The 57671-nt window shown below is 48.1% G+C and carries 47 protein-coding genes (1 of these 47 running past the window's edge); 24 read left to right on the top strand and 23 right to left on the bottom strand.

Annotated features, from left to right (window positions below; all coding sequences use genetic code 11):
* The 5 genes from OXN25_19785 to OXN25_19765 form a co-directional block, all read left to right on the top strand.
* Positions 1-631, top strand: partial view of a nucleotide sugar dehydrogenase gene (locus OXN25_19785; protein ID MDE0427101.1) — the 3' end only. It extends 695 nt beyond the left edge of the window; 631 of the gene's 1326 nt are visible here — the last part of the coding sequence; its start codon lies beyond the left edge, outside the window; the stop codon is at positions 629-631.
* Between the two features lie 30 nt (positions 632-661).
* Entirely contained in the window at positions 662-2287 is a 1626-nt protein-coding gene (locus OXN25_19780) for an NYN domain-containing protein (protein ID MDE0427100.1), read from the top strand.
* A 75-nt stretch (positions 2288-2362) separates the two neighbouring features.
* Complete coding sequence (locus tag OXN25_19775; GenBank protein ID MDE0427099.1) at positions 2363-3820, top strand: hypothetical protein; 1458 nt, start codon at positions 2363-2365, stop codon at positions 3818-3820.
* Between the two features lie 69 nt (positions 3821-3889).
* Entirely contained in the window at positions 3890-4201 is a 312-nt protein-coding gene (locus tag OXN25_19770; protein MDE0427098.1) for a hypothetical protein, read from the top strand.
* Between the two features lie 21 nt (positions 4202-4222).
* On the top strand, positions 4223-6181 hold the full coding sequence (locus OXN25_19765) for an alkaline phosphatase family protein (protein MDE0427097.1): 1959 nt from the start codon (positions 4223-4225) through the stop codon (positions 6179-6181).
* A gap of 18 nt (positions 6182-6199) precedes the next feature.
* Here OXN25_19765 and OXN25_19760 read toward each other — a convergent pair whose 3' ends face one another.
* From OXN25_19760 to OXN25_19725, 8 genes are all read right to left on the bottom strand, one after another.
* Entirely contained in the window at positions 6200-8134 is a 1935-nt protein-coding gene (locus OXN25_19760; GenBank protein ID MDE0427096.1) for a PHP domain-containing protein, read from the bottom strand.
* A gap of 26 nt (positions 8135-8160) precedes the next feature.
* Complete coding sequence (locus OXN25_19755; protein MDE0427095.1) at positions 8161-9018, bottom strand: permease-like cell division protein FtsX; 858 nt, start codon at positions 9016-9018, stop codon at positions 8161-8163.
* A 75-nt stretch (positions 9019-9093) separates the two neighbouring features.
* Positions 9094-9807 (bottom strand): ATP-binding cassette domain-containing protein, encoded by a 714-nt coding sequence (locus OXN25_19750; GenBank protein ID MDE0427094.1) that lies wholly within the window; start codon positions 9805-9807, stop codon positions 9094-9096.
* A gap of 59 nt (positions 9808-9866) precedes the next feature.
* Positions 9867-12143, bottom strand: coding sequence for a type I DNA topoisomerase (topA, locus tag OXN25_19745; protein MDE0427093.1), 2277 nt, complete (start codon positions 12141-12143; stop codon positions 9867-9869).
* A gap of 274 nt (positions 12144-12417) precedes the next feature.
* A complete protein-coding gene (locus OXN25_19740; protein MDE0427092.1) occupies positions 12418-13191 on the bottom strand; it encodes an acetyl-CoA carboxylase carboxyltransferase subunit beta in 774 nt (257 codons plus the stop codon).
* A 215-nt stretch (positions 13192-13406) separates the two neighbouring features.
* Positions 13407-14183, bottom strand: coding sequence for a LamG domain-containing protein (locus OXN25_19735; protein ID MDE0427091.1), 777 nt, complete (start codon positions 14181-14183; stop codon positions 13407-13409).
* Positions 14184-14279: 96 nt separating this feature from the next.
* Positions 14280-16094 carry an ATP-binding protein gene (locus OXN25_19730; GenBank protein ID MDE0427090.1) on the bottom strand — a complete coding sequence of 605 codons (1815 nt, stop codon included), beginning with the start codon at positions 16092-16094 and terminating at the stop codon, positions 14280-14282.
* Between the two features lie 101 nt (positions 16095-16195).
* Complete coding sequence (locus OXN25_19725; protein MDE0427089.1) at positions 16196-16984, bottom strand: LamG domain-containing protein; 789 nt, start codon at positions 16982-16984, stop codon at positions 16196-16198.
* Between the two features lie 282 nt (positions 16985-17266).
* Here OXN25_19725 and OXN25_19720 point away from each other — a divergent pair, with 282 nt between their 5' ends.
* Positions 17267-18646 (top strand): MATE family efflux transporter, encoded by a 1380-nt coding sequence (locus tag OXN25_19720; protein ID MDE0427088.1) that lies wholly within the window; start codon positions 17267-17269, stop codon positions 18644-18646.
* 134 nt (positions 18647-18780) lie between these two features.
* Positions 18781-19482, top strand: a complete 702-nt coding sequence (locus OXN25_19715) for a rhodanese-like domain-containing protein (protein ID MDE0427087.1) — start codon at positions 18781-18783, stop codon at positions 19480-19482.
* Between the two features lie 138 nt (positions 19483-19620).
* On the opposite strand, the gene OXN25_19710 is transcribed toward OXN25_19715, so the two are convergent.
* Genes OXN25_19710 through OXN25_19700 form a run of 3 tightly spaced genes read right to left on the bottom strand, consistent with a single transcriptional unit; the run spans position 19621 to position 22410 of the window.
* Complete coding sequence (locus tag OXN25_19710; GenBank protein ID MDE0427086.1) at positions 19621-20343, bottom strand: alpha/beta hydrolase; 723 nt, start codon at positions 20341-20343, stop codon at positions 19621-19623.
* Positions 20340-21227 (bottom strand): amidohydrolase family protein, encoded by an 888-nt coding sequence (locus OXN25_19705; GenBank protein ID MDE0427085.1) that lies wholly within the window; start codon positions 21225-21227, stop codon positions 20340-20342. The genes OXN25_19710 and OXN25_19705 overlap by 4 nt, the downstream gene beginning before the upstream one ends.
* Positions 21208-22410: a molybdopterin molybdotransferase MoeA gene (locus OXN25_19700; GenBank protein ID MDE0427084.1), complete on the bottom strand. Its 1203-nt coding sequence runs from the start codon at positions 22408-22410 to the stop codon at positions 21208-21210. Before OXN25_19700 ends, OXN25_19705 begins: the two co-directional genes overlap by 20 nt.
* A 248-nt stretch (positions 22411-22658) precedes the next feature.
* Between OXN25_19700 and OXN25_19695 the strand changes: the two genes are divergently transcribed.
* The 12 genes from OXN25_19695 to OXN25_19640 all read left to right on the top strand — a co-directional run bounded on the left by OXN25_19695 (position 22659) and on the right by OXN25_19640 (position 35526).
* On the top strand, positions 22659-23000 hold the full coding sequence (locus tag OXN25_19695) for a hypothetical protein (protein MDE0427083.1): 342 nt from the start codon (positions 22659-22661) through the stop codon (positions 22998-23000).
* 361 nt (positions 23001-23361) lie between these two features.
* A complete protein-coding gene (locus tag OXN25_19690; protein MDE0427082.1) occupies positions 23362-24027 on the top strand; it encodes a hypothetical protein in 666 nt (221 codons plus the stop codon).
* Positions 24028-24093: 66 nt separating this feature from the next.
* On the top strand, positions 24094-26316 hold the full coding sequence (locus tag OXN25_19685) for a TonB-dependent receptor (GenBank protein MDE0427081.1): 2223 nt from the start codon (positions 24094-24096) through the stop codon (positions 26314-26316).
* Positions 26317-26382: 66 nt separating this feature from the next.
* Positions 26383-26805: a MerC domain-containing protein gene (locus OXN25_19680; protein MDE0427080.1), complete on the top strand. Its 423-nt coding sequence runs from the start codon at positions 26383-26385 to the stop codon at positions 26803-26805.
* 4 nt (positions 26806-26809) lie between these two features.
* Positions 26810-27751, top strand: a complete 942-nt coding sequence (locus OXN25_19675; protein MDE0427079.1) for a zinc ABC transporter substrate-binding protein — start codon at positions 26810-26812, stop codon at positions 27749-27751.
* 286 nt (positions 27752-28037) lie between these two features.
* Positions 28038-29018 carry a sigma-54 dependent transcriptional regulator gene (locus tag OXN25_19670; protein ID MDE0427078.1) on the top strand — a complete coding sequence of 327 codons (981 nt, stop codon included), beginning with the start codon at positions 28038-28040 and terminating at the stop codon, positions 29016-29018.
* A 106-nt stretch (positions 29019-29124) separates the two neighbouring features.
* Positions 29125-29289, top strand: a complete 165-nt coding sequence (locus OXN25_19665; protein MDE0427077.1) for a hypothetical protein — start codon at positions 29125-29127, stop codon at positions 29287-29289.
* Between the two features lie 251 nt (positions 29290-29540).
* Positions 29541-31835: a T9SS type A sorting domain-containing protein gene (locus tag OXN25_19660; protein ID MDE0427076.1), complete on the top strand. Its 2295-nt coding sequence runs from the start codon at positions 29541-29543 to the stop codon at positions 31833-31835.
* Positions 31836-32027: 192 nt separating this feature from the next.
* Entirely contained in the window at positions 32028-32621 is a 594-nt protein-coding gene (locus tag OXN25_19655; protein MDE0427075.1) for a hypothetical protein, read from the top strand.
* A gap of 232 nt (positions 32622-32853) precedes the next feature.
* Positions 32854-33111 carry a hypothetical protein gene (locus OXN25_19650; protein MDE0427074.1) on the top strand — a complete coding sequence of 86 codons (258 nt, stop codon included), beginning with the start codon at positions 32854-32856 and terminating at the stop codon, positions 33109-33111.
* Positions 33112-33130: 19 nt separating this feature from the next.
* A complete protein-coding gene (locus tag OXN25_19645) occupies positions 33131-34483 on the top strand; it encodes a GTP-binding protein (GenBank protein MDE0427073.1) in 1353 nt (450 codons plus the stop codon).
* The gene (locus OXN25_19640) at positions 34471-35526 is read left to right on the top strand and encodes a WD40 repeat domain-containing protein (GenBank protein MDE0427072.1); all 1056 of its coding nucleotides are present in this window, start codon (positions 34471-34473) and stop codon (positions 35524-35526) included. The genes OXN25_19645 and OXN25_19640 overlap by 13 nt, the downstream gene beginning before the upstream one ends.
* A 148-nt stretch (positions 35527-35674) precedes the next feature.
* On the opposite strand, the gene OXN25_19635 is transcribed toward OXN25_19640, so the two are convergent.
* Together OXN25_19635 and OXN25_19630 are read right to left on the bottom strand one after the other, a co-directional pair.
* A complete protein-coding gene (locus OXN25_19635; protein MDE0427071.1) occupies positions 35675-38572 on the bottom strand; it encodes a sigma-70 family RNA polymerase sigma factor in 2898 nt (965 codons plus the stop codon).
* Positions 38573-38628: 56 nt separating this feature from the next.
* On the bottom strand, positions 38629-40068 hold the full coding sequence (locus tag OXN25_19630; GenBank protein ID MDE0427070.1) for an ABC transporter permease: 1440 nt from the start codon (positions 40066-40068) through the stop codon (positions 38629-38631).
* A gap of 522 nt (positions 40069-40590) precedes the next feature.
* On the opposite strand from OXN25_19630, the gene OXN25_19625 reads away from it, so the two are divergent.
* The gene (locus OXN25_19625) at positions 40591-41700 is read left to right on the top strand and encodes an RNA-guided endonuclease TnpB family protein (GenBank protein MDE0427069.1); all 1110 of its coding nucleotides are present in this window, start codon (positions 40591-40593) and stop codon (positions 41698-41700) included.
* 112 nt (positions 41701-41812) lie between these two features.
* On the opposite strand, the gene OXN25_19620 is transcribed toward OXN25_19625, so the two are convergent.
* The 5 genes from OXN25_19620 to OXN25_19600 all read right to left on the bottom strand — a co-directional run bounded on the left by OXN25_19620 (position 41813) and on the right by OXN25_19600 (position 47544).
* Positions 41813-41947 carry a hypothetical protein gene (locus OXN25_19620; protein MDE0427068.1) on the bottom strand — a complete coding sequence of 45 codons (135 nt, stop codon included), beginning with the start codon at positions 41945-41947 and terminating at the stop codon, positions 41813-41815.
* Positions 41948-42158: 211 nt separating this feature from the next.
* Positions 42159-44120, bottom strand: coding sequence for a sigma-70 family RNA polymerase sigma factor (locus tag OXN25_19615; protein ID MDE0427067.1), 1962 nt, complete (start codon positions 44118-44120; stop codon positions 42159-42161).
* A gap of 249 nt (positions 44121-44369) precedes the next feature.
* The gene (locus OXN25_19610) at positions 44370-45011 is read right to left on the bottom strand and encodes a molybdenum cofactor guanylyltransferase (GenBank protein ID MDE0427066.1); all 642 of its coding nucleotides are present in this window, start codon (positions 45009-45011) and stop codon (positions 44370-44372) included.
* The gene (locus OXN25_19605) at positions 44992-46155 is read right to left on the bottom strand and encodes a M28 family peptidase (GenBank protein MDE0427065.1); all 1164 of its coding nucleotides are present in this window, start codon (positions 46153-46155) and stop codon (positions 44992-44994) included. Before OXN25_19605 ends, OXN25_19610 begins: the two co-directional genes overlap by 20 nt.
* Before the next feature lie 9 nt (positions 46156-46164).
* Positions 46165-47544: a sulfatase-like hydrolase/transferase gene (locus OXN25_19600; GenBank protein MDE0427064.1), complete on the bottom strand. Its 1380-nt coding sequence runs from the start codon at positions 47542-47544 to the stop codon at positions 46165-46167.
* Between the two features lie 192 nt (positions 47545-47736).
* On the opposite strand from OXN25_19600, the gene OXN25_19595 reads away from it, so the two are divergent.
* The gene (locus OXN25_19595; protein ID MDE0427063.1) at positions 47737-48156 is read left to right on the top strand and encodes a VOC family protein; all 420 of its coding nucleotides are present in this window, start codon (positions 47737-47739) and stop codon (positions 48154-48156) included.
* 2 nt (positions 48157-48158) lie between these two features.
* On the opposite strand, the gene OXN25_19590 is transcribed toward OXN25_19595, so the two are convergent.
* The gene (locus OXN25_19590; GenBank protein ID MDE0427062.1) at positions 48159-48974 is read right to left on the bottom strand and encodes a M55 family metallopeptidase; all 816 of its coding nucleotides are present in this window, start codon (positions 48972-48974) and stop codon (positions 48159-48161) included.
* Between the two features lie 232 nt (positions 48975-49206).
* Between OXN25_19590 and argS the strand changes: the two genes are divergently transcribed.
* Together argS and OXN25_19580 are read left to right on the top strand one after the other, a co-directional pair.
* Complete coding sequence (argS, locus tag OXN25_19585) at positions 49207-50916, top strand: arginine--tRNA ligase (protein MDE0427061.1); 1710 nt, start codon at positions 49207-49209, stop codon at positions 50914-50916.
* A 33-nt stretch (positions 50917-50949) separates the two neighbouring features.
* Positions 50950-52296, top strand: coding sequence for an aminotransferase (locus OXN25_19580; protein MDE0427060.1), 1347 nt, complete (start codon positions 50950-50952; stop codon positions 52294-52296).
* On the opposite strand, the gene mtnP is transcribed toward OXN25_19580, so the two are convergent.
* Entirely contained in the window at positions 52264-53121 is an 858-nt protein-coding gene (gene mtnP / locus OXN25_19575) for an S-methyl-5'-thioadenosine phosphorylase (protein MDE0427059.1), read from the bottom strand. The genes OXN25_19580 and mtnP overlap by 33 nt on opposite strands.
* Before the next feature lie 120 nt (positions 53122-53241).
* Between mtnP and OXN25_19570 the strand changes: the two genes are divergently transcribed.
* Complete coding sequence (locus OXN25_19570) at positions 53242-54063, top strand: MBL fold metallo-hydrolase (protein ID MDE0427058.1); 822 nt, start codon at positions 53242-53244, stop codon at positions 54061-54063.
* A gap of 13 nt (positions 54064-54076) precedes the next feature.
* Here OXN25_19570 and OXN25_19565 read toward each other — a convergent pair whose 3' ends face one another.
* The 3 genes from OXN25_19565 to OXN25_19555 all read right to left on the bottom strand — a co-directional run bounded on the left by OXN25_19565 (position 54077) and on the right by OXN25_19555 (position 57405).
* On the bottom strand, positions 54077-55075 hold the full coding sequence (locus tag OXN25_19565) for a hypothetical protein (protein MDE0427057.1): 999 nt from the start codon (positions 55073-55075) through the stop codon (positions 54077-54079).
* A gap of 62 nt (positions 55076-55137) precedes the next feature.
* Positions 55138-55932 (bottom strand): LamG domain-containing protein, encoded by a 795-nt coding sequence (locus OXN25_19560; GenBank protein MDE0427056.1) that lies wholly within the window; start codon positions 55930-55932, stop codon positions 55138-55140.
* A gap of 81 nt (positions 55933-56013) precedes the next feature.
* Positions 56014-57405, bottom strand: coding sequence for a tetratricopeptide repeat protein (locus tag OXN25_19555; GenBank protein MDE0427055.1), 1392 nt, complete (start codon positions 57403-57405; stop codon positions 56014-56016).
* Between the last annotated feature and the right edge of the window lie 266 nt (positions 57406-57671).

Genomic DNA, 57671 nt, shown 5'->3' with positions numbered 1-57671 from the left:
TATCGGGCTTATCAATGAAATTGCCCTTATCTGTGACCGGATGGATCTGGATGTTTGGGAAGTCATTGATGCCGCTGCAACTAAACCTTTCGGCTTCATGCCGTTCTATCCGGGTCCCGGACTCGGTGGACACTGCATCCCTATTGATCCGCATTATCTCTCTTGGAAGGCGCGGATGTATGAATACCATGCACGTTTTATTGAACTTGCCAGCGAAATTAACAACGAGATGCCCAAATATGTAGTAGATAAGATTGTTCACGCCTTGAATCTTCAACGTAAGTCCGTTGAGGGTGCGCAATTATTAATCCTCGGTGTCGCCTATAAAAAAGATGTCAGCGACACTCGCGAATCGCCAGCACTCGAAGTAATTCGTTTAATTCTTGACAAAAAAGCAAAATTTCTGTATCATGACCCCTATGTAGAGACCTTGTCTCTTGATAAACAGAAAACCTATCGTTCGGAACCGTTGACAGCGGCTTTGATCCAAAATGCCGACTGTGTCGTCATTCTAACGGATCATAGTGCCATAAATTATAAGTGGCTTGTTGAACACGCCCAATTAGTCGTTGATACGCGCAACGCTACACACGCTGTGCAACATGGACGAGAAAAAATTATCAAAATTTAATTTCCTACATCCTTTGGAGCCCACGTACTTATGCCAAACTCAGATCTAAAATTGAAAATACGGCGAGATCAACTCACATGGTTCCTCGATCTGCTCTTAGATGAAAGAGAGGTCTTCCAATTGAGTGCTTCTGCCAGTATTGTGCCGGATTTTGACCGGTTATACGCATTGTCGAAGCGGGAGTTATTGGCAAGTCTGACGGATGCTTTTTTGCATCAAACTGGCGACCCCAAGATTGCTGTTGAGAGTGATGGGGCGTACGCACCAAGATCTCCTGAAAAAAATAGTGAGTCTTCAGTGGAAGAACTCGCGAGCCAGTTCTTTACCGAAAAGGCGCAAGGAGCGATCTCCCGAGTCGGTTACATGGAAGTCTCCGAAATCGAAACCTTTTTTAAAACATCTGAGGTGCTCATTGAAGCCGGTGATTTTGCCGAGATTGTCTGGGCACTCTTAACGGATAAACGTCGAGAAGTTGTTGAACACGGCTATCAACTCCTTAACAGAACTTATGAATCATTAGAAGAACCACACGTAAACGGACAGGAAACCCTACCGAACACAGAACAGTTGGAAGAAATTCAGCCACAGTATGTCTACGATGCGGAAGATGGCCGGCAGCAATCGGATGCTCCCGTTTCCGAAATTGCGCAGCTTGAACAACAATTGGCAAATTCCAAGGCGGATTATACTTCGCTGGAGCAGAGCCATGACCGGCTCGATCAACAGCGCAGTTTTTTATTACAAGAGAACAGAGGGTTGAAAAGCGAGGCGGATGCCTATCACGAGAACAACAAGCGTTTGAAAACACTTGAAGAGGAGAATCGTATTCTCCGTGAGCAAGTCGCACGCTATATTGATGAAACATCGGAACTTCAACAACTCGCTGAAGAGCGTGAGCTACTCATCGTTGAGAAGGGCCAATTAGCAGAAAAACTAAAAGAATATGAGCAAGTTAAGGCGGTGAAAGAGACTTTTACTGCCGACCTCAAATTGGTTGAAGAGGCGATCTATAAAGAGCATCAAGAACTTGAAGATTTTCAAAGAAGTTTAGACAACCATTTCGATACCTTGGAGAGTTGCCATCAAACGGCGCGGGGGGCACTGAACCAAATTCGTCAAACCCTTGCTTATTTGGATACACAAGAGCTTAACGCGAGTCAAAGACCTTACGGTATGACATCGGAACAACCGCGCGTCGGTGTTTTCGTCGATGTACAGAATATGTTTTATGCCGCTAAAGACCGGTTCGGACGCAGAGTTGATTATATCAAACTGCTCGATCTGATCGTCGGCCCCCGATACCTCATGGTCGCCTACGCTTATGTTGTTCAGATACCCGAAATCAACCAATCCAGTTTTCTTTCGCTCCTTGAACACAACGGTTATACGATTAAGAGCAAAGATCTACGCTTACGCGGTGACGGCTCGGCGAAAGGCGATTGGGATGTCGGGATTGCTGTAGATGTCGTTTCAATGCTCGGATCATTGGATGTCGTCATCTTAGCCAGCGGCGATGGCGACTTTTGCCCACTCGCTGAACTCATCAAGCAACAAGATAAACGGGTCGAAGTTGTCGCTTTTGAACACAATACCTCCATGGATCTACAACAAATCGCAGACCAATTCTTTCCAATCGGGGATGAATTGCTAATCTAACCGCAAAGAAGCGGCGTGATTACACAACTCATTCTTTCTACAATGCATTATTTTCTTCGTTCTCTATGGAACGCTATGAACACGCCTTCAAACCGCAGTTCTTTTCTATCACTTCCAATGTGTCTCATTCTCGCTATCCTTTCCATGTTTATGCGAATAGATGTAGCCAGCGCAGAATGGACGACTTCCCCAACGCAAAACCTACCCTTATGCACAGCACAAAACGAACAACATTTCCCTGTCCTTGTTCCCGATGGGAAAGACGGTGCGATCGTGGCGTGGAGCGATGCACGTAACGCGAATCGTGATATTTATGCCCAGCGCGTCAGTGCTACAGGCGATGTGCTCTGGAAAACCGACGGTGTCCCAATCTGCGATCTACCCTCATCACAGAGTTGGCCACTGATTGTTGGCGACACACAGGGGGGTGCCATTCTCGTTTGGGGTGATACGCGACACGGAAATCAAGACAGCTACGCACAGCGCATTGATGCCGACGGCAATAAACTCTGGGGGGCTGAGGGTATCCCTGTCTGTACACATCCAACGCTGCAAGATGATGTCAACGCTATCGCAGATGGAAAAGGTGGGGTGATTGTCGTATGGGAAGATTGGCGGAACGAGAATCAAGATATTTATGCCCAGAGAATTGATAGCACTGGAAAACCGTTATGGGAGACGAATGGTGTCCCCGTCTATAGTGGTGAGGGAGATCAATACGATCCGGTTCTCATTGCTGATGGGGAAGGCGGTGCTATTTTTGCATGGTGGGATATTAGCACCCCAGATTGGAACATTTTCGCACAGCGACTCTCAGCAGACGGAACGCCGCTGTGGAATTCTGGCACTGATGCCGAAACTGCGCCTATCCCCGTCTGTGTAGCACTGGGGAACCAGGGCGCGCCTGTTGCTGCCAGTGATGGAAATGGTGGGGTCTTCTTCGTCTGGTCGGATTACCGTAATGACCCGCAGTTTTATACGAGAGCACAGTTATACGCACAACGTATAACGGCGCAAGGGGAGGCGTTGTGGGAGAAAGATGGTATTCCGGTCTGTGAATTGCAGGTCAATCAGCAACAACCGCACTGCATCTCTGATGGAACTGGCGGTTTCATCGTGGCTTGGTGGGATGAACGAAATATTTTCGCTGACCTCTACGCACAACGTATTGACGCAAACGGTAAGGCACTCTGGGATGGTGAAGATGTTGACTTACAAAACGGGGTGCCTATATGCACTGAGGCGGGTGTCCAGAGGCTCCCGCAGCTCCTGCCTACTAATGATGCAGGCGTTATCGTCTATTGGCTCGACTATCGGGAGGACTTTGGGGATTCAACTGAGGATGCAATCTATGCCCAACGACTCGATGCTGACGGCAACCCGCTTTGGGAGATTGATGGTATCCCAGTCTGCAGTGCCCCGAAAGAGCAAATTAGTCCGAAAGCCGTGGCTACAGGTCTTGACGCAGCAATTATCGTCTGGAGCGATGCACGCGGTCCAGATTATGACATCTATATCCAACGCGTGCCATAGCAGACAAAATGTTGATTGAATTCTCCGACAATCTATGTCATAATAGATAGAGAAAAGGAGGACGAAAACATGTCAGACCAAGATTTCAGAGAACGGATGTTAAGCGCTATTGAAGATCTCAAACGCACAACTGAACGCATAGAAAACAGAATAGAACGCGTGGAAGACAGAATGGAAAAAATGAACGAGAGAATAAATAGTAGGTTAGCAGCCGTGGAAAAAGACGTAACCAATCTTCACGGGGACGTTAGATGGATTCGGGGGAAATTTGAAGGAAGACAGGAAGCCACATCAAACCAAGACGCGAAGGCTGCTATCTGGATAGCATTGGGCTCAGCATTAGCAGCTATCGTATCATTAATTAAATCTTTTTGGGGATAATCGGCATAAAAGGAGGTCTGAATGGCAAAACGCACACAACATGCCCCCGCAAAACGGGCAATTATTGTCGGGATGGATGGGGCGAGCATGGAACTGGTGAAAAATATGATTGACTGGGGACACACCCCGAATATGGCGAGGCTCCTCCAGAACGGGGTCTACCGACCGATGATTGGTGTATTTCCCACTTTGACACCCCCCGGATGGACCGCGCTCTCTACGGGTTCGTGGCCCGGCACACATCGAGTGATGGACTTCAACATTCGCGCCCTCGGAGAACGCCTTGATAAAACGACATGGGGCATTAACACCGGTTTGTGCCAATCTGAATATCTATGGAACCTTGTAGAGCGGGCAGGTGGGAAACCGATTTTGGTGAAGTGGGAGATGTCTTGGCCCCCCACTGTGAAAACTGGGATTCAGGTTGAGGGAACCGGACCCGGCGTCTCGAATCACCATCAGATTGCAGGGTATCATCTCTTTGTCGCAGGAAAATGGGCACCCCGTCCTATCGGTGGACAGCGCGACCCGGAAACACTCGACCCAAGCGCACTGCAAAAGGTCCGACACGTTGATCCTGTAACCATTACGCCTATTGACGATACTGATTGGGATGCCTTGCCAGATTCTGCAGAACCGGTACAAGCCGTCCAACTTACTATCCGACCTCTGGCGCGTGGCAGGGAAGATGTGATGCCTTCAGTCCACTCCGAAGGTGATGCCTCTGATGAAGCGCGGGTCCCAAAGAAGTTTTATGGTTTAATTTACGCCTCTCAAGATAACGGCTACGACCGAATACGGATTTGCAAAAGTCGCTCTGGAGACGATGCCGTCGCAGATCTCGGGGTCGGTGAATGGAGTGAGTGGTGGTTGGATGCCTTTGAGATTGATGGTAAAGACGTAGAAGGTTACGTGCGAATGAAGCTTGTTACCCTCACCGCCACAGCTGATGCTTTTGAACTTTTCGTGCCACAGATTTGGCCCCGGACGGGCTACACGGTTCCAGAAGCTGTCGCCACCGCGATTGACACAGAAATCGGCTCGTTCCTTCAAAACCCCGCGCGCGATGCTCTGGGACAGATGGACGATGATACCTATTTTGAGGTGTTAGACTACCACCACCAACGCCTCGCCGATGTCGCAACGCATCTCGCAAAAAACAACGATTGGGATGTCTTGATGGTGGAGAGCCATGCTCCCGATTACGCCAGTCATTTCTTCCTCAGCCAAGCAGATGAAATTAGCGGTGCTGCACCGGAGACAATTCACCGGTGTCGTGAGGGATTGCGACGCACGTATGCGTCTGTGGACCAGATGATTGGGCGGATCGTAGAATGTGCTGATGACGATACAGTCGTCCTCATCTGTGCCGATCACGGGGGAACGCCAAACCAATTCCGTGCTGTCGATATCGAAAAAGTGCTTGAAGAGACTGGGTTTATCGTTAGGGAGGCCAGCGGCGCAATCGACTGGACAAAAACACGGGCAGTCAACGTCGGTTTGGTGCATATCTTTATTAACTTAGCCGGACGTGAACCCGATGGAATCGTTGCACCTGAGGACTATGAAGCGACGCAACGAGAGATTATCGCTGCACTCCATACCTATAAGGACGCAGAAACGGGACGACATCCGTTTACATTAGCCGTCACCCGCGCAGATGCCGAGATGTTCAACCTACATGGCGATTTAGTAGGCGATGTTGTTTACGCGCTCCGACCCGAATTCGATGGCGCACACGGTAAGCAGCTCCCGTCTGTCAGTTTCGGAATTGGTGGACAGCACTCTACGTTTATTTTATCCGGGGCTGGTGTCCGGCAAGGAATCGCTTTACAAAGACAGGTTCGCGTTGTTGATGTCGCGCCAACGCTTTGCTATCTGTTAGGACTCCCAATGCCTGAGAAGGTAGAAGGCGGGGTCGTTTACGAGGCGTTAGAGGACCCAAATTGGCATTTGACCCAACTCGCGGCTTTAGCGTAAGCACAGTCGGCGCGCCTTTTATGGGCGCGCACCGATATTACATATCTCGCGCAATTCCCCTAAAGTATATGTATTAATAACCTCGGCTTTGGTCAACCACCCGCGACGCGCAACATTCAGTCCGAATCTACGACGCTCAAGTTGTCCGATGCCGTGGGCATCTGTATTGACCGATAATAACACGCCCGCGCTTTTTGCCATCCTGACAAATTGGGAGTCCAAGTCTAAGCGACTCAAGGATGCGTTAATTTCCAATACCGTGTTATTTTCTGCCGCAGCTGCGATGACCTCTTCAATGTTCAACGCATACATAGGTCTATATCCGAGCATCCTACCTGTAGGATGACCGATGATGTTAACGAACGGATTCTCAATTGCACAAATGATGCGCTTTGTCATCTCCGCTTCGGTTAGCGTGAAAAGGCTATGAACGCTTGCAACAACAATATCGAGTTGGGCTAAAATCTCATCAGGAAAATCCAACTCACCGTGTCGTCGGATATCTACCTCAGAGCCAGCAAAAACTGTGATACCCTCGGTTTGGGCATCTAATTCACGAACTTGTGCTACTTGTGCGAGAAGTCGCGTCTGATTTAACCCGTTCGCGACGGTGGAAGAGACAGAGTGATCCGTGATAGCGAAGTATTCCAGACCTTCTGCCTTCGCCGCTGCTACCATATCCTGAAGCGTATGTCGTCCGTCACTCCAGTCGGTGTGTGCGTGCAAGTCACCCCGCAAATCCGTAAATTCAACCAGATTCGGCAAGGTATTATCTTTCGCTGCTGCAACGGATGTTTCGTCTTGTCGGAGTTCTGGTAGAATATAAGGGACACCGAATCTGTTGTAAATTTCCGTTTCCGTTAGATTGCGCGTTGCATTGAAGTTAGTTTCTGATCCTGACGGCTTTACCTCAGTAAGTGCGGCGAGGTGTTCGTCTGTCCCTGTTGTTAAAAACAGCGTTGATTCGTAGGTGGCAGCACTGGATAAATAGATAGACACTGGGAAATCTTGGTCGATACAGAATTGGATGGCAGGAAGTGCATCGCGTCCGTCGCCAGTCAATGCGTCTTGACGTTTTTCGATAAGAGTTGTAGCGTCCGCATCGTATGCGTATTGAATTTGTCGAGTTTCACCAGAGCCCGTTTTGAAAATTATTGACGAACCGGGGTTCTCTGATGTTTCTGACGAATCTGTTATCAGGTACGCTGGTCCAAATTGCGTTTGTGAGAACACTTCAAGCAGTGATTGTAGCGGAGGCGTAAGCGTCCCATTTTCAAGCTGAAATACGCTCTCATCTTGGCATTCAATGATGAGTTCTATACTTCGACATGTCTCTTCATGCCTACGCAAATCTCCTGTGACTTCAGGTTCCCGTGTTATCCATCCTTCCGCTACAAATTGGGCTAAACTCTCGACAATCTGCTGAACGATAGGTAAAACACTCCAGAGTGGACGCTGTTTTTTCTGTTCTATGTGAAACGCCAAACTCTCAGTTATCATTCGGAGCGTTTTGCGTCCGATCCCTTTTATACCCCTAAGTTGTCCGCTCTCTAACAATGCCTGAAAGTCCTCAAGACTCCTAACACCAAATTCATGGTAAAATCTGCTGGCTGTTTTTATACCGATGCCTCGGAGTTTCAGCACCTCGAGAATACCGGTCCCTGTTTCTTCTGCCAGATCATTATAGAATTTGCAGCGTCCGGTTTCCAGAATTTCAACCGTTTTATCCTGAATGGCTTTCCCGATACCAGGTGTGGCGCGAAGTTGTTCTAATGCTTTTGGGTCGTACGTGGATGTGTCTGGTTGGGTGGAAGCAGAGGCGAGTTCGTATGGAAAATCCTCAATTATATCGGCTGCTCGATCATAAATGCGTGCGCGAAAGGCATCATCACCGCGGATTTGTAACAGAGACCCGATCGCTCTGAATACCTCACTAATGTCACGGTTTGTCATTATTCATAGTCTCCGATTACAAGATTTTAGGTATATTTCCATTGTGTAATCAAACCAACAAAGGATCCGACGAGCATACTACCCACAACGACCGAGATAAGTTGATAGATATTGAGAAAGTCGATTATCCCTAATTCAGATCTGAATATGTAAAACATTCCATAGAAGCAGCCAAGTCCACACACGGCACCGAATCCGCCGAGGAAAATTCCGTGCCAGATAAAGGGACCAAGGAGATAGCGTCGAGGCATACCGAGTAACTTCATGAGGGTAATCTCTTCAGCGCGTGCAGCCGCTGTTTTGTTTAAAAGAGAACCGATAATGAACCAAACAACAATAGCTGCCACGCCGATACCAATCAAAACTGTTCGCTCCGAACTCCGCAACCGATCATTTAACTGTCCCTGTCCTGTTAAAGTCACATCTTCGATTTCATTGTATCCTTTCATCTCTAAAGCGATCTGCTCTAATACGCGGCGTGTTATCAATTCTTCGTCTACATAGATGTTCAGGGATGCAGGAAATGGATTTACGCCTTTCGTCTCCGCGAACGCCTCCTTAATCAAAATTCCCAAATCTTGAAACTCAGTTTCACCGCGAGCGAGGTTTTCTGCTTTTGAGGTGTAATTCGCAGCGAGGATGTGTCCGCTTTTCTCTATTTGGCTTAGCAGCGTGCGTCCTTCTGATTCGTCGACGCTGTCTTTTAGAAAGGCTACAAGCGTTGGGGAATGGTCTTTAAATTCAGAACTTTTTGATATAGACGAGTGGTTTAGCAGTAGAACGGCAAGCAAGGTTACAACAAACGCAATCCCCACGATACTCATAAGGTTTGAGCTACCCGCACGCGAGATATGGGAGATGGCGTTTTGAAAGCGGTAACGCATGTTTTTTTAAGTCTTCTCTGTTAACCAAAATGAAGAAAAACAGTGAGAGGCATAGAAGCATCACTTGACTGCATTTCAGATGGACGCTGACGACGGGTCCCAACGGATCGCACCGTCCTTCAGTTCAATAATTCGTTTATTACATTTCTCGGCGAGTTTCCGGTCAGCTGTAGCAATAAAGACGGTCATGCCTTGGAAGTTAAGTGCATCAAGAAGTGCCATGACTTCAAGCGAGAGGCGTAAATCTAAGCCTTCTGTCGGGGCATCTGCAATCAGTAATAGAGGTTTATTGATAATGGCTCGCGCAATAGCAAGTTTGCGCCGTTCGTTATTGGATATTTCTGCTGGGCGCGCATTTTGATGATGGCTCAGCCCCATTTGATGGAGAATTTCATTCACATTATCTTTTAACAACCGAGGTGCCGTACCCACTAATTTCTGTGGAAGTGCCAAATTTTCCTTTACTGTTTTATCCGCTAATAGCTTAAAATCTTGAAAAACGATGCCTATTTTTTGCCGAAAATACGGAAGGTTTACCTTGTTCAGTTCAGCGAGTTGTTGTCCAACAACACTCATCTCACCACCTATTGGAGCTAAGTCCGCATATAAAAGTCGTAAGAGGGTCGTCTTTCCTGAACCGCTCGGACCAACGAGAAAAGCAAACTCGCCGCGCTCAACACGAAAACTCACTTTCTCAAGCACGCTAAGTTCATCGTAACTGAAACTGACCTGGTGTACCTGTATCATTTTAATCGTTATCGGTGCGTTCGCTTTGAAAGCCGAAGCCATTTTCAGTAGTCAGCAGTTGGTCAAGTGGTATCTGAAGACCGACAGCTAACAACTGACAACTATTTTGTATATTCACACGAAGGGCAAGCGATGAAGGTAGACACGGTTTCACTACCTCTCGCTTTTTTTGTTTTCTCAACCAAGAATGGGGCGTTACATTCCGGACAAGATTCCGAGAGCGGTTTATCCCATGTTGAAAATTCACACTTCGGATAGTTACTACACCCGTAAAAGACCCTGCCACGGCGGCTGCGCCGTTCACCGAGGTAACCGTCGCAATCGGTTTCTGGACAATCAACGCCGATTGGGATCGGTTTAGCATTTTTGCACTTCGGATATCCGCTGCACGACAAAAATTTACTACCGGCACGACTCGTCCGGATAACCATGGGCTTACCGCACTTGTCACATTCGGTATCGGTCAGTTCAGGTTCTGGAGGCGGCGTATCATCTGCATTTAGCGGTTTGATGCTCTTACACTCCGGGTAGTTCGCGCATCCGAGGAACCGTCCATACCTACCCCATTTAACAATCATGTTACTTCCACACTTATCGCATTTTTCATCGGATTCTTCTTCCATCGCTTTTCGGGCTTCATACATCTTGTCAGGTGCTTCTTGCAAAGCCGTTTGGAAGGATGGATAAAATTCGCCTAAAGTATGGGACCACTTAACTTTACCCTCTGCGATGGTGTCAAGCTGCTCCTCCATCTCTGCTGTGAATCTAACGTCAACGATGTTCTCAAAACCTTTAATAAGTAACGTGTTGACAAGTCTTCCAACATCTGTAGGTACAAGCTGCCTGCGTTCTCTGGTCACGTAACCCCGATCCTGAATTGTTGACAAAATAGACGCATAAGTACTGGGGCGTCCAATTCCTTTTGCTTCTAACATCTTGACGAGTGTTGCCTCGTTATAACGCGGGGGCGGTTGTGTAAAGTGTTGCTTCGGTTCCAATTTACGCAGATCCAGTGCGTCACCTGCTTTGACTATAGGTAAGTTGATGTTCTCTTCACTAACTTCGTTTTCCTTGGCAGCGGTGTCATCTTTACCTTCCATATAGATACGTCTGAATCCGTTAAACTTGATGACTGAACCCGTCGCTCGAAAAAGATAAGTTCCTGCTTTGATGTCAATCGTTGTTGCGTCCAAAATAGCAGGATTCATCTGACTCGCTATAAATCGTTTCCAAATCAAGTCGTAAAGACGGTACTGTTCGTTGTTCAGATAGGATTTCAATTCTGCTGGCGTTCGCAGAGGGACAGTCGGACGGATAGCCTCGTGCGCGTCTTGCGCCCCTTTTTTGCTCCGATAATTAACAGCACGAGCAGGTAGATATGCTTCACCGTATGTGTTTTTAATGTGGTTTCGTGCTGCTTGAACCGCCTCTTGAGCAACGCGCGTCGAATCGGTACGCATGTAAGTGATAAGTCCAACCGAACCTTCGCTCCCGATTTCTAATCCTTCGTAGAGTTGTTGGGCAATGAACATCGTCTTTTTGGCAGCAAACCGTAGTTTTCGAGACGCTTCTTGTTGTAAGGTACTCGTTATAAACGGCGGAACCGGACGCTGTTTACGCTCCCGTTTTTCGACCTTTTCAACGACGTAGTTCTTTGTTTTTGCATCTGCGGTGAGTTCTTTCGCACGTTCTTCATCTATGCGAAATCCGTAATTATTAATCTCACCTTTCTTGCTACCAATCTTATGTAATTTGGCAGGAAAAAGATGCTCAACATCAATTGGGGTCAGTGTTGCCGTGAGTGTCCAATATTCTTTAGGTTCAAACTTCTCAATCTCTTCTTCGCGTTCACAGATAAGTCGTACCGCAACGGATTGGACTCTGCCAGCACTGAGACCCGGTTTAACACTTCGCCATAGAATCGGGCTAATCTGGTATCCGACGAGCCGGTCGAGCACGCGGCGGGCTTGTTGGGCATCAACGAGCGACATATCAATCTCGCCTGGATTCTCGATCGCATTTAAAATTGCACTTTTCGTGATTTCGTTGTAGGTTATCCTATAGATGGGTTTCTTGGTTTTCTTCAGTTCTTCGGCAAGATGCCAACAAATAGCCTCGCCTTCGCGGTCCGGGTCTGCGGCGAGATAGATGTTCTCCACCTTCCGGGCTTCGCTTTGGAGCGATTTCACAACCTTGCCCTTCCCACGAATCAGGACGTATTTCGGTCTGAAGGCGTTTTCAATATCGACACCGAGTTCTTTCGTCGGTAGGTCGCGGATATGTCCAACGGAGGATTCGACGATATAATCCCTGCCTAAAATCTTTTTGATGGTTCTTGCTTTCGCTGGTGATTCAACAACAACGAGTGACTTCGACATGTCTTGTTCCTATTCTCTTTATTTTTCGTGGATGTAATGGTTTAGCAGACATCTACTTTCAGTTTAGTCTCTTTGTTAGGTTAAAAAATATAAGGCGTCTTGTGCTGGTACTGATACTTTTAACGACACGCTATCATTTTATAAATATACACTATTATTAACGGATAGCGTTGATAATAGTTTCATATCCTGTTTATTCGTCTGTGTGTACTGTGTGAGTGTTGGGGTGAATTTTGTTTTTTTGTCTACAGAAGAGAGTCCATAGCTTCGCGCATTAGGACGCAAAAGTGATCAGATCAATAAGCGTCTGGCGCATATCTGCACGGTGGACAATGGAGTCAACGAATCCATGTTCGAGTAGCGATTCTGCTTTCTGGAAGTTTTTTGGGAGTTCTTCGCGAAGACTCGCAACGGCTAACGGACCCGCAAATCCGATGCGAGCACCCGGTTCGGCGATAATCACGTCCCCGAGCGAAGTATAACTCGCAGTAGCCCCCCCAAAAGTCGGGTCGGTGACAACGGAAATATAAAAAACTCCTGATTTGGTATATTCGACGCAGGCGGCGGCGGTTTTTGCCATCTGCATCAAGGCAAGTGTGCCTTCCTGCATCCGCATGCCACCACTCACGGAAACAATCACTAACGGCAGTTTCTCTTCAAGCGCGCGTTCGATACACCGAGTAACTTTTTCGCCAATCACCGAACCGCAGGTTCCCCCTATAAAACCCACATCCCCAATCGCGATGGCCGTTGAATAGCCCCCGATTTTCGCTATGCCCGAAAGCAGCTCCGATCTGAGTCCTGTTTTCGCGATATCTCTCTCCAGTTTTTGCGGATATTCCGGGAACTCTAACGAATCAATAGAATAGAGATCCGCATCGTATTCCTCAAAACTGCCTGCGTCTACGATGAGGTCGAGTCGCTCGTACGCACGCATATAATGGTGGTAGTCGCAGTGTGGACAGACCTTAAAGTTTTTAATGAACGTTTCTACGACGATCTGTGTGTCGCAATTTCTACATGAGATTGTGGCTGAAGTTTCAGACATTTTTTTACTTAACAACGCGCCCTCAGAAAGCGCACTTCGTGAAAATAGGCGAGGTTAGGAATGCACATCGCATGAATCAGAATCAACGGTATGAAGCCCGTGTGGCATTCCGAATCAACGGTATTCATGCCTTAGGGCATGAACCGGGAGCGTGTACGCTGCAAAACCTCGCCATCAAAACAAATTAGCTTACAAATTTCGGTCTTAAGTCCGCCTTAACGACTTTCTTTAAGGGACCCCCAGGTTGTCGAAAGCTTCCCGCCTGCCTCAACAGCGAGCGCATCCACACCTTGCTCCATAAACGTATTGATTTCATCTTCGCTCAAGGCACGATTCCAGAGACGGACTTCGTCGATAATCCCAGCGAAAACATAGTTAAGGCGTTCGCAATCTTGTCCGATGCGCCATGGATCATCGTTAGCGTTGAGTTTCCCCGGAACATCGCCATCAACTTCTTCTTTGCCATCGATGTAGATTATGCCTTTCTTCGTATCGTTGGTGAAGGCAACATGGATAAATTTCTCAGTGTCCGGTAGACCTGTTGAAATATCAGCGCGGCCCCCTTCGGTTTCAAAACGGAGTTTAAAGACCCCACCTTCACTGAACAATCCATACTGAACTCTACCGCCGCAACCACCGTGGACGGATTTGCCAACGATTTGGCGCGTACCGTTCCAATGCTCTGCGTTAACCCACGCCATAAACGTCATTTCATCTACGTTGAGTTTCGGTGTGCTTTCAACGGTGACAAAAACGTCGCTACCTTCACCGCCAAATTCCAACGCCTTTCCGAATTTTCCGTCAACCCATTCGGGATTGTCAATTACACCCTCATGATCGTTTCCACTAAGGTCTTCCGCTTTGTCCCCATTCCCTTCGTCATAAGGATGGTAGAGCACCAAACCATCCAGAAATTCTGCTGGACCAATAGACATGGCGAACGGCGTTACTACCAAAAGTAGCGCGACAGATAAACAAATAGCCAATTTCATTGCTGAATTTCCTCCTTATAGGTAAAGATAGGGTATTATAACAAACAGCAAAAATATCTGTCAAGAGAAAATAGCGTGTATTTAGGACGCTATAAATCAAACGTTCAGACCCAACTGATCGCTCAGTTCCATCAAACGTCTATTAATGCCTGTTTTATCAATCCGATTTCCCTCCACAAATTCTTGGTAAACCGGCAGTAGGGCTTCAGGAATCATCCTCCGAGAATTCGCTTCTCGCAATGCCAATAACCCCATGAACAGCTGCATCTCTGGTGAATATGCCGGTATGAAATCTTCTAAGGCTTGACGGAGATCGGCTTCTGTTAGGTGCTCGCGTTGATGATGTTTCGCCATGTTATTTGCGCGTTGGACAATCAGAAAGAGATCTCGCCAAGTCAATCCATCTGTATCTGGACCGCCAACGAGTCCGCGGAAGTTAATTCCGTCTTCAGTTTGATCTTGGCAAAATATCCTTAAAATTTCCACTCTGCCTTCAGCGATGGGGGGTAGCATAACGAATTTAGTGTCAAAAACGCCGTACTGACGAAATATCTGCGGCATCAGGTCCGGACGGTGCGATGCGCCAACCCATATCACTCTACCGTGCAACGACGCGTCACTGATAGCATTCACGAGGCTTTGTGGAAACGGTTGTCGTTCCTCTGGATGCATACTCGTATGTGGCGGTGCCTGCTCAATTTCGTCAATGAAGACAACAGCGGGTGAAATGCCGCGGATGAAACTGATAGCAGCGTTCAGATTTCGCTCATAAGAGTTCCCGTTTTCGTTGATGTTGATTGTCACTTCGCCTACTTGACTGGCGTAGCGGAGTTGGACAAACGTCATGTTTGCTTCGCCAGCGAGCAGTTGCGCCGCGTAAATCTTGCTGGTTCCCGGTGGACCGAGGAAAAGGACACCCCGCGGCACGCGCCGAAGGTCTCGGTTTTTCATTCCCTCCGCAATATCCCGGATTGTCCACATCACATACCAACCATCTGCAGAAGAGTTTCTCTGTGGATCGCCAAGCTCGAGAACACCATGACTGAAAGTTCTGATGCTCTCACGCCGGTATCTCACAAGCGGTTCACCACCGGCTTTCTGTGCTGCGGATTCTGCCTGTCGAATAACGTCGTGAACGCCGAAGAGATTGAGACCTATCGTCTCGTGTGCCAAAACCTCTCGATCGCTGTCATCGCCGAGCGTTTCACGCATCTGTGAGTCATCATCTGAAATTGCACGCAGATGGTCAATAAAGTGCCGTCGTTGATCGTAATCTGGGAACGGAATTTCTATGACTGGAATCTCTGGGTTGACGGTGAGACTCGGATGGACATCATAAGTGTTTTGGGTCAGGAGCAGAATAATGTGTCTACGTCTTCGTATCTCTAAGTCGGAAGCCCAATTTTGAATTCGACTGAAGAAACGTTGCAAATCATAATGACCACCGCTGCTCAAGGACGGGTCGTTAGGTGCCAGATGTTCCAGAGAATTGATAACCAACCCAACTTTCGCTCTACCCTGTTGTAAAAGGTTGTTCAGTTGCCGTTGTAACTCCTCTGACGGCTCCGGATCGGTGTTTATAAACGGATCTTCATGTGGTTTATCGATTGCCAAATTGGCATTGATTCTCGGACGCTCAGTCTCTGGTTCCTCGTCTTGCGCTGTGGGAATTAGTTTTAGCATCTTCTGCATATTTCGCCGCCGCCCGATATTCGGCCAAATAACGCCTTGTGATGTATTATAGCCGACAACGAGGTCACAGCCTAATGCATTGAGCTGTTCCATGAGGTAGTCGAGGGCAGGCAAGTAACCGTAAACATCGTCGTACAGGAGGTCCTGTACATTAAAATGGAGCAGAAATTCGTGTGCCGAACCCGCGTTGTAATGTCTTTTTACCTGTTCCCAAAACATTTCCTTCTCCAATATGAGATGTTCATTTTTTCTGGTAGGTGTAGAGCAGGCGAGATACAGGAAAGGGGGCGCGCGTGGCAAGCGCGCCCAGATTATTTATTTTAGCGATTGGTTTTGATGTTACCCCAAGTCGTCGTTAATTTCGCAAGCGGATCGACAGGGGTCAGCAAACCTTGTGCACCGCCAATTTCGTCGGCACTCAAAGCACGGTTCCAGAGACGAACCTCGTCTATCAAGCCCGCGAAGACATAGTTGAGACGTTCACAATCCTGTCCGATGCGCCACGGATCGTCGTTAGCATTCAACGCACCCGGCACTTCGCCGTCCACAACTGCTTCAGCGTTAATATAAATCATTGCGGTTTCACCGTCGTTGGTAAAAGCGACGTTAACCCACTCTTCTGTCGCGGGGAGATCGGTTGTGATGTCGGCTCTGCCGCCATCTGTCTCAAAGCGAAGTTTAAAGACACCACCCTCGCTGAATAGACCGTATTGTGTTCGACCCGCGCAACCACCGTGAACGGATTTACCGACAATCTGGCGTGTGCCGTCCCAATGATCGGCGTTAATCCACGCCATGAACGAACATTCGTTCACGTTCAATGCATCTGTGCTCTCGACCGTAACATACGCATCGCTGCCTTCACCGCCAAAGCGAAGGGCACCACCGAATTTTCCAGAATCCCAATCAGGATTCGTAATTTCACCATCGTGACCGTTGCCACTCGCGTCCGCAGCGAGTGTGCCTTGTCCCTCATCATACGTATGATGTAGGATCAACCCATCTGTAAGATTCGCGGAGACGGATAGCGTGAATAGCATAGAGACTGCTATGAAAAGACACATGATCCCGTAAAGGGAAAACTTGTAAGTCAATGTTATATTTTTCATGTTTCTGACTCCTTGAAAAGTTTAAAAATAGTATAACAAGTTTTTAATTATACTGTCAAAGAAAAACGTTTTCTAATAAAGCGTCCTTAAGCGTTTTTCTGGTTCAGAGATACACAATACGCCGGAAACCCAGATTTTCGTCTTGACGGCTGAACGGAATTCTGATAATATGGACTTGGCTTGTACAGAATCCGTAAGTCTGATACCAGAACATTCTTGTCAGATATTGCAATTCAGTGGAGCAGCTAAGCAGCTCTAAGTAGGAACCCAAATACAAAAAATATGAGAAAAGCACGGGGCGATTTGACCCGTGGAAGTATTTTTAGACACCTTCTACGGCTCTCTGTACCGATAATATTCAGCTACATTCTCCAAGATGCCTTCAACATCGTTGATATGATTTTCGTCGGAAGGTTGGGTCCAGGGGCAATCGCAGCTGTCGGTGTGAGTGGGAATTTACTCCGATTAATCGGGGTTTTTACACTCGGTATCTCCACAGGTGCTGGGATTATGGTGGCGCAGTATCTCGGTGCTCGCGATCTCGCACAAGCAGAGCATATCGCGATGCAGGCAATTCTGTTAGCCGTTTTCTTCTCTGTTGGTGTTACGCTGATCGGTTATCCGTTAGCCGAGTATGGTCTGCTTGCTGTCCGAATGGTGGATCCAGAGGTGTTACGCCTCGGCACGACTTACATGCGTATCACACTCTTGGGTATCAGTACGATGTTTGTGTCGATGGCACTCGGTTCTATTTTTCGCTCTGGTGGTGATTCTTTCACGCCAATGGTCGTGTTGGTGTTTTCAACACTGATTAACATTGTACTTGATCCGTTGCTGATTTTCGGCTTATGGGGTTTCCCGAAGCTCGGGGTTGCTGGATCAGCGTACGCAACCCTCATCGGACGGGGTGTGGGGGCGGTTGTGCTACTCTATCTGTGTTGGACGGACCGCGCCCCGGTTTCACTACGGCGAGTTCAGTTTCGGATAGACTTCGCTCAAATGCTTGACATCTTACGACTCGGTGTTTACAGTTCTATGCAAGGGTTCTGGCGACATTTATCGAGACTCGGTTTCTTATGGGTAATTGGGCCCTACGGTAAGGATATCGTCGCTGCATATACAATTTGCATGCGGCTTCGGATTTTGGTCATGAATCCCGGTTTCGGTATCGCAAACTCCGTTTCCCCATTGGTCGGACAGAATTTAGGCGCGAATCAGATGGAACGCGCCGAAAGATCGACACGGATTGCGAACCTTTTAGGGGCTGCGCTCATGGCAGTCATTGGGGCAGTTTTCCTCGTTTTCCCGCAGATGTTCATTCGGATTTTCGCGCCTAACGACCCTGTGGTCGTCGAAATAGGTGCTGTTTACCTGCAGTTTCTATCCCCAACGTTTGGATTTATCGCTTTTTCGCTTATTTTAGGTAGAGCACTCAACGGTGCTGGGGATACACTCTCTCCGATGGTCATTACCCTCGCTTCACAGGTAGGTGTCGGTTTAGGGCTGGTGATTCTACTGTCGCATTTCATTGGACTCAACGGCGTTTGGTTGGGGATTGCCCTCTCAAATGTCGTTCAAGGCATGGTGATGTGGCTCTGGTATCGGACCGGAAGATGGAAAACAATAAAACTTGTTAATAGACAAGTGCCGAAAGAGGCGTAGCGAAACCGACGCACGCCGACGGCATCCTATAGTTAGTAAAACCTATAACCGCGGTAGGCGAGGTTTCCTAACCTCGCCGATACCAAGTGTCGAAATAATTCTTAAGATCCACCATAATTACAGAAGGAGTTAAAATGGATGATTACAAAGGCTATGTAAATCCACAATTGGTTATCTCTGCTGACGAATTGAAAGGCACCCTCGACGATGACACCTACTGCATCGTTGATACACGACCGACTTATGAATATATGCGTGGACATATTCCCGGCGCACTTCATTTGGATCTATTCGGTTTAAGCCTTATTGATACCAGCAAAGAGACTTTTGATACCTTTATGTGGATGATAGCGTATCTGTTTCAGCAACGCGGACTTGATCCGAGTAAACCGATTGTCTGGTATGAGGACATCTCTGGCACGCGTGCCTCACGGGGATTTTGGTTTTGTGAGTATTTAGGACATCCGGAAACCCGTTTGTTAGATGGCGGGTTTAAAGCATGGCTCACAGCGGATGGACCTGTGAGTACAACAGGGGTTGAACCGCCAGAGGTGCCACCTTTCCCGATAAATCCCCAACACGACATACACATGGATGCCGATGTCATCCGTGTGCTACTCAGTCGAGACGACTTTATCCGTTTAGATACGCGCACAGATGATGAACATTACGGTAGGGTTGCCCGTGCAGAGCGTGCAGGTGCCATCCCCGGCTCTATTCACATTGAATGGCTCGATAATCTTGACGAAGCCGGGGCTTTCAAACCTGCCGATGAACTCCAGCAAATGTATGAAGCGGTTGGTATTACACCCGACAAACAGGTAATGTGCTACTGACAGGGCGGATACCGCTCTTCCCAAGCCTATTTAGCATTGCGGCTTTTAGGATACCCGAAAGTCAGCAACTACATAGGTTCATGGAAAGAGTGGGGTGACCGGCTGGATTTGCCGGTCGAAATTCCTCAGGCTTAAAAGCTACGGCATAGGGAACGTTCCTATGACTTTACTGATTTCATCTGGGCATTCATGCGGTAGGTAATGCCCAGTATTTGGAATCCAAACCCATTGAATGTTCGAGTTGGGCGGAATACGCAGCTGCTGTGCAGTCGCATCATTCCGTCCCATACTCCCAAAGACTTCATAGATGGGGATCCGTGCCTGCCCAAGGTAGGCATAGCCATCGAATTCTTTTACCGATTCCCAAAAACTATCCCAAACCTCAGACTTAAAACGACTTCGCGTCTCTTCAGATTTCCACTGAATTTGCGCGATCGCGGTTTGGGGCAGTGAACCGTAAAAGCGTCCAGCGTCGAAAGTACTACCCGCAGAAGAGAGACTTGTCCAGCCTTCCAACAAAACCAATCCAGCAACACATGGTGAGTGTTTGGCAACTTCCATCGCTACCATCCCACCGAGACTGTGCCCAACAATCACTAATCTTTGAAGTTCCAAATAGTCTATCAAATGTCCAACATCGTCAGCGAGATCGGCTAATGTGAAAGGTTGCGTAGGTACAGCACTCTGTCCATGTCCACGGAAATTGAGAGCAATGCAACGTAAGTGCGGAGGTAATCCTTTAATCACCGCTGCCCAATCCGATAAATCGCACCCAGTGCCGTGTAAGAAAAGTAGTGGCTGACCCGCGTTATCTGAATCAGAGTAAGCCATCTCTCCCCAACACTTATGAATTGTTGTCATGTTGTCAGGTTCCAAATCTGTGCAGCTGTGCCGCCCAGAATCCGATCCTTGTCATCTGATGTTAAAAACGGGATCCCTTTTCTGATGAGGCGAAGTTCCTGCGCTAAAGACGGCCAGTTGTGCTTTTGTCTATGGTGTCCCGGGTACCCTGTTCCCCAGACCGTCCGTGACGCACCGAAAGCCGAAAGCAATTTCTCAATAAACGGATGGACATCTGTATAAGGAAAATCCTCGTGAGAGCGTCCAGCGACATCCGATAATTTAAAATAAATATTATCGTATTGGGCGAGGTCCACAATCGGTTGGAAAGCGGCTTCATCAGCATCCACCTGTGGATATCCCATGTGATCAAGGATGAGTGTGAGATGCGGATACTGTTGGGCGATAACCGCGACCTGATCCGCAAACTCAGCGCGTAGATGGAATTGGATAGCCGCGTCCAGCGCGGCGATCTCTTCCCACATCGGTCTGTTCTGTTCAGTCAGCAGTATCTTTTCATCCGGATAATACATCGGATGGAAACGGAAACCTACCAAACCCCGTTCTTTTATCCAATACCGGACCTGGTCTGCGTTTTTTGGATCTTGTGGGTCGATTAAGCCGTGTCCGATGAATCGATCTGGAAAACGCGCCACAGAATCAGCGATGTATCCGTTGTCCCAGGTAGACCAACTCGTCTGAACAAGGACCGTCCAATCCACACTGTGTACATCCATCTCTGATAGGAGTTCATCAGCAGTCCCGGGTTCATCTGGATACGAATTCCAAGTCGGAGCCGTCGGACCAACAGGATATTTAGGCGGATCGATTTCCCAAACATGAACATGTGTGTCTACAATCATGGAGAGTTCCTCAACACTCAATTTAGAATAGAAATTGGGCATCCACTGTCTCACCGGCACCTAACGTTACCCCGGCTGGAATCGTAATCAAACCATTTGCCAAGACAAGTGAATGCAGGATACCAGACCCTTGGGGTCCCGTTGTTTCAGCAATGTATTGTCCATCAGATTCTTTAAGAATTGCCCGCATGTAGTTAACGCGTCCATCTTTGTTGGTGATGCTTTCTGAGAGAACCGCTTTGAAAGTCGGACGCAGTAAATCTGTATGACCCGCCATTTTCAGAAGTGCCGGACGCACAAAGAGTTCAAACACAACGAGCGAAGAGACCGGATTGCCGGGAAGTCCGAAGATAGGTTTCCCATCAGCGATGCCGTAAGCCTGCGGTTTTCCCGGTTTCATAGCGACGCGCCAGAAGTTAACTTCACCTAATCTTTCCAGGACGCTTTTCACAAAGTCGTGCTCCCCTACCGAAACACCGCCACTTGTGATGAGGGCATCCGCCTTGGCGAGTGCGGCACGAAAAATGTGCTCTATTTCTGCTTCATTGTCAGGGGCAATACCCATATCAATCGGTATGCCTCCCGCTTCCTCTACTTGTGCGTAGAGACCGTAACGGTTGCTTTCTCGAATCTTTCCCGGTTCAAGGGGTTCACCGAGTAACAGGAGTTCATCACCCGTCGAAACAATCGCAACGGTGGGTTTGCGATAGACGGTAACCTCTGGGCGATTCAGAGAGGCGAGCATCGAAACTTCGGGCGGACGCAGGTGTTTCCCTTTTCCCATCACCAAGTCGTCTGCCTTAACGCTCTCGCCTGTAAAACGGACGTTTTCAGACGCATCAACGCCTTCAAAAATTTTGACTTTGTTACCTTCTTGTTGGGTTACTTCCTGCATGACAACAGCGTCGGCACCCTCAGGCATCATAGCACCCGTCATGATACGCGCCGCTTGCCCTGTGGCGACCTGTTTTGTAGGGGCATGCCCTGCAGCGATCATTTCTACAACTGAAAGAAGCACGGGATTTTTTTCGGATGCATTCTGGACATCCGCTGCTCGCACCGCATACCCATCCATCGCCGAATTATCAAAAGGCGGAATGTTTTCAGCAGCACTGAGTCCTTCTGCCAGCACATAACCCGTACAGTTCAGAATGTCTCGTCTTTCTGACGGCAAAACCGGAATCGTATTGAGCATCTGTTGACGGGCAGCTTCAACACTGAGCATATAATTTTCTCCTTCGTATGATCTTTTGCCAATATAATAAAGCATCAGACTGATAAGTGCAAGTCTATCTTTTCGTCTTTTTAGGGCTATTTAGTTTTAAGGTTTTTGATCGTTTAACTAAAAATCTTTTTTATAGTTTTTACTATAAAAAACTTGACAAAAATAATCCTGATGTGATATACTATTAAGCAATATTAAAATTAAATTCTCGTTTTGGTCTTTATAAACTTCATTATCAGGTTTCGTTTATGAGAAATGGCAAGACCTTCCGCAACACACTAATATTAGGGCATCATCTGAAAACCTACATTCTGATAGGCTTATGTTGCTACGTCATGCTGCTGAGTGTCACTGCACTAACACATGATCACGATACGCATGGCCATTGTGAGGATGGCTGTGCGGCTTGTTTCTTTAACAGTCAGCATGTCAGTGTTGAAGTTACAATCTTTACACTCATTTTTCCATTTCTTTTCGCTGCTACATTCACACTTTATGAAACCGTTTTTCTTCCGTTAGAGCTCCCCGCGAACACGCGTAGTCGTGCCCCACCTCTATTCTCCACTGAACTCGCAAATTTTGCATCTTAAAGGCAGGCTTTGTTTTTGCTTGCTTGTATTTTTTATTGTCCAGAGATCGCGGGGGTACCTATACGCGTCCCGCGCTTTAGTACATCTCTGCTTTGCAACATTCTGCTTTGCCACATATAGTAGTGTTTCTATGGTAGACACCACCTGATTGTGTATCAATGAATGGTGCTTTTTCAGGAGGTCTATAGGCACCTCTATTATTCTAACAAAGCACGAAGCACTCGCGGCATGTCTGCACGTGTTCCATATCTTTCGCGTGGCATGTTCGCTGTTAAGTGTAATTTCATTTTAGAAGCGATAGGCACATATTGTGCACCATTAGATTACAGAAGTTTAAAAACTTAAAAATTTGGAGAATACAATGTTTACCTACTTTCATAAAGGCGACTTTTCTGTCGTCATTTCACGATTAATGTTAATAAGTTTCATAGCCGTGCTCCCGTTTATGGGCGGTTGCGGTGAAGATGACAACCCTATTGTTGATGATGACCATGACCACGACCACGAAGCGGATGCACCCCTTCACGCCGATGCCGACGGCTTTAACCTCGAAATCGATGGAAACGTGGTCTATCATCAACATCAAGGCCACCATGAAGGCGGTCTCACCGTTTCTGTTGGTGAAGAAATTGAGATACATGTACATTTTCTTGACGCGAATGAAGCGGAACTCCATCTCGATGAAGTAGCGGCCCCGCCGGGTGAAGATGACCATGACCATGACCATGACCATGACGGATTGGAATCCTTCAGTTTGGGTCTGACGGGTTACGATGCCTCTATTATTCAGATTCATCTGGACCATGACGACCATGACCATGAAGGTGAAGAGCATGACGATGATCATGACGATGATCATGACGATGATCATGACGACCATGACCATGAAGGTGAAGAACATGGTGACGCGTTACCGTTTGGACTCGAGGGATTGAAGGCAGGCAAAACGAGCATCAAACTTCAACTCCTTCACGGGGACCACCCAGATTTCACCGGAGCACTTCCCATACCGGTAACTGTTCAATAAGGGGAACCCATGTTAAGCACTTGTTTAAGCACTTGTGCTTGTCCGCACAGATCTCCCACGGTAGGGATGCTTAGAAAGCGTCCCTACCTATTCGTGTTGGTATCTGGGATAATAGTATGTCTATTTTGCTATCTCAGAGATGTCCAAAGTGCCTCGGACACAACGCCATCTCTAAAGGGAGAAGTTGTCGAAACACGGAGCCGCGCCCGACTCACTGGGGTTACCGTTCGTATTGTCGGGCTTGAGAAAAGCGTACAGACCGACGCGAACGGCAAATTTAAGTTTGACGGCGTACCGGAGGGAGAGCAGACGTTTCTGTTCATGAAAGTCGGCTATCGGCAGTTTGAACAGAGGGTTGATGTCAATGCCTCCACCCCGTATCTGCAGGTTGCGTTGGAGGCACTGCCCTTTCAATTGGAAACAATTAGGGTATACGGTTCAAATCGCTCTCTTTCACAGTTTGAAGAAACAACCGACTTAGCATTGGGCGAAGCGGAACTCCAAAGACGGTTAGGGATGACCTTGGCGAACACGTTGGCGGATGAGCTGGGCGTTTCACAACGGATGATGGGACGGGCGATCGCCCGTCCTGTTATTCGGGGATTGGGCGGTGACAGGTTGCTCATCCTTGAAAACGGTGAACGCACCGGCGATAAATCGGCATCCAGTGCCGACCATGCCGTATCCATTGATCCGACGACTGCCGAGGGCGTTGAAATTACGCGGGGCCCCGCATCGCTTATCTACGGATCAAGCACGTTGGGTGGTGTTATTAACGTCAAAAGCAACAATATCCCTCAAGTCTTGCCAAAACGCCTTAACATGCACCTAACGTTCCAAGGTGAATCTGTAAACTCAGGTTTGACTGGAACAACAGGTTTTACGTTCCCAATTGGTGATTTTGCGGGCAATGTAGAATGGAATCGGCGCCTTGCATCTGATATACAAACCCCGGTAGGTGTACTCGAAAATACCGCCCTTTCAAATGTTAATTTTTCAGGCGGTGCTTCGTTGATTAAGCCGTGGGGGTTCATCGGTGCCTCTGGCAGCAGTTATCGCTCAGATTACGGCGTTCCTGGCTCACCAGAGGGACATATTAGCGGGGTCAACATCGAGCTCGACAAGCAACGTTATGAAGGACAAATGGAGTACCGATTCAATACAGCAATACTTGAAAAGGTAAGACTCCAGACAGCCTATACGCGTTATCAGCATCAAGAATGGGAGTCCAACGGGAGACTTGGTGTCGAATTCGGTTTGTTAACCTACAACGTCTCAGCGATGGCGCATCTGTTCGACAACGCGATTGCAGGTGTTTGGTGGGAATACCGAGACCATGCCACAGACGGATTTTACTGGACCCCGCACACCCGTGAGTTCGCGTTGGCGGGATTTTATCTAAACCAGCGTAACTTTGACAAATTCACCTTACAGGGGGCTATCCGCTACGACCTGAGGCGTTCGGAACCGTTTAGACCTGGGGCAGTTGTCCGAGCCGGAGCTGTCCAACGCCGCGATTTCAACGGTTTCTCCGGGGCTGCCTCTGGAATTTACCATTGGACAGATAGACTGAGTACCGGGGCTACCCTGATGAAAACGTTCCGCGCACCGGGGATCGAGGAACTTTTCAGCGATGGTCCGCATCTCGCTGTCTTTTCTTATGAAATTGGCAATGCGGAACTGGGATCCGAAAACGGATACGGCACGGAACTCTTCGCCAAATACGTAAACGACAGATTCAGACTCAACTTTGCGCTTTTCAGGAATCAGATACAGAACTATCTCGTTCCGACGAACAGCGGTGAAAAAGAGTGGGGCAGCGGCGCAGCAGGATGGTTGTGGATTTATCAATACATGGGACACGATGTTGTAATGGATGGGGCTGAAATCCAGATAGGTGGTGAGATCCTCTCACAGATTCATCTTCAGCTCAATATGAGTTACGTCAACGGAACGATTCAAACCAATGGGCGACCATTAGAGCGTGTCCCACCCCTCAACGGTAAATTTGCCATCAGCTACACGCCTGCCCCGTTGCATTTGTATGTCGCATCCCGTTTTTCAGGCAGCCAGACCCGACTCGGTGAATTTGAGGAACCCACAGACGGCTATCTCGTCTATGATATCGGCAGCTATCTCAATTTTTCGTGGTGGCAGCTTGAGAACATGGTCGTTTTCGAGGTTGAAAACCTCTTTGATACAACGTATCGTGAACATCTGTCCCGCATCAAAGCAGCAATGCCGGAACCGGGACGGAATGTGAAACTCTTGTATAAGCTTAATTTTTAAAATTGTAGGACGTGGGCGATGATTTCTATCATACTGCTACGTCCTCGATTTTCTAAGGAGATGAAATTGAAAAGATATTTTAACCGCGAATTAGCAGATACGACGGGCGCGTGTCTCTCTGTCGCATGCGCGGCGTGTCTCCCTGTCGCATGCGCGATTCATTGCTTGGCAATGCCGCTTTTAGGGACAGTTTTGCCTTTAATTGGGTTGAGTTTCCTTGCGAATGAGCGTGTTGAATTGGTCCTTATCCTTGCGGCAATTGGATTGGCAGTTGGGAGTTTAGCGTGGGGGGTTCGACGCCACCGAAACTGGCGAGCGTTTTTGGTACTGATAGCGGCGTTAGCATTCATCGCTACCGCTCAGACAGCCGTTGAAGGCACTTTTGAAGTGGTCTTTTACAGTATCGGCGGCGTTTTACTCGCATCGGCGCATCTCGTGAATCGGTACCTCTGTAAGACCTGTTTAACATGTGAGGCAGAAAATGCCTAAAATTATGCAGAGAATATACATTGCAGTGTGTTTAATAGGCATACTGGTATGGGCTGGCTGTGATCCGAAGGGACAGCTGGATGTTGCCACAGGCGATAAACTTCGCGTTGTTACCACGATCGGTATGATTACTGATATTGTTAAAAATGTTGGCGGTACGCGCGTTGCGGTGACTGGGATAGTGGAACCTGGCGTAGACCCACACTTTTACAACCTGACGCCTAAAGATGTTCAAAGGCTCGGTTTAGCACACATCATCTTCTATAACGGGCTGCACCTTGAAGCAAAAATGGTGGACATCCTTGCGAAGATGTCGGGGGACACGCTGACGGTCGCCGTAACAGATGCCGTAGATCGGAGTCTACTGCTAACACCCTCAGAATACGAGGGACTCTACGATCCGCACTTATGGTTTGACGTGAAGCTTTGGATGCAAGCGGCCAGAAAGGTTCGCGATGCCCTGAGTGAATTCGATGCTGATAATACTGTCCTGTACCAAAGCAATGCCGAACGCTATCTCACGAAACTCATGGAACTTGACGAGTATGTAAAGTCGCAAGTGGAACGCGTACCATCTCAGCAACGCGTGCTTGTGACTGCGCACGACTGTTTTAACTACTTCGGAAAGGCGTACGGGTTTGAGGTACGTGGATTACAAGGTATTAGCACCGCGACAGAAGCCGGTATCGCTGATGTACGGGAATTGGCGACGTTTATTGCAGAGCGGCGTATCTCTGCTATTTTTGTAGAATCATCCATCTCTTCACGGAGTCTTGAAGCGGTGCAAGCCGCTGTGAAGGCAAAAGGATTTGATGTGAAGATTGGTGGTGTACTCTTCACAGACGCTATGGGAAACGAGGGAACACCTGAAGGTACCTACATCGGGATGATCCGACATAATATTGATACGATTGTACATGCTTTGATTGGGAAATCGGAGTTATAACCCGCATCCGCAATAACATATTCACACTTATACCCAGTAATCAGTGCCGGGGCTTCTGTCACGTCATGACGAGGCCCCGGACTCAAGATAAAACGTAACGGGAGAAATGCATCATTCACGGCAGCATTGAGTTTCGTTGTGAAGCCCTCGGCTCCGACCAAGTGGCTCTGATGCCTGACCTCAAACATTAAAAATACTTCTGCAAAAACCAGAAAGGATTGTTATTGACGACATCGCTGAACATCTCGGTGCTATTCACTTGTTAATTTTTATGAAAGGGGGTATCATGGCATTACAGACCAAACTTGAAACAGACTATTCCTTTGGCGAAATCATCGGCAAAAATAAAAAAATGCAACAGGTGTTCACACAGATTCAAACAGCGGCAGCAGGGGATATTACTGTCCTAATTCAAGGTGAAACCGGGACTGGTAAAGAATTGATCGCAAAATCAATACATGATAACAGCTCGCGAAAAGTAGGCCCTTTCGTTGCCATCAATTGTGCTGCAATACCAACCGACTTGATTGAAAGTGAATTATTTGGCCATGAACGTGGGGCTTTCACCGGAGCAACCCATCAACGCATCGGAAAGTTTGAACAAGCGAACACCGGTACACTTTTTCTCGATGAAATTTGGGATATGCCACTCACTTTGCAAGCGAAGTTGCTGCGTGTCCTACAAGAACGAGAATGTCAAAGGCTCGGTGGCACAAGCACCATCTCCATTGACCTCCGGATCCTGGCTGCTACGAATCAGGATTTAGAAGATGCTATCAGAAATGGATATTTTCGTAAGGATTTGTACTATCGAATCTCGGCATTCCACATCACGGTTCCGCCACTCAGAAAACGGCGCGAAGATATCCCTATCTTGGCTGATCACTTCCTAACAAAATATGCCGCAGCCGCCGAGAAATCCATTCGCGCCATTTCTACTGATGCCTTACAAATGCTGAGGCAGCACGACTTCCCAGGCAACGTGCGCGAACTGGAAAATATTATTGCAAGTGCAGTTTTATATGAGACGACAGACCTGCTGCAACCCCAAAGCCTCCCTTTATCCCTAACACAAGAGAGTTCACAAGCCATTACAAATGACCCGATGGATACCACTGTTATTCTGCCGCTTGGCGAAGTTGAACGGAGAGCCATCGTCCACGCTCTCAAAGTGACAGGCGGTAATATGTCCGATGCCGCACAGCAGTTGGGCATCGGTAGAACCACACTTTATCGGAAATTGGACAAATATAACCTACTACCGTAAAAATGTTTTTTCAAAATGAAACACTGTTTCATTTTGAAATACAACACGCTGTAACCCGCTTTATCAAAGGCTTCGTACCCCGTACTGCTCGCAAACGTGCTTCATATTGGAACATTCAAGAAAAAACAACTTTAAGCAACCCGATCACATCGCGTACGGTATGGATCTGCGTACCGCCTTGACAAACAAAGTTATGACAGGGATGGATATCACGATTTCACCGATTGGCACGGTTCTTGCTCAAGCATGGAGTGTAAGTCAAATCCGTTAATATGAGTTGCGTCTTACATAGGGTATTGAGGGATTTTGGCGTTGTATCGCAGACTGCTGCAACAAGCGTGGTTTCTTGTGATACAGTTTTCTGAATTGTTTGTGTATGATATGGAAACACCGGGAAAGCCCGGCAATACAAGATTCACAAACGGCTGGTGGAGGTGAAGCAGACGGGCATCGTTAGCTGGACCACTGGCTAAATTCAACCTAAATCTTAAAACAATCTAAATTGAAAAGGAATTTACATCTATGCTTACTTGCATGAGAGCCAAACTGGCTCTGTTTATGTTTTTGATATTTTCTTCAATCATCTCAATGCCAGCCATGGCACAAGAGTATGATGATGATCCGCCTAGTCAGCCGCTGGGTCGGTTACTTGTTGCAGATGGCGAAACCGGTTTACTCCAACTTATTGAACTTGACAATGGAGAAGTGATAGAAACCTTCATGGTGGAAGGGGCCGCGCGTGTTTACACGACCGAAAGCGGTCGCATCGCAGGCGTTGTTCAAACTGGTGACAACAGCGTTAATTTCATCGACTCCGGTCTGTACCTGGAAGCGCACGGCGATCATTTCGATAAGGAGAAAGGCAGACCGAGCTTGCTGCCGTTCAACCTTACCGGCGAACTCGCAAACTCGCAAAGACCAATTCACTTTGTTTCCCACGAAGGGCGTGTTAACATCCACTTTGATGGCAATTTTGGTGAGGGTGTGGATTCAAAAAACGTCACTGTGCGCGAGGAAGATTTGTTCTTACCCAACCCGGACACGCTCATATTGACCTCTGCGGCGCAGCACGGTGTCGGAGCACCGGTGCACGGCGGCAAGATAATTTTCTCGCTCCCCGATCCTGACCGTGAGTTCGGCTCACTTCCGAGCGGCTTTGCGGTAGTTGATGAATACGGAAATATTGTTCAAACGTTCAACGACAAGGAAGATTTCCAAGCATCCTGCCTCGGTATGCACGGCGAAACGATAGTCGGCGAACATTTCATAGCTGGCTGTAATGAGAAACGTGAGGATGGCACGGGGGATGGTGGCGTTTTTGTGATGACCCACGACCCAGTGACCGGTCTGTTCTCCGCACACAAGATCGCTTATCCTGACGGTCTGCGAACGAGCATCGTCAGGTCTCATCACGCCCAGCCGTTTGCCATCGGCAATTACGGTAGCCGCCCGGAGCCGGGCTACAGAGCCCTCGTCCGTATCCACCCCGATTCGACCGAGCTTGACCCGAACGACATTCAGGAACTGCCAGCAGCCTATCGTGGCTTCGGTTTTGAGAAGGAACATGGAGATAAGTTAGCAGTGCTGACCGTTGACGGTCTGTTGCAGGTGTTCAACCCGATCGATTGGACGTTGCTCGGATCGACACAAGTGGTTGCAGATTTCAGTGATGCGGAAGGTCTTCTCCCCGCGCTGACTCTCGGTAGTGGGTTCGCCTATGTCAGCAATCCCAATGCCGGTGAGGTTCTTGAGGTTGACCTTGACACTGTATCCGTCAGCAGGACATTTTCTGTCGAAGGACACCCAGTGAATATGACAGCCTTGGGTTGGGTTGCACCGCTGGGACCTGCGCCAGCAGGGGACACCGACCACAGCCATGAACCTGTCGCCGACGGAGACGATTTCAGCGATGTCTACTATGCTTCTCTCTCCCAAGGATTGAACATGATCTCCGCGCCGCTGAAGCCTCGCACGCCGATGAACGCTCGGTCGCTGGCGGAGATGGTTGGCGCAACGACAGTAATTAAGCTTGATGATGTCAACCAAGAGTTCGTTGGCTGGACACCGGATGCACCGGGCAACGGGTTCCCAATTGAAGGGGCAAAGGGATACATCGTCAACGTGCCGCAGGCACGACAGGCTGCCTTTGTCGGGGCACCGTGGACGAATCAACCGCAAGTTCCTGCGGCACCGATTGCCAGGTCAATTGACACGCCAAATAGCACTTGGGCTTTCGTTGTCAGTGGGCAATTAGAAGGTGTGCAGAACCTTGATGGCTATCTGGTCACTGTAAGAAACCTGCGGACGAACGCTATTATGATGAGTCGTGTGCAAGACGGCTACTTTGCCGCAGCGACCGCCGATCTCTCCCGCCAGAGCGTCGTCTGGGTTGGCGACACTCTGGAAGTCACCGTTGCGGATGCAACCGGAGAGATTGCTTCGGAGAAGCTGAATTTCGTCGTGATGCCAGACACGCTGGCAAACGCTGTTCTCCCTATTACACTTGACGGGATTGGCATACCCCAGCAGAGCCTACTGTTGCAGAATTATCCCAACCCGTTCAATCCCGAAACGTGGATACCTTATCGCCTTTCGGAGTCAGCCCCTGTGACGCTATCAATTTACGATACGACAGGGCGACTGGTGCGAACGCTTTCGATTGGCTTCAAACCAGCGGGTTTCTATCAAGGCAGGACACGTGCTGCCTATTGGGATGGTCGAAATGATGTGGGTGAGCGGGTTTCAAGTGGTGTTTATTTCTACCGATTGTCCACGCCGTCTTTCCATCAGATGAAGCGGATGATTATTTTGAAATAAGTGCCGAGAAAATTCATCACTACCCTTGAATGTCAGTGGGTAGTGATGAATCTGTATATTCGCAGGAGTGTAACACAGAGAAAAAGTCAGTGAACTTGTAGAAAACGACGCGCGGACAAGTGTTGACACAACTTTTGAATTGCTTCATGAACTTGGGAAGAAGTAAAAGCGGCTTCTTAGGAGGGAATAGTCATGTCTGGCAGAACTGACGACGAATCTGCGCGTTGGTTAGGTGCATTGAGGAAGGTCAGGAAGACCGGGACGACGCTGTTGGACCAACAGTTGTGGTGTTGGGGACAGGACATTCGCCGGGCAGACGGAAATGCTTTACTCGCCTACGGGTTTACCAAACATCGACCGCCGGAAGGTAAGCACGGAAGTACCGCTTATGAGTGGCGTGGTGCTGGCAGAAGCCGAGTTATTTTATGGGGATTCGGGTTTTTCTATGGCGATGGGTACCGAGAAGGGCTTTTCTTGCAGCGTTACAAATTCGCGCCCAAACAGACAGCAGCGGTCGATTTTTCGTTGCCTATATGGAAATTGAAGCAACTCCCTGAGCTTACGCAGCCATGTGATGTGGAAGCGTGGTGTCGCGTTTTCAACTTGCTCACTCAAGGTCTCGCATGGATAGGCGACTACGAGCGGTGGATTATTTCTGAATACGGACTTGACTATCGCCAACGGTGTACTGACGCATGGAAGAAGAAACGTATTCCTGCACACGAGATGGCTGCAAAGTGGCATGAACTCGTCGAATACTTGATTTCACAGCCTAGAAGCGATTGATAAACATCAAGCTCAGATAATAGAGGAATATCATCAGCTGCCTTCAGCCTTTGATAGTCACCGTTTTGATCGGTTTCGATCTCCCTCGTTCGGGTTTCAGTAAAAATAAGCGAACCGTGAGTTACAAGACTTTACAGTGGCAAGCGTTCGCCGGGCAGGCTCCTGTCGTACAGCGCTGCTGCATTGATACGAGCTTGATAACAGACGGTTTAAAGGAGACCATACAACAGTGCTGAATTTTTTCAATTCACAAAAAGAGAGTGACCCACAGCAACTCGTCCAGATCAAATCGTGGGTCTCCCAAGCCTTTGACCTATCAGAAGACATCTCCGTGATGATTACTCAGTTGCAATGCACCGAAGAAGGCTGTCCGCCTATTGAAACGGTCATTGCAATCATGGAAACGCCGGGAAAGCCCCGGCAATACAAGATTCACAAACCACTGGCGGAGGTGAAGCAGACGGACATCGTTAGCTTGACCGCTGACTAAATTCAACAAGGAGAGAAAGATGAACACAGCCACGCTAAACAATCAAGTCCCTGTCACCGTGTTGACAGGCTTTTTGGGGTCTGGTAAAACCACGCTTCTCAACCGTATTCTCACCGAAAACCATGGCAAACGTATCGCCGTCATCGAAAACGAGTTTGGCGAGATCGGTGTCGATAATGATTTGGTCATCGGTGCCGAAGAAGAGATTTTCGAGATGAACAATGGTTGCATCTGCTGCACGGTGCGCGGGGATCTCATCCGTATTTTGGGGAATCTGATGAAGCGTCGCGATAAGTTCGACTACATCATGGTCGAAACTACAGGGCTTGCGGACCCCGGGCCAGTTGCGCAGACGTTCTTTATGGATGCCGAAATGCAGGAGAAACTGCAACTCGATTCCGTCACGACGCTGGTTGATGCCAAACACATCTGGCAGCACATCGATGACAGCGACGAGGCACGTGAACAGATTGCCTTTGCCGATGTCATTTTGTTGAACAAGATTGACCTTGTGACCGAGGGAGAGTTAGAGCAACTGGAAGCCAGAATTCGCAGCATGAACGCTGCAGCGAAGATTTATCGAACGAAAAACGCCGTGGTTGAAATGGACAAGATTCTCAATGTCGGCGGATTCGATCTGGACCGGGCGATGGAGATTGACCCACAGTTTATGGAGCCGGAGTATCCCTTTGAATGGGCGGGTGTTTATAACCTTTCGACAGGCACGCATGAACTGGTTCTCCAAGAAGGTCCTGACCCGACGATGAAAGTCGCGTTGGTGCCCGTAAATGAGTCAACCGATGAAGCTTTGAAAGCCGCTGTTGAGCCAGTCGTTCTGGTTTTCTCCGATGATGAGCATGAACTTTCGGCGGGTGGCACCCTTCAACCGAGTGGACACCTCATTGCATTGAATCTCACGGCGGACGAATTACGCTTTGACGTGCAGATCGACCGCCCCGGTGCTTACGCGCTGTTTACCGAGCATCACCCCGACGAATTTCAAGCACAACTCTTTGGCAGCGGCACCCTTGTCAAGCCAGTTGTTGAACGCGAATTTAAGCCAGACCACGAACATGATGACGAAGTCACATCGGTCGGCATCACAACCCCCGGCGACCTCGACCCCGATCGGCTGAACGATTGGATTAGCAATCTGCTTATGACAAAAGGGGTCGACATCTTCCGCATGAAAGGTATTCTGAGCATCAAGGGGCAGCCAAACCGATTCGTCTTCCAAGGTGTTCATATGCTATTCGACGGTCGCCCCGACCGCCCCTGGGATGATGAATCGCGCTACAATAGCCTCATCTTCATCGGGCGCAACCTCGACCGGGCCGAATTGACTGAGGGGTTTGAAGCATGTCTCGCTTGAACACCGTGAGCAACCGCTTTTTCCAGCCCTCTCAACTGCGCGAAAATTGGACGGCAACCATCAGCGATCACGTCATTGATCTGGCGTGGTCCCCTGATGGGAGATATATTGCTGCCGCGTCGGTTCTCGGTCCAGTGACAATTTTTGAAGGGCGTCATCGAGCGGTTATCCATGCCTTTGACGGGCATGAATTCGGTACAATGTCAATCGCTTGGCGTCCAGACAGCAAGGTGCTTGCAAGCGCAGGACAGGATGGGAAAATTCGGTTGTGGGATATAACAAGTGGCGAAGCGACCCATTCGCTTGACGGGGGCGCAGCATGGGTTGAGCACCTCACTTGGAGTGGTGGTAAAAAACCGATACTCGCCTCTGCCGCTGGTCGTAAGCTGAAACTCTGGAACGCTGTCGGCGATCTTGTTCGCGAATATTCCGACCATCAGAGCACGATTTCTGGTCTCCAGTGGAGACCGCGTGTAAGGCAACTCGCCTCGATTGCCTACGGCGGCGTCGCGCTGTGGGACCCGCAACAGTCGGAAGCCGTCCGCCGATTGGAATGGCAAGGCTCATCACTGGTGGTTGCGTGGAGCCCTGACGGCAAACACATCGCCACGGGAGATCAAGATTCGACCGTACATTTCTGGATTATGTCTACCGGTAAGGACTTGCAAATGACTGGCTATCCGACGAAAGTGCGAGAACTCTCGTGGGATGCCACGAGCCGATACTTGGCTACGGGAGGCGGTCAGGAAGTTACGGTGTGGGATTGTTCCGGTCGCGGCCCGGCCGGTACCAGTCCCATTACGCTTTCCAGGCATCAGGATTTTCTCAGCGTTGTGCGTTTTCAACATCGCGGAAAACTGCTGGCCTCAGGCAGCGCCGACGGTCTGGTCTACGTCTGGCAATTGCGAGGCAGAATCAGTTCTCTGGCGGTTCATGAAGCCGCTCTGACAGCGGGGGTCACAAGCCTCGTTTGGTCACCGGATGACCAGTATATTGCTGTTGGTGACGAGTCGGGTGGGGTAAGCGTTTTTTCGATAAGTTAAAGTTCAACATTCAAACGAAGTCAGTTGCCTGAGTTCTTAGTTTGGTGATTTAACCAAGCTAAGAGCTTAGGCAATAGTTTATAGTAACGTCAATAATTAAAGAGACATTTCAGTGATTGAGGAGACCGTCTCTCGTAGTAAGTTCGTCTTAAAAGTTGGCTTTCAACCCCTCTGCTTCAAGCGAGATATGAAACAGCCCGGCATGGTCGGTAGCAATGTAAAGCGTATTGTTACTGACAACCAGAGAATTAACTTTACCTGGAACGCTCGGCGAAACCTGTTTCCACTTCCCACGATCATCTAAATGATAAAGACCCGCATCACCGGCACCATAAACCGATGTGCTATCTCCAGCAAGCCTGTCTATGACAGGACGCGTTCCCATTCCATCGGTCAGCACCGACCAGTGTTCTCCAGTTTGTGAGACCAAGACCCCTGTGTCCGTTGCAACGTAGACTGTGGAACCTACAAAGACTATCTCGTTGAAACGTTTAAAGTGAAGTGGAAGGTTGGATGTAACATCTTTCCAACTGTTGCCTGCATCAAGTGATTGAAACAGTTTGCCATCTCGCTTACCGACGTAGACAGTTTCTCCTGAAACCGCTAACTTGAAACCTCTATCTGGTTTGTCCTTACGAGGTTCACCGGTATCTATTAAACCAGTATCTGTCCATTCTGAATCGCCAGGTCGCCATCTGAAAAGGCTCCGCTCGTATTCCACATAGAGGGTGTGTCCATTAACGGCTAATCCACCGGTGACAGTACGTATTTCAAAAACGTGCATCGATGCTGACAAGTCGTCGCTTTTTTCGATGTTATTATGTGAATGCTCCGCTATGGGGGCTTCGATTCTTGTTTTCTCCTCAGTAAGTGGGAATTCTCGTTTGAAAGGGGGTGCTTCGTGAACGGGAACAAACGCGTCGTCATCTGTGGATAAATGGAAAACGCGTAGGTGTGGGGCGTTTTTTCCCGGTAGGATTCCGTAGAGAACCTCGCCGTCAACTGCTAATTGTGAAGCGAGATAAGTATTAATAAGAGAAAATTCTTTCAGGGTGCGATCGCTGGAATCAATCCGAAGGGTTTCCCATGTCTCACCACCATTCGTTGATTGAACGAGATCCCTACCAGTGAACGCGTAAAGTCTATTGTTAATTGCGACCAAATCTTGTATTGTCGTTCCGGTTATCCCCTTCATAAATGAATGCCACGATCTACCGCGGTCGGTTGAGCGATGAATACCCCAGGGACCGGCTCTGTAAAAAGTATCTTTGTCCGCCTTTACAACTCCCAGTGGGAAGAACATTTCACGGGTGTTAGTTAGAAGTACCATGCCAAATGCTGCATTCATAAAGGCGGATTCATTTTCATCTGTTATCTCAGTCCATGACGCTCCTAAGTCAGTCGAGTGTAAAATTCTGCTCGTATTTGTGTCGTCAAGGATTGTCACATTATACGCTTCATTTTGCTTCGACGCGATCGGATTCCATGGGAAATGATTAGAACCTATTTCAATGTAAAGGTTGTTTTCAAATCTCGTCACGGCGTAGACAGGTCCTGGCAGCCCCACAGGCAATCGTTGCCAAACGTCTGAATTAAGGCGATGGAGCCCCTTGTTTGTGCCAGCAAACACTGTGTCTCCGACCGCAGCCATTGCATAAACGTTTTCGTTTGCTAACCCCTCCGGTAGATGATGCCATTGTGCACCAGCATCTATAGATCGAAAAACGCCTCTGTTTTGTAACGTGAGATACATTACAGGATGTGCGTGTAAGCTCTGCTGCTCTGCCGCAGCCATGACGACGAGTCCAGTCGGATGTCCTTTTGGACGGGAACAAAGGACATGCCATGTCTCACCCTTATCGGTTGAAGTGAATATCTTATCCGTCGAAACAATATAGAGCGTCTCGGCGTATGCTGCCATCGGCATTCGCAACCCTCCGATTGGTATATTCGTGTTGATGCGCGTCCATGTAGTTGCGTCTGCTGTTAATCTGTAGATACCTGTTGGTGCAGCAGCATAAAGGCTCCTCTCGGCTGTAGCAAAGATGTCGTATACAGTACCACCGTCGGGCCCATTTGTTGGTGTCCACTGTGAATCAGAGATCTTCGTAGAATCCGTCTGAGTATTAGATGCTAAAGTTGTCTCAGCAGTCGATAGACCTGCACCGCTGTTATGGATGGAGCTATTCGCCTGTCCTGTTTGATTCCGCACAGCTGGTTTTGAATCTATATCAAGTACGATAAAGGCATCAATGATTTCAACTGTGGGTTCGGATACCGCCTCAAAACTGTACGGCTTCTGAAAACGGGCGATGTACTGATTGCTGGCACCTAACAGCAACAGCACTAAAACCGTAGCCGCGCCAAAAGCCGCCCATGGGAGCAACGGCTTTCCAGTCGGAGTCGGAGCAGGTTTCAGATCAGCTACTTGCTGCATGATACGCTCTATGAGGTGAGTCGGTAATTGGACGTTACCAAGCACCTCTTTGATGAGGAGCTCTTCTTCTCCTTGTAAACGCTTTCGTGCCCGATGGAGTCGGCTATGGATCGTCTTTACAGATACCCCTAAGAACTTGCTAATTTCTTTCGCGGGTATCTCGCCGAGATAGTAGAGTGTCATGACCGTCCGTTCGCTCTCTGGCAGTTTTGCGAGCAGTTTTTGGGCAATTTCATGACGGTGCTCAGCAGCTTCTGTTTCGCGATACACCGACATAGAATGCTCATAAGTTAGCGTATCTATTTCTCTCTCAGACATCTGCTCCAACGACAGCATCGCAGATTTTTGTTTTCGCATCCAATTCAGGCAAAGCCGATTTGCGATAACGTAGAGCCACCCAGCAAACTGATTAGGATTCTTGAGCGTCGAGAGTTTTTCGTATGCTCGGAGGAAGGTATCTTGTGTAATCTCTTCAGCATAGTGGAAATCACCGATCTTCCGCCACGCCAACGCGTGAATGCCCTTTTGGTACTTTTGGATTAAAGTGCCGAATGCCGACTCGTCGCCTGACAAGACACTGCGAATCAGTTGCGCATCGTTTTTTTCCATCACAGTTCTCCATAGTTAATGAATGAGTTTAACGGTTTGAACATTCCCTTTCCTCCTCAAATATCTGCACGGAAAAATTTCAGAAACGCAGCAGTTGTCAATCCACCTGCGAAGAAGCAGAGCAATAGCAGATCCAAGACAGCATGCTGGAGCGTCTCTTCCAAGGTCGGTTCTACGATGGATGGCGGTGGCAGCGGGGATGGGGTTTCTTCTGAGTGCCCAAAAGAGGCTTCTGATATTTTGCTGAACATTTCCGCATCAAGCGTCTCATAGTAGCGGGCTCCCGTTTGAAAATAGGCGTTTCTTTTCGCCTGACCGGTTTGTGTCGCATCGGTCGCTAAAGAGATAAAGGAAGACGTAGGCGTGATCCGGGAAAGGTTGATGCCGATTTCTTCTTGGTGTTTTCTTCGCTGCTGATACCGTTGGTTGACCTCCGCCGCGAAGTCACGATATTCTAACCGCGCAGCCTCTTCAAGCGGTGCCATCTTCTCATTCATTTTATCGAAATATTCTGGACCACCTACTACAGCAGCGAAACCACCCGATGTCGGTTCTTCTGGCAAGAGGTCTTGGAACATTTCAGAAAAGAGTTTGCCTTTTTCTTTTTCAAGACCTGCACGCAATTCTGCTTGCTTCGCTGCTTTTTCTCTGTAGACGCTTTCCGCTGTTGGGGCAGGCGCGACAATTTGCGCAGCGAGGAATCCGACCCGCGGTAGGATTAGAACGGTGAACACCCAAATCGTAAAGGCAACAATCAGGGCAGTTTTGGAACTATCAAAATAAATTGAAATTACTGACCCCAGCGCAAAAAAGACCGCAATATAGAGCAACGAGACGAGGATGAGGCAAAAAACGCGAGGATAGATGTCCGGTTCAGCCAAGGGGAATCCTTGTAAGACGAGCACGAGTAAACCGATGATTAACGAGACTAAGAAAGGAACAATGAAGACGAGGTAGCCACCGATAAGTTTGCTCCACAAAAAGATATCGCGTGGCAGCGCGTTGGCGAGGATTATCCGAAGTGTTCCTGCTTCCTTTTCTCCCGCGACCGCATCAAAGGTAAACAGGAGTGCTAACAGACTAAAAACCGTACTAACGACGAACACAAAGTCCAGATGCCCAAAGAGAAAGGCTATCGGTGCAGAAGATAGCACCGTGTCCCCCGGCTTTATCCCGTTGCGTGTCATCCCCAGATAACTCGGAATGATGGACTCTAAACCGGTTGCAAACACGCTTAAAGGTGTGGGTTTAAGAATCAGTTTAGAGACTTCAAGATTTGGATCTGTATCTTGTCTGTGTACCCAAGGCTCGTCTGCAGGATTCTTATTGTTTTCCTTTTTCACGGCTTCTTGATAGTCAACTTGGCGTTGGAGATACCGATGGTAGTTGATGTGGAAATTGAGCGGAATGAGCAGGACACACATCAGGAGTAGTGCGACAAACCGTGCACTCAAAATGTGAAGCATTATCTCTTTCTGAATTAAAGTTATTGACATTATTAAAGTGCCTCCATTCCCATGGAACGTCTTGTGGAATCCGATAAAAAGTGGATGTGTAGGAGTGGAAATTGCCAAAAGGGCGCAGCTGCCGCGTGATTCTCTGTTTGATGGAACACCACCGTTGCTAAAAAGTTTCTCAGTGGTATGGCAAGCCTCCATTCTACCAAAAACCGCGTCGTTAGAATTTTCTAAAGGGTGTTGTTTATACCCTCACTTGTTAAAGACACAATTTTCGACGGAATGCTTGCATAATATGAAAAAAATCTAAATTTTTATCCAAAAACTGGCAAATTGATTGGAATTACGGGAATTGACGGATTGAAAGCCCAATCCTTTAGGTTTGGGATGAAAATCCGCCCTTTTGGAAATGGCCAAATGTCTGAAAAAACATTTGACATTCAACCCAAAATTGTGGTACGATTAATATTATCACACTGGCAAACATACACAGCGTTACCGCTTGGTAACGTGTTTGCCACCCCACTGTGTAAGGGTTAAAAGTGTGATGTGTGATATACCATGAAAACCTACAAATATCCGTTTTATGATCAATCGAATTGTATTCGTCTTGGCAACCTGCTTGATGATATGTGGCAGGTTCACGCGTATTTTCATAAATGGCAACGTCAACGCTATAAGAATGGGCTGCCATATGCGAACCATGCTGCGATGTGTGCACATGTAACCGAGTTGAAACGCACTACACACCGACATTGGAAGGCATTGCCGAGTCAAGCGATTCAAGAAGAACTCAAACGTATTCACTTGGCGTATGACCGTTTTTTCAAGAAACTGGGCGGTAGACCGAAAATCAAACGTAAGCATAAGTTCAAATCCTTCACGCTCAAACAAGCAGGCTGGTCTCTGAAAGACAATCGCCTCACCCTCAATTTCAGAAAATGGAATAACGGTAAATGGCGACATGACAAAGTGGCTTATACATTATATAAACACCGTGATTTTTATGGGAATATCAGTCGAATCACGATCAAACGCGATAATTGCGGTGATTATTGGCTTTACATACTCACGGATTTTGTAGAAACAAAACCTTTGCCAACGACGGGTAAAAGTGTCGGGGCAGACTTCGGTATGAAAGACGCATATTTGACGCTGAGCACGGGTGAGAAAAAACAGCACCCACAACCTTTGAAACAGTCTTTGAAGAAACTTCGATCTCTCAACAAGGCATTGAGTCGTAAACAAAAAGGTTCTAACGGTTGGTGGCGGTGTGTGAGACAACTCGCACGTCTGTATCGGAAAATCAGTAACCAACGCAAAGACTTTCAGTGGCAACTTGCTTCTGAACTTTGTAAGAGATTTGACACCATCGCCATTGAAACCTTGAATCTTGCGGGTATGAAACGACTTTGGGGACGTAAAGTCTCCGACCTCGCGTTCTACCAGTTCGTTGAGCTATTGAAGTATAAGTGTAGCAAACATAAGCGTCATTTTGTCCAAATCGGGCAGTGGACAGCTTCCACAAAGCCTTGTTCCGATTGTGGTTTTCATAACGAAAATCTAACGCTCTCTGATAGGCAGTGGACATGTCCCGAATGTGGTTCTCACCACGACCGAGACATCAACGCTGCGATAAACATATTGCGGGCAGGGATAGCCGTTCTCTAACGATATGCCTGTAGTATAGGAGACTACAGGGAAACGCCCGCGGGTGGAGACGGAATAAGACGGTGGACTCTCTGAGAAAACCGCACTGTCTACGAAACCGAAGCCCACGCCTTTAGGCGTTGGGTGCTATCACCATCCGCCATACGAAGGCGTGTATCTGCTTTTCGTATTTTTTCACGAGAGCAGTGAAAGCATCTTCATCGCCTGCTATAACGTGTTCAATCCATTTAGGGTCGTCGTTTTTCATGCATATTCTCCAATCAATAATATCGGCTTGTGACATGTGACACATATTGTGGAGAAGAAGGTTGCATATTCGTAATTTTAAAAGGGGATGTGAGGATAGGCGGGCAATTTGGAGAAAATCTGCGGATAAGCGGGGCTCTGAGAATCAATTATTGAGGATGGCGTCTCAGATATCGTCTGTTTTTTCTATGGAACCATAAGATTAAACCCGTTTAATTTTGGTGTTGTGCTTTGAGTTCTCCCCAGCACACGGGCAGTTTGCCTATTGCATCGACGGCATGAAAATCGGTGTTAAACACCTCGACAGTTGGTAGAAATTCTCCGTTCTCCCCCTCGCCGCCGAAAACGTAAATTTTACCCTTAACAATTGCTACACCAAACGGGGTCTTTCCCGTTGGCATTGGCGGAATATCGCTCCACTCCTCTGTTTCTGGCGTATAGACATCTACAGTCGCAGGATCCCTACGGAGTCCGTCTTGCCAAACGAAACCACCAATTAAATAGATTTGATCGTCAACAACAACCGTTGAAGAATAGAGCCTCAGGTCCAATATATCATTTTTCTTTCGCCATTGATTGGTTTCTGGGTTATATTCCTCAACGACGGTCAGAAAGGTTCCACTCGGGTTCCCGACTTGTGGCCATCCACGTCCGCCGATGACATAAATGCGATTGTTGACAACGCCTACCCCGAAGTAATCGCGCCGGGTCGGCATCTTCGCACGTTCTGCCCATGTGTCAGTCTGTGGATCGTAGACTTCAACGCGGTCTGTCCACTTAAGTGAGTTGGACTCTTCTTTATTAGAATCCGCTAAACCTCCGATGGTATAGACCTTTCCAGCAACCACACCAATGCCGAAATTGCTACAAGGAAAGGGCATGTCCTGTTTTCTAACCCATGTATCTGTTTGAGGGTCATAAGCCTCTACGATATCCAGAAATTTGAAGTTTTCACCGCGGTTGTCTATCCCACTATAGCCTCCGAAGACATAGATAGTTCCATTGACAACCGCTGTCCTCGCACCGGCACGTGGTGTTGGCATATCTGTGCCTCTCTGCCAGATGTTCGTTTTGGGGTCATAGACTTCCACGGTTGAAAGCCCAAAGGGGCCGCGTCCATTTTCAAAGAGAGTGCCACCAATGAGATAAATTTTATCATCTACGACAACAGTGGAGAAGTTCGTTCTCTTGGTCGGAATTTCGGTTATCAGTTCCCAATGTGAGGTAGAAAAATGAGAGAAACCGAGCGGGGCATTATATACTGAATCTTTCTCGGAAATCTGTGAGTCTGTGTCTCCATTTTTTCCGGTAGCCCCAGCCTGTCCAATCTGGTTTCGCACAGCGGGTTTTGATTCAATATCAAGAACGAGAGTAGTATCAATGATTTCAATAGTGGCTTCGGCGGCTGTATTGAAACTATATGGCTTCTGGAATCGAATGAGATGTTGATTGCTTCCGCTGAGCAGCAAGGCAATCAATGCCGTAGCGGTCCCAAAAGCAATCCATGGGAGGAAAGGCTTACCGGTTGATGGAGGGACCGGTTTTATATCGGCGACTTGCCGCATGATGTTCTCGATCAGGCTGGCAGGTAATTGGAAACTACCGAGAATTTCGCTAATCAGGAGTTGCTCTTCTTGCTGTAAACGGATTCGTGCTCGACGGAGCCGACTCTTAACCGTGTTCACCGACACGCCTAAGAAATTGCCGATCTCCTTTGTCGTCATTTCACCGAGGTAGTAGAGCGTTACGACAGTGCGTTGACTCTCAGGCAGTTTTTCAAGAAGTTGTTTGACGATTTCATAGCGGCGTTCGGCATTTTCTGTTTCGCGTTGTTCTGATACGTAACGTGTATAAATGAATTTCTCTATCTCTTGGGTGTCTGTGTGCTCCAAGGACTGCATATCGGTCTTTTTCCGCTGGACCCAATTAATGCAAAGCCGATTCGCAATGACATAGAGCCACCCCGCAAACTGATTGGGGTTTTTTAAGGTAGCGAGTTTTTTGTATGCGTGGAGGAAAGTGTCTTGCGTAAGTTCTTCAGCAAAATGAAAATCGCCAATCTTACGCCACACGAGTGCATGAACGCCCTTTTCGTACTTTCGGACTAAGGTGCCGAATGCATTGTCATCGCCTAACAAAGTTTTTCGAACCAACTGTGCATCCTCTCTTACCATCAGAATCCTCCGTTTTCAAATGGGTATTGCTAAACAGAAATCTCGCTACACATAAGTTCAAGTTTGATATGATTGTTTATCAAACTTTTTATTTTCACCCTATTTTCCTTCTTTTATCTTGTTTTTCGCCATTCCAATTGTTAAAGACACAATTTATAGGCAAAAAGGGTGCATAATGCTAAAAAAAATTGATTTTAGCCGATAAATATGTAGAATATCACTTAAATCAGGCAAACTGTGGAAGGTAATTTACTGCTGGCTTTGCGATCTCATATAGGAAGTAGCGCGGGCAAAGTCTTCTGGCGTGTTGATGTTGAAAAAGGACATACCGTCTGGATCGAACTTCTGCCAGATTTCAGGTGGGATACGCTTTATGTTTGCCCATTCCTGTAGTGCGTGGACACGCAGCTCAGATTCTTGGAGCATCCGCTCAATGATAGATAGACAGGATTTAGAATAGGCAGCGCACAAGGTTTGAAGCGTTAGGTGTGTTTTGTCACGACTGGTGGTATAAGGCATAACGGCATCATATTCAGCCAGAACGGAGACCAGATAGGTAAGCAGTTTCGGTACGAAAAACGGACTATCGCACGCAACACAGAGCACAACATCGTGTGAAGCGTGCGTCAAACCGGTATAGATACCACCCAACGCACCGGTGTTTGGAACAAGGTCTTTGTGCATCGGTAAGCCTACGTGCGTGTATTCAGCAGGATTGTTGGTAATAAGGAGGAGTTCATCTGTAACGAGACGCATGCGATGGATGACATGTCCGATGAGAGAGTCTCCGCCAAGCTGCAGGAGTGCCTTATTCTCTCCCATTCGTCGGCTTTTACCGCCTGCAAGGATGACCCCCGTCACCGGTGATGTTTTATGTGCTTTTAATGACATCGGTAATTAACTCACCTACCTGTTGTAGACTTTCCACATTGAGTAAGTCGGCATTATCTTGTTTTGAGTGGATTTTCAGGGCAACGCTACCCACATCTCCTGCCGTTAGCGTAACCGTTTCAAATCCACGACTCGCCATCGGAATGCTGTCCAACCCGACACCTATCGGCAGATACCGTTCCGATACCTGGACGCCGAGGGATTCACCTGATGTCCGAAATATCTTAGCTAACTCGCGCGTTGTACTGACCGGTGGAATACCGTAGCGGGTAACGAGGTTGACACCGTTTCCAACACCGAGGCCATCTAAGTTGATGATGTAGGTATGATTACGGTTATATTCATCAGCATGCTTTTGGATATAACGCAGGGCACCGCACATACCAAGCTCTTCTGCGCCCGCAGCGAGGAAGGTAATAGGTCTTTTCTCACGGCGCGCCATCACCACACGCGCAATCTCAAGCATGACCCCAACGCCGGAGGCGTTATCAAAACCGCCAGGAGAACGATTCTGCGTCAAATTGATTTGCAAGAGCAGAAGGCAAAAGACAGTAATTCCAGTAATACTCCAGATAGCATAACCCGGCATCCAAACAGCCGTGATAACCTGAATCACTGTTGCCAGTGTGAGTCCAATAAGTCCGAGAATTGCTATACCGTAAGCCGCTGCTCGCACAACAATGGGTAATACCTGTGATTTGGAGTCGTAGTGTGCTACGAACAGGACGGCAGACGCATTATCATTCGGTTTCCTACCGTTCGTCGCGATAATGTTCTCCGAATCATACTTTCTGCCCACATTATACAACCCTTCAAACCGTCTCTGCCATTGGGTGAAAAACAACGCCACGAAGATACTGAGTAGGCAGGCGAGACATACAGGTATCGGAAACCGTTCACCGAACCACGGCACAGAGACCACTACAGGCACAAAGAGACCACAAAGGATACGGGGTAGTACTTCAGCGGGAAATTTTGTGAAGTGGAAAGGTTCCTTTACAACGTGCAGTCCGAGCTCAGTGAATTGCTCGACGATATACGCCCGCGCGTCAGGCTCACCTGTGCTGCCCACCAGTCTTGGAAAAGCGAGTTGTCTGATGTGATGATACGCGCGTTTTGCATCATAAGCGAGGTTTGCGTCCATTGGAATTTATCAATCCGCGCCTAACTCTGAACGGAACCGCCGTCCTAAACGACCACTGAGTGTCCTCACAGTTTCGCGTTCTGAGGATGCGATGTTATGCAGCTCCGAAGGATCGTTTTCCAAATCGTAGAGTTCCGTTACATCGTTGTAGTTTTCGATGAGTTTATGTGTTGCTGTCCGGATACATCGGAAGTTTCGGAGCGCACTCACGGTTTCGGAGCGGTGTGTTTCGGTTTCACCGTGAAGAACGGGGACAATAGACCTCGCGTCAATACGTGGCAACACAGGCACCCCCACCAGATCACATATCGTCGGATTCAAATCAATGAGTTCCACCAGACTCTCTGAAATCTGGTTTCCCGCAATGCCGGGTCCAGCGACGATAAGTGGGACTCTCAGCGACGCCTCATACGCGACACTCTTTGTGTAAAGCCCGTGGTCCCCAAGCATTTCACCGTGGTCGCTGGAATAGATGATATAGGTATTATCAAGCATTCCGCGTTGTTCGAGTGCACGGAGCATCTTTCCGATTTGGTCGTCAATCAATTCCGTCGCAGCGCAGTACTGTTGTCGTGTTACAGTGATCTCCTCTGGACTCACATCAACGACGCGTCGTTTCACCCATTCAGGTTTTCCGTCCATATCGTCAGCAACCGCAGGCGGCATCTCGGCGTGGCGATACTTGTCCCCGTATTCAGTCGGCGGGTCGAACGGATCGTGCGGTCCGACAAAACTCACGAACATGTGCCACGGGAAGTCGTCTGGGATATTCTCAATAAATTCGGTTGCCCGCCTGCCAATGTAGGTATCTGCGAAGTCTTCTGTCGAAAGAACGGAATCGTGAGAACCGTTTTTAATCCAACCGCCGCCACTGCGTTTACGATAATCTTCGTGAAATGCCTTGAGCATACCTTTTTCCTGAAGGTAGTGAGTATAAGGACCGATAGGTGTTGGCGAACTTCCAGCGTGCATCTTGCCTTCACACTCTTCGGGATGTGTGAATCCCCAACTATAAGTACGTGGACGGTCACCGTAACGTCCGTTATAGCCGTCAGGTTTAGCGAGGTCGAGTTTTCCGACACATCCGACGCGATAGCCGTAATCACGGAGCTGTTGGTAATAGGTCGAGACGTTAGCGGGTAGAAAACTCCCGTTGTCCACTGCTCCCACACGGGAAGGCTGCAATCCCGACGCGAGGGCAATACGTGATGGCGCACAAACTGGCGCGTTCACGGTGCAGTTTGGAAAACTCACGCCTTGTTCCGCCAAGCGACGTAAGTTAGGCGTATTGAGGGCAGTAGGCGCATTTTCATCAGTTTCCAGATAATCGTAACGGTGCTGGTCTGACATGATAAAGAGAACATTTGGTCTATCGGTTTTTCGGTTCATTTTGAGTCCTATAGGTATGCCATAGCGTGATGGTAGGCGTTTTGCATGTCTAATAGAATATCTCTGCTTAATTCTGTCATCATTGTAGACGGTAGTGCTCTAATTTTCAACCAAAAAATCACCCCTAACCTTCTTGCTAAAATTTACGGAATACGCTATTATATCCACACAATTCTCAAAAAGGAGACAAACATGGCAGTTTTTTTACATACACGGGTTCGCGTCAGCGACCTTGACGGTTCTATTGATTGGTATTGCGATCACTTGGGATTCAAAGTCCTCAGTCGAAGTGATAAATCACCGGCGGGTAACCAGATTGTGCACCTTGAACTCCCAGGAAACGCACACACCTTAGAACTCACCTATTCACCCGACTTTGACCTTCAGGTCCAAGAGGATCTGATGCATTTTGCTATCGGTGTACCCGACATTGTTGAATTTTGCGACGGATTAGAGGAAGCAGGACTGGAAATTTGGCCCGATGAATGGCGCGAACAGTTCACATCTGGCGGAATGAAAATGGCGTTTATCACCGATCCTGACGGTTATGAAGTTGAAATATTAGAACGGGCAGATGCCTCCGGCGATCCGCTGGATGTTCTTGACGAATAATCCTAACCGTAGGGCCAGAATTGGTTCCACGCAGTCAACCAATCCTTCGCACGACTTTCGACGTTAACGGGCCCGGTTATCTCAACACCTGCGCGCCCTTTAAAGTCTGCGAGTTTATCAACACTTGAGAGTTCGATCTTGATTGTCGTCGGTGCTGCCGGAATGTAAGGCTTAACCCGACTTAAATCTTGAAGGGCATCTCGCGCGCCCTCCTCAATCAATTGACGAGCACGTACCGGGGGCAATTGTCGCGCACTATATCGGCTGAGCCCCTGTTTAACGACGACCGTGGGCAATACGTCGCCGAGAAGTTCTTTTGCTTCTCGGCAGACTGCCGCGTCGCCTGTGACAAGCGCGACTGGCACGCTGTATGCGCCGTTGAGCGCAGCGTTCACGCCGGTTTCACCGACCAAATCGTCGTTGAACCACAGATTCCGGTACTGTACACTGGAAATCGTATGGCACAACACACCGTCAGGCGTACCGTTGCGGGCATGCATACCGATGAGCAAGCAGGCATCGCACCCGCTTTTCCACATATCTTCATAGCGTCCCCAGCCGTGATGCGCCACCCACTCACAATCTGGATGAATTTTCTCTGGAATGAGTGAGTTGAAAGTCCAGCCTTTCCCCGCACCGTGACAATCCACAACGACGATTTCTGTCGCGCCCGCAGCTTTCGCACCACGCACCGCGGCGTTAATCTCTTCTGTATAGAGGTGTCTTCCTTCCTCAAACATCGGTGCGCCACCACTCACCTGATCCCACACAACGATACCACTGACCCCTTCCATATCCGACATGATAAGTACCCGCATTGCTATCCCCTTTTTTCTTTACATCTACTATGGAAAATCTTAGTTTTTAGGTAGTATAAACCCGCTTTTCTTAAAATTCAAGCAGAAAATTGTTGTACCGGACCCTTGCTAATCGCTGACTACTGAATGATTTTTTGACATAAGCAGTCTATTGTGCTATAATTCTGTTAGTTAATCGAAAAAATGTTGAATTTAATAAAAAAATAACTGATACAGAATCTTAATTTTGCCTATGGACGCAATCAAAACAGAAGTTTACAATATCCTTGAAAATGCAATCCGTGCCGCTATGGAGTCTGGTGAGCTCTCTATAGCCGAAGTGCCGGATATCCCCTTTTCCCCAACGAAGACCCCTGAACACGGCGATTTCGCCACCCCGGTCGCATTAGGGCTCGCAAAACAGGCACGGATGGCACCCCGCAACATCGCCGAAATCATTGTTAGGCACATCAATCTTGACACACATCCAACCGTCCGCCAAATTGACATTGCTGGGGCAGGTTTTATAAACATTCATCTCTCAGATGAATGGCTCTACGACACGCTCCGAACAATTGCATCAATGCAATCGCAATATGGCACGTGCGACAAGGGGGCAGGAAAACACCTGCAGATTGAGTTTGTCAGTGCTAACCCGACAGGACCGCTTAATATTGTGAGCGGACGCGCCGCAGCTGTCGGAGATACCCTCGTTAACCTCCTAAACGCTATAGGTTATAAAGCAATCCGTGAATTCTATGTCAACGATGCCGGTGGTCAAGTCGAGCGACTCGGTGCGTCGATTGATGTCCGTTATCGACAGGCACTCGGTGAAGAGAATCTGGAAATTCCAGAAGGGGGATATCAGGGAGAATATCTCCGGGAATTCGCGGAGGCAATTGTTAAAACTGAGGGTGATAAGTTTCTTCAACTTGAAAAGGACGAGCGAATTGCCCACTTCCGCGATAAAGGTATCGCCCACATATTGGCACAGCAGGAAGCCTCTTTAGAACGTTTTGGCGTTCGCTTCGATGTCTGGTCGAGTGAAAAAGCGATTCGGGACAGCCGGAAACCCGAGGAAATCATCGAACTCTTTCGAGAAAAAGCGTACCTCTATGAAGCCGAAGGCGCGACGTGGTTTCGGATGACAAATTTTGGCGACGATAAAGACTGCGTGGTCATCCGGAGGAACGGCGAATATACCTATTTCGTGCCGGATGCCGCGTATCACCGAGATAAGTTTGACAGAGGGTTCACAACAGTCATTGATCTGCTCGGACCCGATCATCAAGGACATATTACACGCCTCAAAAACTTTGTCAAAGCCCTCGGTATGCCCGATAATTGGCTCGAAATTTCGATTATTCAGCAGGTGAACCTCGTTGATGCTGAAGGTAATCGGTTGGATATGTCAAAACGGCGCGGACAGTTCTTTACACTTGATGCGCTTATTGATGAACTCGCCGAAACTGTTGGTGAGCAATTCGCCGTAGATGTTGCCCGCTATTTCTTCCTCATGCGTGCCAACAATACGCATCTTGATTTCAATATAGAATTGGCGGTCACGCACGCCAGCGAAAACCCGGTCTTTTACATTCAATACGCACATGCACGGTGCTGTAGCATTTTCGAGCAGGGGAATGAACAAGGCATCACATCCAAACCAATTGAGGCAGTCTCCCTGAAACGACTCACTGAACTGATCGAGCATGAACTGATTCGGAAATTAGCCGAATTCCCATCAGTCGTGCTACTGAGTGCCGAGACGCGCGAGGCGCACCGTATTCCGCATTATCTACACGAACTTGCCGGAATTTTTCATCCCTACTACAACCAACACCGGGTCCTCGATCCGTCGGACATGGAAAAGACGCACGCACGACTGATTCTGGTGCAGAGCGTGCAAACGGTATTGCGGAATGGATTGACACTGCTGGGCATTTCTGCCCCCACATCTATGTAAAGAGGTACAATCTGAGGTAAAGAAAACATGACGATGGACTATAGAAAAACAGATAAGGCGCACGTGTGGCATCCACTGTTTCAGCATCAACGCCTTGAAGAGACATCACTGGCTGTATTTGAATCTGCACACGGCACAACACTCGTGGATTCAGACGGACGCGAGTACTTAGATGCTTATTCGGCGTTGTGGAATGTCAATGTTGGTTACGGACGGCAGGAGATAGCAGATGCTGTTTACGAACAGATACAGAGGCTGCCCTACTATCCACACTCACAGATTAACGTGCCTGCCACGGTATTAGCCGAGCAACTCGCTGCATGTCTGCCGGGTGATTTGAACCACGTCTATTTCTGCAATAGCGGTTCGGAGGCAAATGAAACCGCTATCAAAATGGCACGGCAGTATGGTAGGCAGACCTATCCGGGTGAGAATCGCTATAAGATTATCAGTCGTTATCGGGGCTATCATGGATTCACGTATGGCGCACTATCAGCGACGGGACAGGCACGAAGAAGGAAAGCGTTTGAACCCCTCGTCCCGGGATTTTTACATGCGCATCCGCCTTATTGCCACCGATGTCCCATCGGGTTAGAATACCCATCTTGTGGGACCGAATGCGCCGATGAGATTGAACGGATGATTCACTGGGAAGGCCCCGAAACCGTCATCGCTGTCATCGCTGAACCGATCATCGGTGGCGGTGGCGTGATTGTTCCACCCGACGAATACCTCCCAAGGCTCCGGCAAATCTGCGACGACTACGGCTTACTCCTCATCCTTGATGAGGTGATTACCGGTTTCGGACGCACCGGAAAGATGTTTGCATGTGAGCATTGGGACGTACAACCTGACCTCATTACGTTGGCAAAAGGATTGACAAGCGGCTATATACCACTCGGTGCCTGTGTCGCTTCAGCGGAAGTTTTCAATGCATTCCTTGGGGAGTCCAACGAAAATAAGGAATTTGCGCAGGTCTGTACCTACGGTGGACATCCTGTGGCGTGTGCTGCGGGGATCGAGAATCTGAAAATTCTTCAAGAGGAACGCCTCTCGGAAAATGCAGAAAAAGTTGGTGCGTATCTACTCTCGAAGTTAGAAGCGTTGAGTGCCTTACCGATTGTCGGCGATGTCCGCGGTAAAGGGTTAATGCTCGCTGTGGAACTCATCGAAGTCGATGGCGCGCATCTCGAAACGGCAAAGACGAACCAAATTGTAGGGCAATTACGAGAAGAAGGTATTATCGTCGGGAAAATCGGTCATGCTATCGAGGAACCCGAAAATATTATTTTCCTGGCACCGCCACTTATTCTAACCGAAGCGGAGGCAGATAAAATCTTTGAAACGCTACGTCAAGTACTTGTCCAACAAGAGTTTTAACTGGTGTCGTTTCGCCGGTGGTATCTTGTCTGGATGTGTAGCGAGTGCGTATTCAAGCGCACCTGAACAAGCGCAGCTCCGTTGTTCCTCTGGAATTTTGGCAATAGCACTGCGCACTATTTTCTTGGAAGTTTCAACGTTAAAACGGACGTTATCAAGGATCATCTCGGTGGTCACGTTATCGTGATCAGGGTGCCAGCAATCGTAATCTGTGGAACAGGCAAGAACGGCGTAACAGATTTCTGCCTCGCGAGCGAGTTTGGCTTCAGGAGCTGCGGTCATTCCGATAATGTCAAATCCGAAATGTCGGTAGACATTAGATTCCGCTTGCGTTGAAAACGCTGGTCCCTCCATACAGATGTAGGTGCCACCGTTATGTACCGCTGCCCCGGTCTCCGAGGCTCCTGTGGACAAAAGCCGACTCAGGTCTGAACAAAAAGGGTGGGCAAGACTGATGTGAGCGGCAATACCGTCCCCGAAAAAGGTTGACTGCCGATCTTTGGTATGATCGTAGAGTTGATCTGGTACAACAAAGTGACGAGGTTCAATATCTTGACGGAGGCTTCCGACCGCACTCACGGAGATAAGCCATTCGACACCTAACGATTTTAAAGCATAAATATTAGCGCGGACATTAATCTCTGAGGGTAAAATCCGATGACCAACGCCGTGTCGTGGTAGGAAAACAACAGGTTTTCCATCAAGGTTACCCAGAATAAGAGCATCGCTGGGTTTGCCGAAAGGGGTTTCGATCTCGATTTCTTCGATATCTGTTAAGCCTTCCATCTGATAAAAGCCGCTACCGCCAATAATTCCAATACGCATTTTTTCTCCTTTCATGAGGCATAACTGATGAGTTGTCAGTGTGTGGTAAGGACAGAAAAATTGATGAATTCGTCTATCGCCACCTCACTGAGAACCAATAACTAAAAACTGATAATTACTATGGCACTGTTGCAATGTGATAATTTAACACTTGAGGGAAAATCCAGTTCCGCTGTCGCGACTTACATACGGGTGAAGGAGCTTGATCTGGTTTTCGATTTAGGCAGATGTCCGATGAATTTCATCGGCATTAACAATGTCTTTATCTCACATTTTCACCTTGATCACTACTTTGGATTACCCATCTATATCAGCCAACGTTGGCTTTCTGGTATACCACCGGGTAATATCTATGTGCCGTCCAGTGGTTCTAAACAGTTGATGCAGATCCTCGATAAGATCGCCGCCTTGGATACAGGTCGGAGTTGGGCATATCAGATCACCCCCGTTCGCGTGGGGGATGTGATTCCGTTCCGACAGAATCTGGTTGCCCATATTTTGCCCGGTAACCATAGTGTCCCAGCGGTATCTTATCTGATTTGTGAGGTCCGTAAGAAGTTGAAGCCGGAATTTCAGCATCTGTCCGGACGCGACATTGCCGAATTGAGAAAGTCAGGGATTGAGGTGACAAAGGAGGTGCAATTACCGTTGATTGCCTATCTTGGAGATACGAGGGGCATTCCTGTTGATGCACATCCCTTGCTTAAACAATGCAAAGTCTTGATTTGTGAATGCACTTTCATCCTACCCGAACATCGGACACGTGCGAAGAGAACAAGGCATTTACATCTTGAGATGTTACCTTCCATGTTAGCCAATGTTGAGAGCGAGCACGTTGTCTTAATTCATTTCTCCCGCCGTTATACACCAGAACTCGTCCGACAAAAAGTGTTTAACTACTTACCTTCAGAGGAACGTTCTCGGGTCCAACTGTTTCTCTAATATCCAGCCCCAACTATACGGAAACTGCCTGTTCGGGTGTCCCCGCTCGTTCCATGTAAAGGTGTGTTGTCACAATTGCCCAGATCGGTGCTAATATCGCGTTTATTAGTGTGTTTAGCGCAATCATCACCCCGATTCCCCAAACGGGTGCATCTGGTAAGGTTATTTGAACCTGACCCCCGACAAAGAGACCGAAGAATTTCCCTGATTGCAGCACCTCGCGCAGCGGCGCAAATTCGGACGCGACCACAGAAAAGAATAGCAACGTTAAACCGAAAACCGCGGTGGTGAACACCATTGTCCCCAAGGTAAGCAATAGATACATGCCAAACAACTGTCCCCATCTCCCGCGGACAAGCTCACTACTCCGGCGAAGTGCAGCAACTATGGATAGATTTTCAATAATTATACACTGATTGTAGAGACTCCATTTTACGAGAAAATAGACAGCGATAGCACCTGCAATCAGTGTAGGTAGGAGGGCGGGCCCCATTAATGTACCCTGGATCAGAAAAGCTTCAAGTACGCCTGCGATAAATATGAGAATGAGCACAGGAGCTCCCATCACAAGTAGCATCAAAGGCCATGCTGCCAGGATAGATAGAGCCTTGCGGCGCGTCAGTCGCCACACTTCACCAAAAGTAACATTTTTCTCACGATGCTGATAGATGATGATCAAGCTAAGCGGGCACATCGCTAACCATAGGAAACCGATACCGAAGGTGGCCCCATGGAAACCTACGCTAGAGTGTACACCGATTGAGGTCGCGGAAAGTTGACCGAATGCAGTGATGTTCCCTGATGTGCTAAGCCTCCATAGTGCCTCTGGGTTTGCTAATTTAGCAACAAGGAAAAAGGTACTATTGAATACGAGGCTAACAACGATGACAGGTAACATCACACGCCAAAACAGACCGAAATGGTTTCGATACTCTTGAAATATCCTTGGCACCCTCCCCTGTCGCCGCGGCATTGCTGCTGTATCATCTATATTCCCCAAGGCATTTTGCATGACTTCATTCCTCTTCAAAAACGTCGAACGCTGGTACCAAGATCTCGACTATGATACAGTTATTAACGACGAGCTCGCTTGATTTTTCCCCACGCTGTTGTTAATTTATTCAACGCTTCAACGGCGAGTCCCTGTTCGGCGAGTTTTAGAATCTCATCTTCAGACAGTGCCCTGTCGAATATCATCACCTCATCAATAATACCTTTGAAATAACGATTGCCGCCACAACAGTCAACCCACCCGATGTTCAATGGACCAATCGGCTGTTCAACATGCGGGATGTCGTTGATCCCTTTCGTCAAGCCGTCAGCATCGCTATAGATGTAAAGTATTGCGTGCTTTGGTTCAATCGTCATCGCGGCGAGAGCCCACTCCTCCATCGGAATCTCCGGTCCGCCGTCCCAACGCCATGTTTCAGCGGAATTATTGTTCCAAACATAGTGGAGCAGGTCGTTGTCGCCAAATATCAGTTCTGTGGCAGTCGGGGTACGCGACCCAACGATACCTGCCCAATCGGAGGCTTTCCAGCCGTTAATCCATGCTGCGTAAGTTGTTGTTTCAGTAATAACTTTGTAATCGGCAATATGGATATTCTGTGAACCACCATCCAATTCAACCCCTTTGCCGATGCGTGCATTGACCCATGCCGGGCCACCGACGACTTCTCCATCGTGTTTGCCAACTATATCCATAGCATCGCCATCAAGTGGCCAGTAGTTGATGAGTCCATCTCGGAGATCGGCGGCACTCGGGAGAGTAAATAACATGACGAAGAAAAGTGAAAAAAACATATAGCGGAATGTAAATTCAACACAACATTCAGAGGGTGTTCTGATACCAAACATTTTCGTGAACATAGTGATCCCTTCCCTTTTAAATACGTATAGGGAAACCAAAGCACGAGGCATGGTTTCCCTATCGTTCCAGTGAGTCGAAAATTAGCTACCCATACCGGGATGAGAATTTGCATCTTGATCAGATGTGCCAGCTTCTTGTTCTTGATAGAACAGATATCCATCTTCATCTTGGTCAAGTTCATATTGGCGCACAATCTGCTCTGCTTCGCGAAGGTAGGGGGTGTCACCCTTTGTAATACTCATATAGGCTTTGAATCCTTCGTAAGCAGCACCGAATTCACGGATAGAGCGATAACAGACCGCTTGTTGGTAAACGGCTTCGTTGCGCCATACAGACTCGGGGGCATTTTCAAACAGATTGTCGTATGCCTCGATTGCCCGTTCATACTCAGCACTTTGCTGATAGAGCGTACCGATACGATACATAGCATCTGCGGCGGCGAATTTCTTGTGGGATAAATCTCGTACCAACGTACTGTACGCATTAATAGCACGAGGGAAGTTGCGAAGTCTTTCCCAGTTACCCGCAATCTGTTGGAAATTTTGGACGACCTGATCACTATACCCCATCACCCACATATCAGCAGGGGTAATCTTTCGTCCGGTCTTTTGGTATTCGACCGCTTTCTTATTGCGAAACTTATCGATTTCGTCCATCAGGAAACTAATTTCCGTCAAAACTTCCGCTGTCTGCTTTAGAAGTGTGCCGGCTTGTGAGGCTTCGTAAGAATCCGGGAATTTCTCCACGACTGCCGTATACGCGGGCCAACCGCCGATATAGTCATAAATCTTGTAGAAGTAGAGGTTGCCGATTTGAAATTGGGCTTGTGGTGCTTTCGGGTGCTCAGGAAATTCTTCGACCATTCGCTCATAGTTACGGGTGGATTCCGTGTAATTCTCTAAGCTTTCATAAGCACGTGCGACTTCGTAGAGTGCCTCTGCAGCAATATTAAAGGTTTCATCTGTCGGTTCACTATCATAAATAGCTTTATAGTTTTGATACTCAGCCCGCTTTGTCTTAATGATTTCGCGATTCTTCCGAATATTCGCTGTGCCACCTTTTGCCTCGTTGGCGTAATATCCAGTGGGATCCAAGGTAACAATGGCATCATAATGCTCAACCGCTTTGTCCCAGTCATAGCCGCGCTTGTAGATTTTAGCAATCTGGTAATGTGCGCGCTGTGCCCATTTTCCCTTCGTATCGCGGTCAATAACCTCTAAATAGAGCGTCATCGCTCTATCATAGAGTGCCCGTTGCTTCGCGCGGTTCTCCTCCATTTTTTCGGGATCATCGTCGCGGATATCCATAGTTTCTGCCTGGTCAAACGCACTGTCGGCATTCTGGATCTTGGCACCGATCGGAACGATATTGACACCGCATCCCAGAATCGTCACAGACAGAAGTGCGAAGGCAAGGATGAGAAGTGAGGCTCGACCTATTCGGAGATCGAAGTCGTGTGTGAAACGGTTCATCGTGAGTCCTCCTTAGGAATGTAAAAATCTGCTGGTATATCTCTAACTTACGCAGCAGCCGTTCATTGCTGTCCACATTATACTAAATTTGCAAAAAAAGTCAACATTTTTTATTTTTAAAAATACGAAAAACTTGACAAACATCGAAAAGTGTGTAAGAATTGAACTTGTGTAAAGGATTGATACGCCAATCGCGCTATTATTGTTAGTATAAATAGGACTTACGCAAAATTAGAAAATGAGTTGATATATTCTCAGTCGTCGCT

The sequence above is a fragment of the Candidatus Poribacteria bacterium genome, from assembly GCA_028820845.1.
Taxonomy (GTDB): Bacteria; Poribacteria; WGA-4E; order WGA-4E; family WGA-3G; genus WGA-3G.
The sequence above is the reverse complement of the archived record's forward strand: the minus strand, read 5'-3'. Positions and strand labels throughout refer to the sequence as shown.

Excerpts from the sequence above, each read along its gene's own strand:
- OXN25_19735 (MDE0427091.1), bottom strand. The coding sequence starts at position 14,183 with ATGAAATTGGCTATTTGTTTATCTGTCGCGCTACTTTTGGTAGTAACG.
- OXN25_19755 (MDE0427095.1), bottom strand. The coding sequence starts at position 9,018 with ATGCGTTACCGCTTTCAAAACGCCATCTCCCATATCTCGCGTGCGGGT.
- OXN25_19595 (MDE0427063.1), top strand. The coding sequence starts at position 47,737 with ATGGCAGTTTTTTTACATACACGGGTTCGCGTCAGCGACCTTGACGGT.
- OXN25_19750 (MDE0427094.1), bottom strand. The coding sequence starts at position 9,807 with ATGGCTTCGGCTTTCAAAGCGAACGCACCGATAACGATTAAAATGATA.
- OXN25_19570 (MDE0427058.1), top strand. The coding sequence starts at position 53,242 with ATGGCACTGTTGCAATGTGATAATTTAACACTTGAGGGAAAATCCAGT.
- OXN25_19725 (MDE0427089.1), bottom strand. The coding sequence starts at position 16,984 with ATGAAAAATATAACATTGACTTACAAGTTTTCCCTTTACGGGATCATG.
- OXN25_19580 (MDE0427060.1), top strand. The coding sequence starts at position 50,950 with ATGGACTATAGAAAAACAGATAAGGCGCACGTGTGGCATCCACTGTTT.
- OXN25_19775 (MDE0427099.1), top strand. The coding sequence starts at position 2,363 with ATGAACACGCCTTCAAACCGCAGTTCTTTTCTATCACTTCCAATGTGT.
- argS (MDE0427061.1), top strand. The coding sequence starts at position 49,207 with ATGGACGCAATCAAAACAGAAGTTTACAATATCCTTGAAAATGCAATC.
- OXN25_19670 (MDE0427078.1), top strand. The coding sequence starts at position 28,038 with ATGGCATTACAGACCAAACTTGAAACAGACTATTCCTTTGGCGAAATC.
- OXN25_19610 (MDE0427066.1), bottom strand. The coding sequence starts at position 45,011 with ATGTCATTAAAAGCACATAAAACATCACCGGTGACGGGGGTCATCCTT.
- OXN25_19740 (MDE0427092.1), bottom strand. The coding sequence starts at position 13,191 with ATGTCTGAAACTTCAGCCACAATCTCATGTAGAAATTGCGACACACAG.
- OXN25_19565 (MDE0427057.1), bottom strand. The coding sequence starts at position 55,075 with ATGCAAAATGCCTTGGGGAATATAGATGATACAGCAGCAATGCCGCGG.
- OXN25_19635 (MDE0427071.1), bottom strand. The coding sequence starts at position 38,572 with ATGGAAAAAAACGATGCGCAACTGATTCGCAGTGTCTTGTCAGGCGAC.
- OXN25_19620 (MDE0427068.1), bottom strand. The coding sequence starts at position 41,947 with ATGAAAAACGACGACCCTAAATGGATTGAACACGTTATAGCAGGCGAT.
- OXN25_19760 (MDE0427096.1), bottom strand. The coding sequence starts at position 8,134 with ATGACAAACCGTGACATTAGTGAGGTATTCAGAGCGATCGGGTCTCTG.
- OXN25_19640 (MDE0427072.1), top strand. The coding sequence starts at position 34,471 with ATGTCTCGCTTGAACACCGTGAGCAACCGCTTTTTCCAGCCCTCTCAA.
- OXN25_19780 (MDE0427100.1), top strand. The coding sequence starts at position 662 with ATGCCAAACTCAGATCTAAAATTGAAAATACGGCGAGATCAACTCACA.
- OXN25_19720 (MDE0427088.1), top strand. The coding sequence starts at position 17,267 with ATGAGAAAAGCACGGGGCGATTTGACCCGTGGAAGTATTTTTAGACAC.
- OXN25_19695 (MDE0427083.1), top strand. The coding sequence starts at position 22,659 with ATGAGAAATGGCAAGACCTTCCGCAACACACTAATATTAGGGCATCAT.
- OXN25_19590 (MDE0427062.1), bottom strand. The coding sequence starts at position 48,974 with ATGCGGGTACTTATCATGTCGGATATGGAAGGGGTCAGTGGTATCGTT.
- OXN25_19765 (MDE0427097.1), top strand. The coding sequence starts at position 4,223 with ATGGCAAAACGCACACAACATGCCCCCGCAAAACGGGCAATTATTGTC.
- OXN25_19675 (MDE0427079.1), top strand. The coding sequence starts at position 26,810 with ATGCAGAGAATATACATTGCAGTGTGTTTAATAGGCATACTGGTATGG.
- OXN25_19625 (MDE0427069.1), top strand. The coding sequence starts at position 40,591 with ATGAAAACCTACAAATATCCGTTTTATGATCAATCGAATTGTATTCGT.
- OXN25_19710 (MDE0427086.1), bottom strand. The coding sequence starts at position 20,343 with ATGACAACAATTCATAAGTGTTGGGGAGAGATGGCTTACTCTGATTCA.
- OXN25_19555 (MDE0427055.1), bottom strand. The coding sequence starts at position 57,405 with ATGAACCGTTTCACACACGACTTCGATCTCCGAATAGGTCGAGCCTCA.
- OXN25_19615 (MDE0427067.1), bottom strand. The coding sequence starts at position 44,120 with ATGGTAAGAGAGGATGCACAGTTGGTTCGAAAAACTTTGTTAGGCGAT.
- OXN25_19690 (MDE0427082.1), top strand. The coding sequence starts at position 23,362 with ATGTTTACCTACTTTCATAAAGGCGACTTTTCTGTCGTCATTTCACGA.
- OXN25_19770 (MDE0427098.1), top strand. The coding sequence starts at position 3,890 with ATGTCAGACCAAGATTTCAGAGAACGGATGTTAAGCGCTATTGAAGAT.
- OXN25_19715 (MDE0427087.1), top strand. The coding sequence starts at position 18,781 with ATGGATGATTACAAAGGCTATGTAAATCCACAATTGGTTATCTCTGCT.
- OXN25_19705 (MDE0427085.1), bottom strand. The coding sequence starts at position 21,227 with ATGCCCAATTTCTATTCTAAATTGAGTGTTGAGGAACTCTCCATGATT.
- mtnP (MDE0427059.1), bottom strand. The coding sequence starts at position 53,121 with ATGCGTATTGGAATTATTGGCGGTAGCGGCTTTTATCAGATGGAAGGC.
- OXN25_19645 (MDE0427073.1), top strand. The coding sequence starts at position 33,131 with ATGAACACAGCCACGCTAAACAATCAAGTCCCTGTCACCGTGTTGACA.
- topA (MDE0427093.1), bottom strand. The coding sequence starts at position 12,143 with ATGTCGAAGTCACTCGTTGTTGTTGAATCACCAGCGAAAGCAAGAACC.
- OXN25_19605 (MDE0427065.1), bottom strand. The coding sequence starts at position 46,155 with ATGGACGCAAACCTCGCTTATGATGCAAAACGCGCGTATCATCACATC.
- OXN25_19730 (MDE0427090.1), bottom strand. The coding sequence starts at position 16,094 with ATGTTTTGGGAACAGGTAAAAAGACATTACAACGCGGGTTCGGCACAC.
- OXN25_19630 (MDE0427070.1), bottom strand. The coding sequence starts at position 40,068 with ATGTCAATAACTTTAATTCAGAAAGAGATAATGCTTCACATTTTGAGT.
- OXN25_19685 (MDE0427081.1), top strand. The coding sequence starts at position 24,094 with ATGCTTAGAAAGCGTCCCTACCTATTCGTGTTGGTATCTGGGATAATA.
- OXN25_19655 (MDE0427075.1), top strand. The coding sequence starts at position 32,028 with ATGTCTGGCAGAACTGACGACGAATCTGCGCGTTGGTTAGGTGCATTG.
- OXN25_19560 (MDE0427056.1), bottom strand. The coding sequence starts at position 55,932 with ATGTTCACGAAAATGTTTGGTATCAGAACACCCTCTGAATGTTGTGTT.
- OXN25_19700 (MDE0427084.1), bottom strand. The coding sequence starts at position 22,410 with ATGCTCAGTGTTGAAGCTGCCCGTCAACAGATGCTCAATACGATTCCG.
- OXN25_19660 (MDE0427076.1), top strand. The coding sequence starts at position 29,541 with ATGCTTACTTGCATGAGAGCCAAACTGGCTCTGTTTATGTTTTTGATA.
- OXN25_19600 (MDE0427064.1), bottom strand. The coding sequence starts at position 47,544 with ATGAACCGAAAAACCGATAGACCAAATGTTCTCTTTATCATGTCAGAC.